This window comes from Sphingomonas sp. Leaf208 (assembly GCF_001421415.1).
In the GTDB taxonomy this organism is placed as follows: domain Bacteria; phylum Pseudomonadota; class Alphaproteobacteria; order Sphingomonadales; family Sphingomonadaceae; genus Sphingomonas.
Map to the genome: position 1 here is coordinate 458,204 of NZ_LMKH01000001.1, position 40,719 is coordinate 498,922.

Here is a 40,719-nt window from a genome sequence, read left to right on the forward strand (position 1 = left end):
CGACGTATCGTCCTCGACCAGCAGCGCATCGTCGGCGTCGTCGGCCTCCTCCGCGTCGTCGGCCAGCAGCGGCAGTTCGTCGGGGTATGGATCGAGCAGCAAGGGTTGGGGATCCAGCGGCGGCTGGAACTCGACCGGCGGCTGGAGCTCGAACGGATCGTCCGGCAGCTCCGGATCGTCGGGAAGCAGTGGCTCGTCCGCGAGCGGATCGAGTGGTTCGAGCGCAAGCAGTGCCAGCAGTGCGTCGAGCGCGAGCAGCGCAAGTTCGAGCGGCAGCACGGGATCGAGCGGCGGTCCGCCGGCACCCGTTCCCGCTCCGCCGATGGTGTTGCTGTTCGGTGCGGCAGCGGCAGCGCTCGTCGCGCGCAAGCGTTTTGCCAAAACGAAGGCGGTTGCAGCTTAACCTCTGGAACTTCGCATAGAAAAGGCCCCGCCGGAGATCCTCCGACGGGGCCTTTTTCTTGATCTGCGATCAGGCGTTCATGAGGGCCTTCTCGATGTCCTTGATCGGGTGCCCGGTCAGGTCCTTGTCTAGCTCGCCCTTGAGGCGGCTGGTGACTTCCTTGTGGTAGTGCTTGCGCAGTTCGCCGAGCGTCTTCGGCGGCGCGATCACGATCAGCGAGTCATATTTGTTCTTCAGCGCACCGGTCTTCAGAAAGTCGGCCGCGTCGGCGGCAAAGCGGTCTTCCTCGATCTGGTGAAAGTCGGTCGGCTCTACCGAACTCTGGACACCGCCCTGTGGCGACGAGGCACGGCCTGCTGAATCGGTCGCCTGGTCACGCGTCGCCGGATTGTCCTGCTCCTGCGCTTTCTCGACGACGAGATTGGGGAACTCGGCGTCGCCCTCGTTGCGCAGGAACAGCATTTTCCGGCCGTCCGCGACGAGCACGACGGAGTTGTGGGGAAGATGCATGCGTGTCTCTCCTTTTCGCTATGCGTATGCGGGGTGAACGCGCCGCCTACCGGGGAGGTTGCGCCGCCTTGCGTACGCCCCCGCCGGTCGGCATAGCCCGACCATGCACGACATACGCCTGATCCGCGACGATCCCGCCGCCTTCGACGCCGCCCTCGCCAAGCGGGGTGTCGCACCGCAGTCCGCATCGCTGGTGACGATCGACGAACACCGCCGCGCGACGATCGCGGACTCACAGACCGCGCAGACCCGACGCAACGAACTGTCGAAGGCGATCGGCCAGGCCAAGGCACAGAAGGACGAGGCCAAGGCGCAGGCGCTGATGGCCGAAGTCGCGAGCCTGAAGGAGGCGCTGCCCGCTCTGGAAGCCGATGAGGCGCGGCTTGGCAGCGAACTCCAGGCCATGCTGGCCGCGATCCCCAACCTTCCCGCAACCGACGTGCCCGAGGGCGGCGGCGAGGACGACAACGCGCTGGTCCACACGCGTGGCACGCCGACGACGTTCGCGTTCACGGCGCGCGAGCATGACGCGATCGGCCCTGCGATCGGCCTCGATTTCGAGACCGGGGCGGCGATGTCGGGCGCGCGCTTCACGCTGGTTCGCGGGCCTGCCGCCAAGCTGCAACGTGCACTCGGGCAGTTCATGCTCGATCATGTCGCCGACGCCGGTTTCGAGCAGGTCTCGCCGCCGCTGCTCGTCCGTGACGAGGCAGTGTTCGGCACCGGCCAGCTGCCCAAGTTCTCGGAAGACCTTTTCCGCACCACCGACGGCCGCTGGCTGATCCCGACTGCGGAGGTGAGCCTCACCAACATCGTCCGCGAACAGATCCTGAGCGAAGCCGAATTGCCGCTGCGCTTCACCGCGCTGACGCCGTGCTTCCGCTCCGAGGCGGGCGCTGCGGGTCGCGACACGCGCGGCTACATCCGCCAGCATCAGTTCGACAAGGTCGAGATGGTCTCGATCGTCACCCCCGACATGTCCGAAGCCGAGCATGAGCGCATGACGGCGTGCGCGGAGGGCGTGCTCGACGCGTTGCAGCTACCGTTCAGGCGGATGCTCCTATGCACCGGCGACATGGGCTTCACCGCAGCACGCACCTACGATCTCGAAGTCTGGCTGCCGGGCCAGGCGCGCTATCGCGAGATCAGCAGCGTCTCGACCTGTACCGATTTCCAGGCGCGCCGGATGAACGCGCGCTATCGACCCGAGGGCGAGAAGGGCACGCGGTTCGTCCACACGCTCAACGGCTCCGCGCTCGCGGTCGGCCGGACGCTCGTCGCGGTGCTGGAGAATTACCAGCAGGAGGACGGCTCGGTCGCAGTGCCGGCGGTGCTCCAGCCGTATCTCGGCGGGCTGACCATATTGGAGCCCAAGCGCTGATGCGGATTCTGCTGACCAACGACGACGGTTATCATGCGCCCGGCCTGAAGGTGCTGGAAGCGATCGCCCGGACCTTGTCCGACGATATCTGGATCGTCGCGCCCGCCGAGGAACAGTCAGGCGCTGGGCATTCGCTCACGCTGTCGCGACCGATCCGGGTGCGGAAGCACGGCGAGAAGCGGTATGCCGTCGCGGGCACGCCGACCGACGCGGTGATGATGGCGCTCGCCAAGATCATGAAGGATTGCCCGCCCGACCTGATCCTGTCGGGCGTCAACCGGGGCGCGAACCTTGCCGAGGACGTGACCTATTCGGGCACGGTGTCGGCGGCGATGGAGGGCGCGCTGGGCGGCATCCGGTCGATCGCGCTGAGCCAGATCTACAGCCGCGAAGGCATGGGCGACAGCGTGCCGTTCGAGGCAGCGGCGGCATGGGGCGAACGCGTGTTGCGGCCACTGGTCGACGCACCCTTGGCCCCGCGCACGCTGGTCAACATCAACTTTCCCGCCGACCCGGCTGACGCGGTGAAGGGCGTGCGCGTCGTCGGCCAGGGTTTCCGCGATTACGGCCGGTTGCAGATCGTCAGCAACACCGATCCGCGCGGCTACGAATATCACTGGTTCGCGCTTGGCCGGACCGTCGAGACGCCCGCGCCCGCGACCGATCTCGAAGCGACGGCGGCGGGGTACGTCTCGGTCACGCCGCTGCACCTCGACCTGACGCATTTCGAGTCGATGGACATGCTGACGCAGGCCTATCGTTGATGCGGCGTGCGGGCGTCCTGGTTCCACTGGCGACGCTCGCGCTGACCGCGTGCATTCCGCACGTCGATCGCCCCGCCGGCTACGATAACCCGCCACAGCGTCCGTACCGTTCCCCGCCCCGCCGTGACGATCCGCCCCGCCCGCGCGACGATTCGCCGCGTGAGGATATGCCGCGCGACGACCGGCCACCGCAGGACATTCCCGGACGCGACACCGGTGAGGTCACCACCCTGCCCGCCCCGCGCCCCGCCTGGGAGGCACGCCCCGTCAGCGCCGATGCGAAGACGATCCCCGACACGACCTATGTAGTCCGGCCCGGCGATACGCTGAGTCGCGTGGTCGATCGCAGCGGTGCGAGCCTCGAAGCGATCGCGCGCGCGAACGACCTAGAATCCCCCTATTCGATCCAAGCCGGCCAGCGGTTGCAGATCCCCGGCGGCCGCTATCACCAGGTCCGCCGCGGCGAGACCGGGATCGCGATCGCTCGCGCATACGGGGTCGAATGGTCGCGGATCGTAGCCGCCAACGCGCTCGTCGAACCCTACGTGCTCCGCGCCGACCAGCGTATCCAGATCCCTGGCGAGCCGAGCGGCGGCACCGCGAGCGCATCGGAACGCGCGCAGGCTTTCACGCTCGACATCGACGACATCCTGACCGGCGGCGAACCCGCGCTCGCCAGCAACCAGGCGCCGGCAAGACCGATCGCGACACCGCGGCGCGTGCTGCCCTCGAACGCGGTCGTCACCGCGCCGGCGCGACTCGCAAGCGGCGGGTTCCTCTGGCCGGTCGACGGCAAGGTCGTGAAACGCTTCGGCCATGGTGCGAGCGGCGAACGCAACGACGGCATCAAGATCGCCGTACCGGTCTCGACCCCGATCCACGCGGCCGCGGACGGCGTCGTCGCGTATGTCGGCGATGGCATCGCCGCGCTCGGCGGGTTGGTTATCATCAAGCATGGTGGCGGCTGGACGAGCGTCTACGGCCACGCGTCGAAGCTGCTCGTGCAACGCGGCCAGAGCGTCAAGCGGGGCCAGACGATCGCGCTGTCGGGCGATACGGGGTTTGCGGATCGCCCCGAACTGCACTTCGAACTTCGCAAGGGGCGGACTCCGGTGGATCCAACGTCGCAGCTGCCTCGAACGTGATTCTCCCCTCCCGCTTGCGGGAGGGGTCGGGGGAGGGCATGGGGGCGAGGAAGCCCCTCCCCTAACCCCTCCCGCCAGCGGAAGGGGAACGAGACGCACCATGACCTACCAGTCCGACCTGCTCACCACGCTGACCTCGCGCGGCTATGTCCACCAGATGACGGACGCCGCCGCGCTCGATGCGCTCGCCGGCAAGCAAGTGGTGCCCGGCTATATCGGCTTCGACCCGACCGCGCCGTCGCTTCACGTCGGCAGTCTCGTCCAGATCATGCTGCTCCGCCGGCTGCAGCAGACCGGCCACAAGCCGATCGTCCTGATGGGCGGCGGCACCGGCAAGATCGGCGATCCGAGTTTCAAGGACGAAGCGCGCAAGCTGCTCGGCGAGGACGGAATCAAGGCCAACGTCGCCTCGATCCGCCGCATCTTCGAACGCTTCCTGACGTTCGGGGACGGCCCGACTGACGCGGTCATGCTCGATAATGCCGAGTGGCTCGACGCGCTCGAATACATCCCGTTCCTGCGCGATGTCGGCCAGCACTTCTCGGTCAACCGGATGCTCGCCTTCGACTCGGTCAAGCTCCGCCTCGACCGCGAACAGTCGCTGAGCTTCCTCGAATTCAACTACATGATCCTCCAGGCGTACGACTTTCTCGAACTGTCGCGCCGCGCCGAATGCCGCCTGCAGATGGGCGGCTCGGACCAGTGGGGCAACATCGTCAACGGCATCGAGCTCGCGCGTCGCATGGACTCGACCGAGGTCTACGGCGTCACCACGCCGCTGATCACGACCGCGGACGGCGGCAAGATGGGCAAGACGATGTCGGGTGCGGTCTGGCTGCACGAGGACCAGTTGCCGACCTTCGATTACTGGCAGTTCTGGCGGAACACCGACGACCGCGACGTCGGCCGCTTCCTGAAGCTGTTCACCGACCTTCCGCTCGACGAAATCACGCGTCTCGAGGCGCTCGAAGGCGCGGAGATCAATGCCGCCAAGATCGTGCTCGCCAACGAAGCGACCGCGATGTGCCGCGGCCGTGAGGCAGCCGAACAGGCCGCCGAGACTGCGAGGAAGACGTTCGAGGAAGGCGCGTCAGGCGACTCGCTGCCGAGCTACGCCGTTTCCGGTGGCTCGATCGGTGTCGTCGAGGCGCTGGTGGGGCTAGGCTTCGTCGCCTCCAATGGCGAGGCCCGCCGGAAGATCGCCGAGGGCGCCGTGCGTGTCGATGGCGAGGCCGTCCGCGAACCGACCACTAGCATCGACGTCGCATCGCCCGTCCGGCTCAGCCTCGGCAAGAAACGACATGGGATGCTAACCCCCTCATAATAGACGCATTCTCGTTTCGAAGAACGTCGCGTTAAGCATCACCGTTCGTATCGGGTTCACGCCGCACGCCGTACACAGGCGGCATGGTTATTCCAGGGGAGCGATCGATGCCACGTTATGCAATGGCCGTTCGCGATGCGCGCGGCGAGCCCCGCGACGAAGTGATGCACCGCACGCATGCGCTCGACGGCGACGACCATATGGTCAAGCTGGTGCTGGTCAACATGTCCGCCAACGGCCTCATGGCACGGTGCGACGGTGATCCGGCCGCGGGTGATCGATTGCGGATTCGCCTGCCGATCTTCGGCTATGTCGACGCGGTCGTACGCTGGTCGCTTGGCGGTCGGATCGGCTGCGAGCTCGAACGGACGATCCCGCTCGCCGAATATTACACGATGTTGACGGTGATGATCCGCAACAGCTGACGCCTCAGCCGGAGCGGAGCAACGCCACGCCGGCGTCGCGGTCGAACAGGTATAGTGCTGTCCTCGCCGCCTGCCCTCGCGGCCCCTCCAGTCCGCCATCACGATCGATCAGCAGGCGCGCGTCGTCGTGCGCGCATTGCAGCAGGTCGGCCATCATGTCGGGCGTCGCGAGCCGGAACGCCATCTCGCCCGATTGCTTGGTGCCGAGCAGTTCGCCGGCCCCGCGGAGGCGGAGATCCTCCTCGGCGATGCGGAATCCGTCGTTGGTTTCGCGCATCAATGCGAGGCGGGCGCGCGACGTCTCGCTGAGCGACGATCCGCGCATCAGCAGGCAGATCGATCGCCCGGTGCCGCGCCCTACCCTCCCGCGAAGCTGGTGGAGCTGGGCAAGGCCGAAGCGGTCGGCGTGCTCGATCACGATCAGCGTCGCGTTGGGGACGTCGACGCCGACCTCGATCACGGTCGTGGCGACGAGCACGGACGTACGGGCGGCGGAGAACTCGGCCATCACGGCATCCTTCTCGGCGGGCTTCATGCGACCGTGGACCAGCGCGACCTTGTCGCCGAAGCGCGCACGCAATGTCTCCGCGCGCATCTCGGCGGCGGCGAGGTCGCTCTTCTCGCTCTCCTCGACCAGCGGGCACACCCAGTATGCCTGCCCGCCGTCAGCCAGATGCCGGCCGAGCGCGTTGACCACGTCGTCGAGCCGGTCCTCGGATATGACGCGCGTCTCGATCGGCTGGCGGCCCGGCGGCATCTCGTCGAGGCGGCTGACGTCCATCTCGCCGTATTGCGCCAGCGTCAGCGTGCGCGGGATCGGCGTCGCGGTCATCGCCAGCAAATGCGGTGGGGCGACGCCCTTCGCCTGCAACGTCATCCGCTGTGCGACACCGAAGCGGTGCTGCTCGTCCACCACCACCAGACCCAGGTCCTTGTAGCCGACCGCATCCTGGAAGATCGCATGCGTGCCGACGAGGATGTCGATCTCGCCACTCGCCAGCGCCATCAGTGTCGCCTCGCGCACGCGGCCCTTGTCGCGGCCGGTGAGCACGCCGATCTCGATCGGCAGCCCGGCGAGCGTTTTCCGGAGCGTCTCGTAATGCTGGCGCGCGAGGATTTCCGTCGGCGCGAGCATCGCTGCCTGCGCACCGGCCTCCACGGCGATCAGCATCGCCATCGCCGCGACCAGCGTCTTGCCCGAACCGACATCGCCCTGCAGCAGTCGCAACATCGGTGCGGTCTGCGCGAGATCGCCCTCGATCTCGCCGACCGTCCGCGATTGTGCGCCTGTCAGAGTATAGGGCAGCTTCAGCATGTCGCGCAGCCGGCCGTCGCCTTGCAGCGCCCGCCCCCGCCGCTTGCGGGTATCCGCGCGGACGATCGTCATCGCCAATTGGTTCGCGAACACCTCGTCATAGGCCAGCCGTTCTCGGGCCTTCGCGTCCGACGGGTCGGCGTGGATGCGCGCAAGTGATTCGTGCCAGCCCGGCCATTCGCGTTTCGCCTTCAGCCCGGGTTCGATCCACTCGGGCAGGTCCGGCGCGCGCGCGACCGCCTGCCTGGTCAGCGCCGCCAGCCGCCGCGACGTGAGGCCTTCCGACAGCGGATAGATCGGTTCGCGCTCGCGCAACTCCTCGTCCGGCTCGACGATGTCGGGATGGACGATCTGCAATTCCTGGCCGTATTCGTCGAGCCGCCCCGAGATCCGCTTGGCCTCACCGATCGGCAGCAGCTTCTTCGCCCACCCGGAACTCCCGCCGAAGAAGACCAGGCTGACGTAATTGCCAAGCTCGTCGGTCGCCTGCACCCGCGTAGGCCCCCGCCCCGCACTGATCCTGTAGTCGCGCGGAGTCAGCGTGATCGTGATGATCCGGCCCGCATCGCTCGACATCAGCTCCGTACGCGGCAGGCGATCGACATAGCCGGTCGGCAGATGGAAGGCGACGTCGACGACGCGCGCGAGCCCGAGCCGGTCGAGCGGCTTGGCGAGCGCGGGCCCCACCCCCTTCAGGACGAGGGTTTCGGCGAACAGCGGATTGAGGATTTCGGGTCGCATGACTATCTGGCCTCTATAGCCTAGCCGACGCTCGCTACCAGCGGGTCGCCGGCTCTTCGTGTTTGGAGTTCGAAATGGACCACGAGACTCGCCTCAAGCGCCTGGGCTTTCGCAGCTCGCACCGCGGCACGCGCGAAGCCGACATGATGATCGGCGGCTTCTTCGCGACCTATGGCCGGACGTGGACGCCGGAAGAGCTCGACTGGTTCGAGGCACTGCTGGAGGAACAGGACGTCGACATCATGGGCTGGGCGATCGGCTCGATCGTGTGCCCGCCCGAATGGGACGGCCCGATGATGCAGGCGATGCGCGATATAAATTACGTGACGGTCGTGAAGTAACGCGTCTTCGCCCCTCCCTGGAAGGGAGGGGTTGGGGGTGGGTCGGCCGCTTGACGGTCGTGACACGCGCCTCATACCAACCCACCCCCAGCCCCTCCCTTTCAGGGAGGGGGGAGTTCGAATGCCAGACCTCAAGACGATCCTTTCCGCGACAACCCCGCTGATCCTCTCCGGCGTACCGTCCGGCTTCCAGCCGTCGCTACTTGCCGACCTCGCGCGGGCCGCGAAGACGCGCGCGGTGTTCATCGCGCCGGACGATGCGGCGATGCGCGCGGTCGCCTCGACCGCGGCGTATTTCGCGCCCGATCTCGAAGTGCTGAGCTTCCCCGCCTGGGACTGCCTGCCCTACGACCGCGCTTCGCCCACGCTGCGCATCATGGCCGAGCGTGTCGCCGCACTCCAACGCCTGCAAGGCAAGCCCAAGGGTCCGCAGCTCCTGCTGACCACCGCCAACGCTGCGACGCAACGCGTCCTTACGCCGTTCCGCATCCGCCAACTCGTTGCGCGTCTCGCGCCCGGCGAACGGATCGGCCGCGACAAGCTCGCCATGCTGCTCCAGGCGAACGGCTATGTCCGCACCGACACCGTTCACGACCAGGGCGAATACGCGGTGCGCGGCGGGATCGTCGATCTCTACCCGTCCGGCGAAGACCATGCGCTGCGTCTCGATTTCTTCGGCGACGAGATCGAGAGCGTCCGCACGTTCGACGCGGCGGACCAGCGCACCACCGGGCGGATCGACGGCTTCGTCCTGCTCCCCGCGTCCGAAGCGCTGCTCGACGAGGACTCGATCAAGCGTTTCCGCACCCGCTACCGCGACGCGTTCGGCGCGACCGCGACTGGCGATCCGATGTACCAGGCGATCTCCGAAGGCCGCCGCATCGCGGGCATGGAGCATTGGCTACCGCTGTTCGAAGAGAAGATGGCGACGTTGTTCGACCATCTCGGCTCGGACGACGTCGTGGTCCGCGACAACGGCGTCGCCGCGGCGGTGGAAAGCCGGCTCGAATCGATCGCCGACTATTACGAGAACCGCAAGCGCGCCGAGGCAGCTCAGCCCGGCAGCTATCGCCCGATGCCCGCCAAGGCGCTGTACCTCGACGCGCAGGAATGGTCCGGCGGCGTCGAGGCCTTCGCCGCGCACATCACCTCGCCGTTCCACGAACCGCCGAGCGACACCGTGCTCGACTTCGACGTCGACGGCCCGCGCGATTTCGGCCCCGAGCGCGCCGCGCAGGCGAACATCTACGAAGCCGTCGCAGATCACGTCGAGAAGCTCCGCAAGCAGGGACGAAAACCGATCCTCGCCAGCTACTCGATCGGCGCGCGTGAACGCCTGGGGAGCCTGCTCGCCGATCACGGCATGAAAGGCGGCAAGCACGCCGAGACTTGGCAGGATGCGCTTGGCATCGCCGACACCGCGCGCAGCTTCGGCGTCGCGCTGATCGTCCTGCCGCTCGATCACGGCTTCACCGCGCCGGGGATCGCGGTCCTCACCGAGCAGGACATGCTTGGCGACCGCCTCGTCCACCGCAAGAAGCGCAAGAAATCCGCAGACGCGTTCCTCGCCGAACTCGCGACGCTGACGCCGGGCGACCTGGTCGTCCACACCGAGCACGGCATCGGCCGCTACGAGGGCCTGACCTCGATCCCGGTCGGCCAGAGCCCGCACGACTGCGTCGCGCTCAGCTATGCCGGCGGCGACAAATTGTACGTGCCGGTCGAGAATATCGACGTCCTCTCGCGCTACGGCTCGTCCGAAGAAGGCGCGACGCTCGACCGGCTCGGCGGCGAGGGCTGGCAGCGCCGCAAGTCGAAGATGAAGGAGCGGATCCGCGAGATCGCCGGCGAACTCATCGCGACCGCCGCCGAACGCGCGCTGCATCCGGGCGACGTGCTCGAACCCGATGCGAGCGGCTATCCGAGCTTCGTCGACCGCTTCCCGTACGAGGAAACCGAGGATCAGGATCGCGCGATCGAGGACGTGCTCGGCGATCTGGCCGCAGGCAAACCGATGGACCGGCTGGTGGTCGGCGACGTCGGCTTCGGCAAAACCGAGGTCGCGTTGCGCGCAGCCTTCGTCGCGGCAATGGGCGGCAAGCAAGTCGCGATCGTCTGTCCGACCACCCTGCTCGCGCGCCAGCACTACAACAACTTCGTCGCCCGCTTCGAGGGCTTCCCGATGAACATGGGCCGTCTGTCGCGCCTCGTCACCGCGAGCGAGGCGAAGGCGACCAAGGAGGGCCTCGCGAACGGCACGATCGACGTCGTCATTGGCACGCATGCGCTGCTGGCGAAGAACATCGACTTCAAGCGCCTCGGCCTCGTGGTGGTCGACGAGGAGCAGCGCTTCGGCGTGACGCACAAGGAGCGGCTGAAGGCACTGCGGGCGGACGTGCACATGCTGACGCTGACCGCGACGCCGATCCCGCGCACGCTGCAAATGGCGATGTCGGGCATCCGCGAGCTTTCGGTGATCCAGACCCCGCCGGTCGATCGCCTCGCCGTGCGGACGTACATCATGCCGTTCGACCCGGTCGTGCTGCGCGAGGCGTTGCTCCGCGAGCATTACCGCGGCGGCCAGAGCTTCGTCGTCACGCCGCGCGTTGCGGACTTGCCCGAGATCGAGGATTTCCTGCGCGAACAGGTGCCCGAGATCCGCTTCGTCGTCGCGCACGGCCAGATGTCGCCGACCGAGGTCGAGGAGCGCATGTCGGCGTTCTACGACAAGAAGTTCGAGGTGCTCGTCTCGACCACGATCATCGAGAGCGGGATCGACATCGCTTCCGCCAACACGATGATCGTCCACCGCGCCGACCGCTTCGGTCTCGCGCAATTGTACCAGTTGCGCGGGCGCGTCGGACGATCGAAGACGCGTGCTTACGCGTATCTGGTGACGCCGCCCGAGCGGCAGATGACAGTGACAGCGGAGAAGCGATTGAAGGTGCTCTCCGATCTCGATTCGCTCGGGGCTGGCTTCCAGCTTGCCAGCCACGATCTCGATATCCGCGGCGCGGGCAACATGCTCGGCGACGAGCAGACCGGGCATATCAAGGAGGTCGGCTTCGAACTCTACCAGGCGATGCTGGAAGAGGCGATCATGGACGCCAAGGCCGGCGGCATGACCTCGTCGCGACCGCGCGATTTCTCGCCGCAGATCACGGTCGATGCGCCGATCCTCATTCCCGAGGACTACGTGCCCGATCTCGACTTGCGGATGGGGCTGTATCGCCGCCTCAACGATCTCGACGAGGGCCAGGAGATCGAGGCGTTCGCGGCCGAGATGATCGACCGCTTCGGCCCGTTGCCGGATGCGACCGAGAATTTGATCAAGGTCATCGAGATCAAGCTGAATGCGAAGCGCGCGTGCGTGTCGAAGATCGACGTCGGGCCGAAGGGCGTGTTGGTCTCGTTCCACGACGACAAGCCGCCGAACATCGACAAGCTGCTGGCGTATGTCGAGCGGCTGAACGGCGTCGCGCGGTTGCGGCCCGACAGCAAGCTGGTGCTGCAGCGGGCGTGGGGTGATCCGAAGGCGCGGCTGCACGGCGCGCTACAGCTGTCGAAGGGGCTGGCAAAGGCTGCTGGGTAAGTTCTTCTTAGCCCTCTCCCCTCCGGGGAGAGGGTTGGGTGAGGGGCTGCCAAGTAGGACGTCGCTTGGGACAGCCCCTCACCCCGGCCCTCTCCCCGACGGGGAGAGGGAGCAACGTAACAAAAAGGCCGGACTACCTTGGGGTAGCCCGGCCTTTTTACTGTTTCGAAATCGACAGTTTACTTCGGCAACACGACGCTCGGTCCGATGCTGTCCACAACCTTCCGCGCATCAAACGCACGGATGTTGTCGCGCGGGATCGGGCCCTTGCGCATCACGATCTCCGCGGTCGCCTCATAGCGATCGATCGTGCGGATATCGAAGTCGTTGCCCCACGGGCCACCACCGAACCCGCCATAGCCGCCGCCCAAACCACCACCGAAGCCGCCATAAGGGCTCCAGTTGCGCCAGCCGAAGCCGCGGCCGTAATAGCGCCACGACGGACCCCAATAGCCGCCGAAGCCGCCATAGCCGAACCCGCCACCGATCCCCGGCGTCGAATAGGTCCGCGACTGGAGATTGGTGTCGCGGTCGGCCATCAGGTAATAGTCATAGCCATTCTGCAACGTCAGTTCGGCGGCGCGGAAGAACAGGTAACGCTCGACGGTATCGCGCGACGTGACGCTGTTGCCGGCGAAGCTGACGAGGAAGCGACCCGGCTCTACCTGCCGGTCGCTATAGCCGGTGCGGCTGAACCCCTGGCCCGTCGCCGGCCGATAGGTGGTCTCGGTCGCGCAACCGGCCAGCAATAGAGCGCCCGTTGCGAGCGCTGCCAATGCGACCTTGCGACCAGGTTTCATGAACATGGTATGTCTCCGTTCGCGGCGAGTGCGGCGAAACGCCTCTTAATAGCCGTCAGTGGTGGAACGGTTGATGAACGGGTTCGCTCCAATGCGCCACCTTACTGACTCATTTTTCACGTTTCGTCTAAACGCCGATCAAGTGTAGCGCCAATGTGCGGCGATGCGGGCGGCGGCGATGCTCAAAGAGGTAGATGCCCTGCCATGTGCCGAGCGCGAGTCGGCCGTCGATCAGGGGGATCGAGAGCTGGACCTGCGTGAGCGCAGTGCGGAGATGCGCGGGCATGTCGTCCGGGCCTTCGTCGTCGTGGAGATACTCGCGCGACTCCGGAGCGATGCGGGCGAAATAGGCTTCGAGGTCGGTGCGGACTTCGGGCGCAGCGTTTTCCTGGATGAGGAGCGAGGCGGAGGTGTGGCGGCAGAAGATCGTCAGCAGGCCTTCCGACATGCGTTGGTCGCGGGTCCACCGGGCGAGCTGGTCTGTGACGTCGACGAGGCCTTGGCGGCTGGTGTCGATGGTTAGGATCGTGGTGGCTTGGCGCATCGGGTCCTAACGATTGGTCGGGAGGGTTGCTCCAAGTCCTGTTCCCCCGCGAAGGCGGGGGTCCAGGAGTCCCATAGGCCATCGCCGGTAGCCTGGACTCCCGCCTTCGCGGGAGAACCTGAGGGTGCGTCATATAGTGTATGCACGCCGACCGAGTATTGCCCCACCCCGGCGGAGGCTGGGGCCCAGTTGGGGGACGTTGCTAACTGCCGGTGCGCTTCGTTACTCCGACCTTTCCAACTGGGCCCCGGCCTTCGCCGGGGTGGTAGTAGATCGGGAGGATCTCTTTAGTTCATCCAAATATCAAACAGCCCCGTGGCACTGCTTATACTTCCGCCCCGACCCGCAAGGGCACGGCGCATTACGGCTCACCACGCCTTCCCAGTTCGCTGGATCCTCGCCGATATCGGCCTCCTGCGGCTGAGGGATCTGCAACGGCGGCATGGTCGAGGTGATGTGGCCGCGCGTCCCCGCATCGAAATCGTTCGAGTCATCCTCCCCCGTGAACGGGTCGAAATGCGTCGTGATGAAGTCCGGCAGTTCGGGCAGGCCGACCGGCGCCTGCATCTGGAACTGCGCGTGCGCGATCGTCTTGGTCACGTCCTCGCGGATCGTCTCGAGCATCCGCTGGAACAGCGAGAACGCCTCCTGCTTATACTCGTTGATCGGCGTCTTCTGCGCATACGCACGCAGATGGACGACCTGACGAAGCGCATCGAGCGTCGCGAGATGCTCCTTCCAGTGATGGTCGAGATTCTGGAGCAGGATCGACTTCTCGACCGACGTCCACGTCTCCGCATCGAGATCGGCGGACTTTTGCGCGATAGCCTCGTCCGCCATCGCCCGCACGCGCTCCTCGATCACCTCGGGGTCGACCGACTCCTCCAGCAGCCACGCGTCGATCTGCGGCTCGAGGTTCATCACCTCGGCAAGCCGCGTCTTCATCCCCGCGACGTCCCACTGCTCGGGATACGAGTTGGGCGGGCACGCATCGCCGACGATCACGTTGACCGTCTCCGCGCGCATGTCGGTGACCACGTCGCCGACGGTGTCCGCGTCCATGATGTCCGCGCGCTGCTCGTAGATGACCTTGCGCTGCTCGTTCATCACGTCGTCATACTCGACGACCTGCTTGCGGATGTCGTAGTTGCGCGCCTCGACCTTCTTCTGCGCGGTCTCGATCGCCTTGCTCAGCCACTTGCTGCCGATCGCCTCGCCGTCCTCGATGTTGTTGCGCATCATCTTGGCGAACAGCGTGTCCGGCCCGAAGATGCGCAGCAGATCGTCGTCGAGGCTCAGATAGAAGCGCGACAGGCCCGGATCGCCCTGGCGACCCGAACGACCACGGAGCTGGTTATCGATACGCCGGCTCTCGTGCCGCTCGGTGCCGAGCACGAACAGGCCGCCCGCGGCGAGCACCGCCTGCTTCTCGGCCTCGATCTCGATCGTGATCCGCTTCGCCGCCTCGTCATACTCTGGCGTGCCTTCGACTAGATCCGGATGCTCGTCGAGCATGCGGAATTCGAGGTTGCCACCGAGTTTGATGTCGGTGCCGCGGCCCGCCATGTTGGTAGCGATCGTCACCGCGGACTTGCGCCCGGCCTGCGCGACGATGTGCGCCTCCATCTCGTGGAAGCGCGCGTTGAGGACCTTGTGATCGACGTTCTCGCCAACCAGGAACTCGCTCAGCATCTCCGACTTCTCAATCGACACCGTGCCGACCAGCACCGGCTGGCCAAGGTCGGCGTGATGCTTGATCTTCTTGGCGATCGCCGCGAACTTGTCCTTGGTGTCCTTGTAGAACTCGTCTTCCTCGTCGACGCGCTTGACCTCGACGTTGGTCGGGATGCTGACGACGTTGATCTTGTAGATGTCGTAGAATTCGGCCGCCTCGGTCGCCGCGGTGCCGGTCATGCCGCCGATCTTGGGGTACATGCGGAAATAGTTCTGGAACGTGATCGAGGCCATCGTCTGGTTCTCGGGCTCGATCTGGACGCCCTCCTTCGCCTCCACCGCCTGGTGCAGGCCGTCCGACCAGCGCCGGCCGTCCATCATGCGACCGGTGAACTCGTCGATGATGATGACCTTGCCGTCCTTGACGATGTAATCGATGTCCGACTTGAACATCACGATCGCGCGCAACGCCTGGTTGAGGTGGTGCACGACCTGCGTGTTCTCGAAGTCGTACAGGTTCTGCCCCTCGAGCAGCCCCGCCGCCTCGAGCATCCGCTCGACCTTCTCGGTGCCGTCCTCGGTTAGGATGATCGTCTTCTGCTTCTCGTCCTTGTCATAGTCGGCCGGGTCGAGCTGCTTCACGACTGCGTCGACCTGCATGTACAGCTCGGACTTGTCGTCGGTCGGGCCGGAGATGATCAGCGGCGTGCGGGCTTCGTCGATCAGCACCGAATCGACCTCGTCGACCACTGCGAAGTTGAACGCGCGCTGCGTCATCGCGCTGCGTTCGTACTTCATGTTGTCGCGGAGATAGTCGAAGCCGAACTCGTTGTTGGTGCCATAGGTGATGTCGGCGGCGTAGGCGGCGCGGCGTTCCTCGTCCGACAGGTTCGGGATGATGACGCCGATCGTCATGCCGAGGAAGGTATAGACCTGCCCCATCCACTCTGCGTCGCGCGCCGCAAGGTAGTCGTTGACGGTGACGACGTGGACGCCATCACCAGGGAGCGCGTTGAGATAGGTCGCGAGCGTGGCGACGAGCGTCTTGCCCTCGCCGGTGCGCATCTCGGCGATCTCGCCGCGGTGGAGGACGATGCCGCCGACCATCTGGACGTCGTAGTGACGCTGGCCAAGCACGCGGTGCGCGGCCTCACGGACGGTCGCGAACGCCTCGGGGAGCAGGTCGTCGAGCTTCTCGCCCTCTGCGAGCCGCGCCCGGAACTTGACGGTCTGCGCGGAGAGCTCCTCGTCCGACATCGCCTGGAGCGACGGCTCGAACGAGGCGATCTTGGCGAGGATCGGGTTGAGCGACTTGACGTAGCGGTCGTTGGACGATCCGAACAAGGATTTGGCGAGGCCACCGAACATGGGCTGATTTCCTGAATTTGAGACGCGGCGGCACGCGATCGGCGCACGCGGAATCGGATCACATGGATCCAAAGGTTACGTTAAGGTCACACCAAGACGCTATTCGCGGCGGCGCTCTGCCCATAGCGGTAGCGAGACGACTGCAATCGCGCGCAGCGTCGTTGCGACTGCAACCTGCGGCAGCACGGGAAGGCCAGATACGGGCCTTATCAAGACCTTGGCCGGCGTTGCTGCCACCGACTGCGAGCAGACATTGCCTTGCACCACGGCTTGGGCGGACTGCCCACGCATACCCGGCACCGCGCCGGTCAGCGCGGAGAGCAGGGCAGAGAGGAGTAGCAGCAGGTTCATGCGGAACCGGCTGTATGCGAGCTTGCACGATAAATCTACCGTTCGTCTCAGGGACGCACCCGGCGGACGCGGCAGTGGAGCATGCGCCCAGGCAATCTGCGCGCGCGTCGTCTTGCCGCCCGCCCGGCAGCGACTATGAAGGCGTCATGCAGACCTCGCCCCTCGCCTTGCCCTTCCCCGACGCCCCTTCGATCGACGGAGTCGCGCTGCATGTCGCGCGGGCGCGGTACAAGACCTGGGATCGTTGCGACCTGACGTTCGTGACGCTGGAGCCGGGGACGGTGGCGGCGGGGGTGCTGACGACGAGCAAGTGTCCTTCGCCCGAGGTGGAATGGTGCCGTGCGGCGCTGACGCTTGGGCAGGCGCGGGCGCTTGTCGTGAATGCGGGCAATTCCAACGCCTTCACCGGTTCGCGTGGGCGAGCGGCGGTCGAGGCGATTGCGGCGCGGACTGCGGCGCATCTGGGGTGTCAGCCTTCGGACGTGTTCGTGTCCTCGACCGGCGTGATCGGCGTGCCGTTGCCGATCGACAAGGCGGAAGCCGGGCTCGACAGCGCATTCGCCGCCGCGCCGTGCGGCTGGGAGGATGCCGCCGCGACGATCATGACGACCGACACCTTCACCAAGGGCGCGGTGACGACCGCGGTGATCGGGGACCGCACCGTAAGCCTCGTCGGGATCATCAAGGGCTCGGGGATGATCGCGCCGGACATGGCGACGATGCTTGGCTTTATCTTCACCGACGCCGCGGTCGAGCCGGAATTCCTGCGAGCTTCGCTGTCGAAGGCGAATGCGCCGAGCTTCTCGTGCATCACCGTCGACAGCGATACATCAACTAGCGACACCGTGCTGGCGTTCGCGACGGGCAAGGCCGGTAACGTCGCGCTGGCGGACGACGACAGCGTGGGCGCAGATGCGTTCCGCGCCGCCTTGGCCGACCTGTGCCACCAACTCGCTATGCTCGTGGTTCGCGACGGCGAGGGCGCGCAGAAGCTGATCGAGATCCAGGTGACCGGCGCGGACAGCGACCGCAGCGCACACCGCATCGCGATGAGCATCGCCAACTCGCCGCTGGTGAAGACTGCCATTGCCGGAGAGGACGCGAACTGGGGGCGCGTGGTCATGGCGGTCGGCAAGGCCGGCGAACCAGCCGATCGCGACACGCTGTCGATCCGGTTCGGGAATACGCAGGTTGCCGAGGGTGGCTTGGCGCTGAGCGGCTACGACGAGGCGCCGGTCGCTGCGCACCTCAAGGGCCACGAAATCGAGATTGGCGTCGATCTCGCGCTAGGCGAAGGCCAGGCCACGGTTTGGACCTGCGACCTCACGCATGGCTATATCTCAATCAACGCCGACTATCGCAGTTGAGAGCAGGACGCTCGTTCAATGCCGTTTAGTAAAGGCATTCCCGCCCGAATGCGCGAGCAGCCAACCATATTCGGCGGCCCGACTCGGATCGGTTAAATTTGGCACCAGATGCCACAACGTCCGGATCGACGTTCGTGAGTCGTTAGGATCGAATGTGCCATTCGGACGCTGATCGGGAAGATATTGCCCCGCCCATGTACAGGTCGATCGATGCTCACCATCTTCGTCGATCCGGTTATAGCTCACGCAGAAACTGATGAGATTGCCGGTCACAAAGCCGACCATCGGAAAGAATTCACCGTTGTTTTCGACACCTACACGCGTTCTGTACGTGCCATCGATCTGAAGATGCTCAAGTGTCGTAGACGGAAGCGATAATGGAACAGCGCGGACAATGTCCAGTTCGGATCCTAGTTCATTGACCCCGTTGCCGACGAATGCGTTCATAGCAGTCTCCCCGTTTCCAGAAGACCTTACCGCATCGCCGACAACAGAGAATAGTTCTATAATACGTAGCCCGTATCTACAGGCGAAGGCGTATCATCAGGCCAGCTCACCCTCGAGCCATGCCTTCAACCGGCCCTTGGGCTCCGCGCCGACCTTGGTCGCCGCCGGTGCGCCGCCCTTGAACAGGATCATCGTCGGGATACCGCGGACACCGTACTTGCCCGGCGCGTCGGGGTTCTCGTCGATGTTGAGCTTGGCGATCGTCACCTTCTCGCCGAGTTCTTCCGAAATCTCCTCGAGCGACGGCCCGATCATCTTGCACGGGCCGCACCATTCCGCCCAGAAATCGACGAGCACGGGGCCGTCGGCGTTCAGTACGTCCGCATCGAAGCTGGCATCGGTGATCTGCTTGGTCGCCATCGTGAATTCTCCTTGGTTCAGTCGTATCTAAGGTCGCTCGCGTGTGCGCTCAACCACCGGGGCGCTAGCTTTGCTCCGTGGGCCGATAGTGCGGCTTGTTCGCGGCCATCGTCTCGTCGTCCAGCATGATCAACCGCGGGCCGGCCGTGTATAGCAATGCCGCCTCGACCGACCGCCCCGGAAAGATCACGCTCAAGGCTTCGGCATAGGCCGCCATCTGCTTCAAATGGTATTCCGGCACGTCGTCGAGGCTGCGCGGTGCGCGGCGGCCGGTCTTGAAGTCGACGACGCGGATACGATTTGCCTCGATCAGCAGGCGATCGACCGTCCCCGACACAACCATGCCGTTCGCGAGGGTCGCGGCGATCGGCGCTTCGGCCAACGTATCCGCGCTGAAAAGCTCGGCAAAGCGCGGGTCGTCAAGCACGGCGACCACGCTCTGCACGATTTCGGACCGTGCTGCGACATCGTCGACGCCGCCCGCTTTTGCCAGCCAGCGATCGGCTGCCGTCGCGCGGTCGGTGGCGGCAACCGCCGGCAGACGCTCGAACAGCGCATGGATCAGCCGCCCCCGCTCGGCCGCGACGCGCATCGCAGGCGTCGGCGGTGGATCGGACACCGCGTCGTCGCCCAACGCCGAAGGCGACAGGGGACGAGGCGGACGCGCTTCTTGCGGTGCGGGTTCGTGCGCCCAGGCCGGTAGCTGCGCGTTCGCCGCAACCTCCACCGATGCCGAAGCCTTGGCGATGACCGCAGGCTGAGGCTCGACCCCGGCGAACGTCCGCGCGCCCTCACCCGCCGCAACCTCGAGCGCCGTCAGCGCCCGATCGGAGGCAGCGTACCAGCTATTCTCCGGCGGCACCCCCTTCGCGCGAGGCCCGAGTGCACCGGCGATCACCAGCCGCTCTTCCGCGCGGGTGGCCGCGACGTAGAACAGCCGCCAATGCTCTTCCAGTTCACGTTGCTCGGCCGCCGACACGACCGCATCCAGCGGCCCTCCGCGCTCGCTCGACCGCGGCCGAAATACCGGGATCGGCGCTGCCCCAGGCTCGGGCGCCCATTTCAGGATCGAGCGCGGCGCCGCCGACGGGTCCGCCGTCGCATCCGCCAGGATCACCAAAGGCGCCTGCAACCCCTTCGCGCCGTGTGCGGTCATCACCCGGACCGCGTCGAGCGGCGCGGACGGATCGCGGACGATCTCGACATCGCCCCGATCGAACCAGTCGAGGAAGCGCTGTAGCGACGGCGTCGTCGTACTCTCGAACGTCAGCGCGGCGTTGAGCAGTTCCTCGATCGGATCTCGCGCCTCGGTCCCCAGCCGCCGGATCAGTTTGCGGCGACCGTCGAGCGGCCCCGACAGCAGTTCCTCCAGGAACTGGTAGGGTGTGGCGATGTCCGCGCGCGCCAACATCGCCAGCAACGGGGCCAGCCTTGCCGCGGGTTGCGTGCGTTGCAGGTGGCGCCACAACGGCCCGGCCTCGCGCGGGGCCGCCGCCATCAACTCGTCCTGCGTCCAGCCGATCAGCGGCGACACGAGCAGCGCGGCGACGCTTAGATCGTCCTCGGGCTGCAACACGAAGCGGATTGTCGCGAGCAGATCCTGTACTGCGAGCGGCGCGTTCAGCCGCAAGCGATCGACGCCCGCCACCGGCACGCCCTCGGCATAGAGCCGCGCGACGATCAGCGAGGCGAGATCGCCGCGGCGCTTGACGAGGATCATCACGTCTTCGGGCCGCAACCGCCGCCCCTTGCTCTCCAGCATCAGGCCGGTGTCAGGCGCGAGCCAGCCTTTCACTGCGCGCGCGATGTCGCTGGCGAGTTTGCGCACCGCGTCGTCGACCCAGCCCTCTTCGTCGTCCTCGCTGCCGCCTGCCGATACCGGCGGCCAGAGGGTCACGGTGCCCGGGCCGGCGACCTCGCTGGCGTGCTGTTCGACTTCGCCCGCAATCCCGAGCCCCGGCTCGCCGATCGCATCGATCGCCGCGTCGACGAACTCCAGCACAGTCCGCGTCGATCGGAACGAGTGGCGGAGTGACAGTCGCGCCAAAGGGAGCCCGCGTTCCTCCTCGGGCCAGTCGTCATCGCCTTCCGCCTCGCTCGCACGACCGCCGAAATACTGCTCGGCCGCCTGGAAGTTGAGCGGGTCGGTGCCCTGGAACCCGAAAATCGCCTGCTTGTAGTCGCCGACCGTGAACAGGGTGCGCGTCGATGGGGCATAGATGCCGCGGCCGACGAAGAACTCGTCGGCCAGCGCGCGCACGATCCGCCACTGGTGGCCGTTGGTGTCCTGCGCCTCGTCGATCAGCAGGTGCTCGGTTGCCTGATCGAGCTTGTAGCGGACCCACTCGCCGATCCCCGGCTGGTCGAGCAGCGCCACCGTCGTCGCGATCAAGTCGTCGAAATCGACCGCTCCTGCGCGGCGCTTGGCCAGCGCATAGCCCCGCGCATAATCGCGCCCGACCTCAAGTCCGTCGGCGAGCAGGTCACAGTACGTCGCGCGCTGGACCATCGACAGCACGTCAGTACAGGCCTCGCCCAGATCGCGCGCGAGCACCTCGTAGTCGGGCTCGGCATCGATGAGTTTCTTCGACGCTTTGCGCTGCGTGCCCGTCCCGGTCAGCACGACGCTGGCGAGTTCATCCAAGGTCGCCGCGCGATCCTCGGTGTCGAGCCAGCGCTGTACGGTCGCAGCTGCGGCCAGCCCGGTGGCGGTCCCCCAGGCGCGATTGGCCGCGGCAATTCGCGCTATCGCGTCCAGGTCGAGCGCGTCGCACCATTCCGCGATCGCCTCGTCGATGTCGCCAGACGGAAGCCCGAGTTCGCGTCGGAGCCACGGCTGGATCCCGACCGGGAGGGCCTCCAACGCCGGCAGCGCACGGGCGCAGGCGAGCAGGAACGCTTCCGCCCCGCCCTCACCCATCCGCAGCGACAGGCGGCCGACGATCTCGACCGGGCGTTCGCGGCCTTCGCGCTCTGCGTCGGACAGCATCGATGCTAGCGCCTCGCGTGCGAGCCCCGCCTCTTCGCGTGCCTCCAGCGGCCGGAAGCCCGGCGTCAGGCCGGCCTCGACCGGGAACGCGGCCAACAATCCCTGGCAGAAGCCGTGGATCGTTTGAATGCGCAAGCCCCCGCCCGGCGCGTCTAGCACCTTGGCGAATAGGGTGCGCGCGCGATCCTGCAACGGCTGGACCGGGCTCTCGCCGAGCGCGATCAGGTCCGCCGCCAACGCCGGCGCAGGCATGCGCACCCATGCAGCGAGCCGCCCGTTGATGCGCTGCGCCATCTCGGCCGCGCCCGCCTTGGTGAAGGTCAGGCACAGGATCGCGCCGGGATCGACACCGCGCAAAAGCAGCCGGAACACGCGGGCGGCCAGCACTTGCGTCTTGCCGGTGCCGGCCGAGGCGGACAGCCAGACGTGCGACGCCGGGTTGCTGGCATCGGCCTGCGCGCCCCTCAGCCGGGGCAGCGTGGCGAGCGCGTCACCGCTCACGGCCATACCATTCGTCGCGTCGCATCAACTGGTCATACTCGGCATAGGGGGCGTATTCGGGGACGAGTTTCGCGGTGAACGCGGCGCTGCCGGTCAGCCATTCGCCGATGACTTCGGTGAAGTTGTGCGCGGCGATTGCCGTGAAGTCGGCGGTCGGGATCTTGTCGCGCTTGCCCTCGGGATCGACCGGGCTCTCGATATAGCCGAACGCGTCGCGCTTCTTGCCGAGCGACCAATATTCGAATGCGCCTGCGGTGCCGGAGACGTCTGGGAACCCGCCGCGCTCGGCGATAAGGCCGAGCAGCCCGAGTTGCAGGCTGTAGCCTGCGCGCACCGCGGTCGGCGATGGCGGCTTGCCGGTCTTGTAGTCGATCACCGCGAGGCGCCCGTCGGGGAGCTTGTCGATGCGGTCGTAGCGGCCCGACAGCGTCACGCCGGCGATCTCGATCTTGCCCTTGCCCTCGGCGCTGGCGACCGTCCGCCCATCCTCGCCTTGCGCGACGATCGCGCCGGCGATCCAGTCGATCGCCTCGAGCAGGCGCGGCTGCCACAGCGCGCGCATCATCGGGTGCGTGCGCTCATCGTCAAGCATCGCCTTCGCGCGTTGTCGCAGCGTGTCGACGGTGCAGTTGTCCTGCTTCCACCATTGCTCGAGGATATCGTGCACCGCCGTCCCGCGCCACGCCGCGCTCGGATCGGCATCGACGGGGTCGAGCGGCATCAGCCCGAGCACGCGGCGCGCGTAGAAGGCGTAGGGATCGGCCTTGAGCCGGTCCACCTCGGTGACGGAGATGGCTTTCGGACGTAGCAGCGCAGGCGGCGACGGCGCGGGACGGTCGGCGGGCAAATGTTCGCCCGGATCGTCTAGCGCGCGCGTCCAGCCTTCCAGTGCAGATGCGCGCTCAAACCGATCTCCTGCGAGTGCCTGCAACCGGAGCCAGAGGCGCGAGGCTAAAGCGGGTGACTTCGCATCTCGCCGCGCTCGGGTGACGACCGCCCGCGGGGCACCCAACGCTTGCGCAAAATCATGCGCCGCCGTGCCGACACGCCGCTCCAGACCCGGTAGGCCAAGCTCAATGCGGATGCGGGGCGCCAGCCAGGGGTCGGGCGCGGGCCGACCCGGCCACACGCCTTCGTTCAGCCCGCCCAGCACCATGACGTCCGCGGTCTGCAACCGCGCTTCGATCAGGCCGTAGATCGCGAGCCGTGGGTGGCCGCCCGGCGCCGGCCGGACCGCGACCTCGTCGAGCAACGTGCGCAACAACTGCGGCAGTTCGCGCGGATCGATCCGCGGCGGTCCGGCCGGTGCTTCCGCTTCCAGATCGGCGAGGAACTCCGCCGCCGCGCGCCCTGCGAGCCCCGACCAGAGATTGTCGCCGCACAAAGTCTGCGCCGTCTCGCGCAGGCACGCGAGCACCGACGCCAGGGGCTGCAGTCCCTGGTCGAACGCGTTCGCCAGCGGCGTCAGCAGCGGCTGGACGTCGGTCCACCATGTCGCCGCCGTGCCCTTGCGCTCCTCCAGATGTCCGGCGATCCCGTCGAGCCCCGCCGCCGGCCTCGGCCCGCGCAACCGACGGTCGAGCGCACGTGCGCCGTCGAGCCAGAGCAAGCGATCCTCGCCCGCGCGGACCAGCGGATGCTTCAGCAACGCCAGCAACGCGAGCGGCGAGAAGCGCTGCGCCGCCGCTTCCGCCAGCGCGAGCAGTAACGTCCCCGGCGGCAGGATCGACAAGGGTCGCCCGGCGCTATCGTCGATGCCGATCCCCCAGCGCCCGAGATGCGCGGCCACCCGCCGAGCCAGAGCGCGATCCGGCGTGACGAGAGCGGCGGTCCGCTCAGGCACCTCCAGCGCCTCGCGCAACACGAGCGCGATCGCCTGCGCCTCCTCAGCAGGGGTTGCGAGTTCGGCGGCGGTAACGCCCTTCAAGCGGCGATCCTCCGCGGCGATCTGCGTCCATTTGCCGGTGAAATCCGCGGGTGCCAGCGCGTTGGCGATCGCCCGGCCGCGCGCGGGGTCGGCGTCATGCCCGCCGCCTTCGCGCCACGTCTGCACCTCGCCCCGCGCGACCCCCATGCGCAGTAGCATTAGCTTCGCATCGAATTGCGGATGCGTCTCGATCGAGCGCCGCGTCAGCCCGGTTACCGGGTGCGGATCATGCGGGCCGAGCGCATCCCACTCCTCGTCCGGCAGCGCGAGGTCGAGACCGGCGAACACTACCATGCCCTGCGGCATGTCGGCGATGCAGCGGAGCAGACGCGCGACCGCGGGCGCGGAATCGGTCACGCCTGCCGCGCAGACGATGCCGGCTGGCGGTGCACTTCGCCAACGCTGGGCGAGCCGATCGAGCAACGCCGAGCGCCGCGTCGCCGCATCGATCCGCTCCAGCCGCGCGAGTTCTCCCGGCCAGCGTTGCAGCACGATCTCGAACGTCGCCAGCGCGCGGCGCCAATGCTCGGTCAGTTCGGGCCCAAGCTCGATATCGCGCAGCTTGGTCGGCGGCACTTCCTCGACCAGCAACTGATCGAGCGTCCGCGCGAGTTCGCCCGCTAGCCGTACCGCCTCCGCCGCATCGACCGGATGGCCTTCGCGCGCGCGCTCTTCCGACACCAGCCGCGCGAGGATCATGCGGCGCTGATAGGGCGGTACCGCGGGCAGCGGCGGATCGATGTCGTCCGCCGGATCGAGCGCGGCGCCTACCGCCTCGCCCATCTCCGGATCGCCCAGCGCCACCAGCCGCGGCAAGACGAGCCCTCCGCCGCTCGCGCGCACGAACGCCTCGGTCACCGCCTTCACCGCGCGGTTGTTCGGCAGCACGACCAGCGCGCGGGCGAGCGCCAACGGATCGCGCCCCGCCCGCCGGGTCAGCCCGGCGACCAGCGCGTCCGCAAACGCCCGGTGCGCCGGGATCGTGTAGAGCGTCGGGCGATCCGCCGTGGCGACGTCAGCCATCCGCGAGGAGCGCCTCGGTCTTCGGGATCGCGGCCGGCGTGCCGACGTCGAACCAGAGGCCCTGGTGGACCTGGCCGTAGGCGCGGCCGGCGTCGATCGCTCGGTTCCAGAAGATGTTGGTCGAGAACGGTCCCTCCGGCCAGTCCGCGATCAACCGCGGGTGGAGAATCTGGATGCCGGTATAGGCGAACGGCGCGACGCGGCCGGGCTTGCGGCGGCCGACGATCCGCCCGTCGCTGCCGAGATAGAAATCGCCCATGCCGCCGTGATTGTTGGCGCGCGCGAGCGGCACCATCAGCAGCAGCGCATCCATCTTGTCGTCGTCCCAGCGCGACGCGAGCAGCCTGATCGCGTCGACCGGCCCGTCGATCCACAAGTTGTCGCTATTGACGACCAGCACCGGCGCATCGCCGAGCAGATGCCGCGCCTGGACGAGCCCGCCGCCCGTCTCCATCAGCATTTTCCGCTCGTCGGAGATCACCACGTCAATCCCCGCGAACCGGTCGGTGACGTGCGCCTCCAGCGTGTCCGCGAGATAATGCACGTTGACGACCGCGCGCTTGATCCCTGCGGCCTGCAAGCGTTCGAAGACATGGTCGATCAACGGCTTGCCCGCGACCTTGACCAGCGGCTTGGGTCGCGTCGCGGTCAGCGGCCGCATCCGCTTGCCCAGTCCCGCCGCCATCACCATCGCCGTCTCGGGCACGATCCCGCGCGGGACGGGCCGGATCGTCTGCTGGCGGGTCACGCGGTCAGTGCCAGTGGATCGCCGCGTAACTCGGGCGGCACGTTCGCTGCGAACCATGCCGCGACCGGCGCCATCACCGGCTGGGCGAGATCGCGGTCCAGATACGTCCACACACGCGGGCACATCGTCGCATAGTGCGGCTTGCCGTCGCGCTTCCACAGCCGCGTGAAGATGCCGAGGATCTTCGCATTCCGCTGCGCGCCGAGCACGTGATACGCGTTCATGAAGGCATCATCAGTCTCTGGCCCCGCGTCCGCCGCCGCAAGATATCGCGCCAGCATCGCGGCCTCGACTGCCGGATCGACCGTCCGCCGCGCATCCTGCAACAGCGACACGAGATCATAGGCCGGATGCCCCGCGAGCGCGTCCTGGAAATCGAGCAGGCCGAGCGATCGCTCCGGCCCGACGAGCATCAGGTTTTCGGCGTGATAATCGCGCAAAACCGTGACCGGCGTCTCGGCGATGGCGTGGTCGAACACCGACTCCCAAGCTGCGTCCCAGCCCGCGAGATCTGGCTCGATCCCAACCGCAGGGCAATACCACTCGACGAACAGCCCCGCCTCGCGCTTCAGCACGGCCCGATCATAGGGCGGGACCGGCCCAGCCGGCTCGGCACGCAACCGCACCAGCAGGTCGATCGCCGGCGCATACAGCGACAGTTCTTCGTCCGGTGAAGCATCGACCGCCTCACGCAGCCGATCGTCGCCGAAATCTTCGATCAGGACGAGCCCTTGGTCGAGATCGCACGCCAGAATAGCGGGCGCTGCGAAGTCCCGCTCGACCAACCACTCGGCGACCGCGATGAACGGGCGGGGATCTTCGTATGGCGGCGGCGCGTCCATAAGGATCGCTTGCCGCCCTGCTTCAATCGCGCGGAAATAGCGGCGGAACGAGGCGTCACCGGCGACCGGGAGGATCTGCGCGCCTCCCCAGCCATGGGCGTCGAGAAAAGCGGCGGCGCCGGGCGGCGGGGTCATGTCGGCCATCGCGATCTCCAAGCTTCCGGCACGCCGATAGTCAAGCCGCGCGTGCCGTCCGGCTCGATCGTCAGGCTCAGGCGCAGCGCATCCGGCCAGTAATCGGGACCGGCGCGTTCCGGCCATTCGACGAGGAGCAGTGAGTCGTAGCGGGCGTCGTCGAGCGCGAGTTCCTCGATCTCTGCGGGGTCGTCGATGCGGTAGAGATCGACGTGAACCACGGGAAAGCGGACTTCGGGTGGCTCGTAGGGCTGGACGATCGCGAAGCTGGGCGATGGCGCTTCGCCGGCAAGGCCGAGTGCGGCGAGAAGACCACGCGCGACGCTGGTTTTGCCGGCGCCGAGCGTGCCTTCGAGGGTGACGACGTCGCCCGGGCGAACGCGCGTAGCGATCATAGCCCCAAACGCTTCGGTCGCTTGGGGATCGGGTAGGAGGATTGCACGCATTAACCCTCTCCCCCTCGGGGAGAGGGTTCGGTGAGGGGCTGTTCCAAGCGCTGCACTGCTTGGCGACCCCTCACCCCGACCCTCTCCCCGGAGGGGAGAGGGAGCAGTGCCGCAGCCCTCATCGCCGCGGCAATTCTACGGTGATCAGCGTGCCTGCGCCGGGCTCCGACACCAGTTCGATCGTACCGCCGTGCGCTTCCACGAACTGTTTCGCCAACGGCAGTCCGAGGCCCAAAGCCCGATCCCCCATAGGCTTCGACTCCGCGAACCGGTCGAACGCATGCGCCACCGCCTCCGCATCCATGCCGACACCATCATCCGACACCACGATCCGCGCCGACGTCGCATTGCCATCGGTATGCAGCAGCACGCGGCCGCCATCCGGCGTTGCCGCGACCGCATGGCGCAACAGATGTTCGACGACCTCCTTCAACCGCTTCGGATTGCCGTTCACGCGACCCGTCGAGCGCGCCACCTCGATCGCGAAGTCGAGCTTGCGCCGCTTGGCCGACGGCAGGATCGTTTCCGCCGCGGCGCGCACGGTGGCCGCGAGGTCCACGTCGCTGCGATCGGTCTCCGCACGATCGCTCTCCGCGCGCGTCAGGTCGAGCACGTCGTCGACCAGCAACCCCAGCCGTTCGACGGACTCGAGGATCGCTCCGACATAGCCCTCGGCCTGCGGCGTCAGCGCGCCCGCATAGCCGCCATGCAACATCTCCGCGAACCCGCTGATCGACGTCAGCGGCGTGCGCAGTTCATAGCTCATGTTCGCGACGAACGCGGTCTTCACCTTGTCGGTCGCCTCAAGCGCATCGGCACGATCTCGCAGAGCCTGCTCCGCGCGCCGGCTGTCGGTGATGTCGAGCATCGTGAACAGCGCATTCCCATCCGGCAATGGCACGCCGGCAAACTCGAAATGCCGCCCGTCCGCGAACGCCACGCGCCCACCGCGCTGCTGGCGCCCGACCGTCGCCGACCGCACCAGATCCGGGATCAGCGCCGACCGTCCTGGTGTCGCGAGTTTGGCTCCCGCCGCTTCGGCAAAGGCGTCAACACGGGGGTGCGAGGCGAGGAACTCTTCCTCCAGGCCCCATAACGCGCGGAACCGGTTGTTCCACAACTGCAACCGACCATCCGCGGCAAACACGCCGAGCGCCTCGAACAGATTGTCGAACGTCGCGGTCCGCACCCGCAGCAACGTGTCGCGCGCACTGGCGAGTTGCACCTGCTCGGTGCGATCCTCGAAGATCAGCAGCAGGCCGCCATCGGGTAGCGGCTGCGCGACCACGCGGAGGTGCGTGCCGCCGCGGAGATGCCAGTTCTCCTCCATCGCGCCGCTACCCTGGGCCGAGCCAGTCTGCATAAACCAGTCGCGGCGCTCCGCCTTCCAGCTCGGGAAATCGCGGACTTCAGGTAGCCGGTTCGCCTCGCGCATCCGCTCGAGCACGCGGTCGAATTCGGGGCGGTCGGCGAGCCATTCGCTCCGCATCGCGAACATCCGGCGGAACGGCTGGTTGCAGAACACGAGCGAGCGATCGCCGCCGAACTGCGCCACACCCGCCGACAAACGGTCGAGCATCGCCCGCTGGGCTTCGGCAAAACGCTTGGCGCCCGACCGTGCCTGCTCCAGTTCCTCGATATCGATCGCGAACCCGGCCACCCCGCCGCTCGGCAGGGGCACGTCGTAGATCTGCAGCGACCGCCGCGCGCCGTCGATCGTCGCGGGCAGGACCTGCTGGTGTGGCCGTCCTTGCTCGCGCGCGACCGCGGCGCCAGCGAGAGGCCCGCCACGCCCAGATCCCTCGACCAGTTCCAGCCCACGCGCGACGACGTCCGCGGCATCGCGCCCCTCGACCGCGTCGACATAGGCCGAGTTCACCATCGCCAGCCGCAAGTCGGTCGCGCGATACCACATCGGCATCGGTGCCGCCTCGATCAGCCCCGTCAACGACTCATACGCCTCACCGAGTCGCGCGGTCTCGGAACCAAGTCGCGCGATTTCCGCTTCGCTGTCGGTCGCATCAAAGGCCCAGAGGAGCACCGCCCCGGTCGCCCCCATCTCGCCCGGCGCGCGCCCGCCGCGAAACGTGATCGCGCGCGTCGAGCCCTGCAACCGCACCGACCGCACGAACGCCCGCCCCGACCGCTGTGCCGCGGTGACGTCGGCAATCAGCCGCGCGGCATCGTCCGCAGACAGCCCCGCCCCCCCGGCAGCAAGCTCCGCGATCGACCGCGGTGGCGCGTCGAGCCCCAGCCAGTCCGCCATCCGCCGCGTCATCTCGATCCGCCCGCCCGAGCGGATCACCGTCACGATCGCCGGCGACCCGTCGAGGATCGTCTGCAACTGCGCGTTCGCCTCGACTGCTTCAATCGCCCCGGTATGGGCACGCAGACCGACGTAAACCAACGCCAATCCGGCAAGGATTAGCAGAAGGAGTATTGCTCCGATCGTCACGGCGACACCGGTCCCGATGATCATGTTCAGGGAGCGCATCGCGATATCATTCGACCATGTAGGCCAAACCGTCCCCCGGGGGAAAGCCACGAGACAAGGAAAAGGGCAGTCCCGACATACGGACCCGCCCTTCGCGGTCTTTCGACCTTCAGCGCTGGAGGATGCGGTTAGAGCTTCACGCGCGCGCCAACGTACATGGAGCGGCCGACGTTATCGAAAATCGCACCGTCTGCAACACCGAGCTGGCCGTAGGGCGGCTTCTTGTCGGTCAGGTTGTCGACGCCACCGTAGAAGGTGAAGCGCTTGTCGACGACTACCGATGCACGCAGCGCATGATAGACGACCGACGGGTAATAGACGCGATCAGCATAGTACGGATCGAGTGCGGCCACGCCATTCGTTTCGTGCTGCGCTTCCCAATCTGTAATCGACTGGCGACCGATGTAGCGGAGCTGGTAGCCGAACGTGACTGGACCATGCGTATAATCGGCCGAGACGTTGAAGTTGTAGACCGGGTCGCCCAGCTCGCCCTTGACGCGCTCCTTCTGGCCAGGGTTGTCGAGGTACGGATAATCCGTGCGGTCGCGAACCCAGGTACCGACGAACCGCAGTGCGATCTTGTCATCGGCGAAGATGCGGCGGTTGTACGACACATCCACGTCGATGCCCTTGGCCCGCAGCGCCGCGAAGTTGACCGTGCTCTGAAGCAGTGCAGTCTGGGCGAACTCACCACTCGACTGGCGCGGGTTGATCAGGCCGCAGAACTGGTTGTCCAGCGACGCTGCGTCGTAGCAGGCGTCGAGAATGGTCTGCGCGCCGACTGCGGCGATGACGTTGCTGATCTTGATGTCGTAATAATCAGCCGTGATCGCGAGGCCGGGAATGAACGACGGCTGGAGGATGACGCCGTACGTCCAGCTCCGCGACGTCTCCGCCTCGAGGTTGGGGTTGCCGCCCGACAGGAACTCGGTGCTGCCGCCACGTGCCGCATTGTTGATGAAGTTGACGGGAACGCCAGCTGCGGCGCAGTTGGCGGCGCGCGTCGAGCGACCAGTCTTGATGAAGTTGATGTCGCAGGGATCGTTCAGAATGTCGAAGTTCTGCGACGGCGACGAGTAGAGGTCGCTCAGCGTTGGCGCGCGGACGGCCTTGGCGTAGCTTACGCGGAACTTGATATCGCGAACCGGCGCATACAGCGCCCCTGCATTCCAGGTCCAGACGGTACCCGCCGAGCCCTTATAGTCCGCAACTCGAACGGCAGCATTCGCCGACAGTTCCTCGGCAAAACGCGTGCCCTTGAGCAGTGGCAGGTTGATCTCGCCATATGCTTCTTTGACCGCAAACGATGGCGGGGCAAAATCGGGAATGGCATTGAGGAAGGTCGCGCCCGACTTCACCTGGTCGTCATACGAATACGAAGCAGTCTCACGGCGATATTCGCCGCCGAGTGCGAACTGGACCGGACCGCCGGGGAGTTCGAACAGCTGCGAACTGTCGCCGACGATATTTGCCGTCACGTCGAACTCGGTCGCCTTGCCGGTACGCTGCGAAGTCGTGTTGATGTAATTGAGGGCCGCCTGGCTGGGGGCGCCATTACCGAGCACGTTCAACGGCACGCAGTTCGGATCGGTGACGCTGGTCTGGTTGATCCGGCACACGATGGTACCCGCGCCGTTCCGAACCGTATCTACCGCATTGTAGAAGTTCTGGTTGATGCGGTTGTTGAAGAACGACGAGCGGGTCCGGAACTCGCCATAGTTGACCGAAAAATCATACTTCCAGTCAGTGTTGAACGTTCCTTCCGCGCCGCCAACGATCCGATAGGTATCACGGCGGTCGAATTCGTCGCGTGTCCCGAAATCGTTGTTATTGCGGTTCAAGCGGAAGAACTGTGCGCCAGCTGGCAGCAACGAACGGATCGTCGCGGCATCGCCGGGCTGCAGATATGGGTTATCGAACGAGATCGGAATGCCGATCGTCTGCCGGCTAAACCCGCCAACGGCCGCGCGCGTGAAGGGATTCCCGTCTGCGTCCTCGTCCGCGACGGTGCCTTGCTCGCCGCCCTGGGCAAAGGTCGGCGTGCCTTGGTTGAAGCTCTCAACGCGAACGAACTTCGCTTCGATGAACGGCTTGAAGGCATCGGACACGTCGAAGTGGCCGAGCAGGTTCGCGACGTAGCGCTTCAACGCCGGCTGAAGCGTGCCGCGGTCGTTGAGGATGCCGCCGTCGCCGCCATTGTTGTTGTTCGAGCCCGCCGGGCGGAAGTCGGTACCGTAGTTATACTCGTACAGCGATCCGCCGGAGTTGAAACCGAACACACGGGGATAGCCGTTGGCGAGGCAGCCTGCCGCCACGGTGCCATTGGCGCAGCTGCCGATCCCGGAGCCGTTATAGGCGATGAAATTGCCGCCATTGTCGTAACCGAAGCTATGAACATTGTTGAGGAAGGTGCGGTTCGGAACCGTGTTGTCGAGCGCCGGGCTGTCCACCAGCTGGAACTGTCGACGTCCGCTATACGCACCCGTCAGACCTGGCCGGTCGGCATAGGTGACGAGGTCGGACTGGTTATATTCAAGGTTCAGCGCGATGTTGCCGCGGCCGTCTGCGAAGTTCTGACCGTAAGTACCACTGAGACGATACGTGCCGTGATCGCCCTTGTCGCTCAACCCGCTCTGCGCGTTGAGCGTGAGGCCCTCGAAGTTCCGCTTGAGCACGAAGTTGACGACGCCCGCCATCGCGTCCGAACCGTAGACCGCGGACTGGCCGCCAGTGACCGCATCGACGCGTTCGATCAGATCGGTCGGGATAGTGTTGGTATCGACCAGGAAATCACCTTCGGACGAGGTGATGTGCCGACGGCCGTTGACCAGCACCAGCGTGCGGGTAACGCCGAGACCGCGCATATCTAGGAAGTTCAGGCCCGAAGTGCCGATGAACTGCGTCGAGCTGGCTTGGCTGTAGGTCGAGCGCAACGACGGAAGATCGTTCAAAACGTCGCCGACCGTGATCGCACCGGTGCGCGTGAGATCGGCAATCGTCAGCGTGGTGACCGGAGCAGGCGAGTCGAGTGTGGGACGCGCAATACGCGAACCAGTCACGACGATTTCACTGCCGGCATTGGCCTCCGGCGCAACAGTCTGTGCAACCGCGCCCGTCGTGGTATCCGAACCTGCGGGAGCGGCCGGATCGGTGCCGGGTGCCTGTGTCTGCGCGTCCACCGGCGTCGCCGTCTGCGCTGCTGCCGGAATTGCAGAGGCCAATACGAATGCGACCGTGGACGCAGTTACGAACAATCCGGACTTCCGGATCGAGATGCCAACCATACTGAGTAACCCTCTGAACCTAAGCTTTATACTGAGCCCAGAAGGACACCTTTTCTGTCTATTTTTCAATCCTTACAACGAAACATTGCGGATATGTGACATCCTCGCAACACGGATGCGTAACAAAAAGGCCGCGCCCACCTGATGGTGGACGCGGCCCTTTACGCAGCGATCGTGTGGACGATCAGTAGCGGTAGTGATCCGGCTTGAACGGGCCTTCGACCGGCACGCCGATGTAACCGGCCTGCTTGTCCGACAGCTTCGACAGCTTCACGCCGAGCTTCTCGAGGTGGAGCATCGCGACCTTCTCGTCGAGGTGCTTCGGCAGGACGTAGACTTCGTTCTTGTAGTTCTCGCCCTTGGTCCAGAGCTCGATCTGCGCGAGCGTCTGGTTGGTGAAGCTGGCCGACATCACGAACGACGGGTGGCCGGTGGCGCAACCCAGATTCACCAGGCGACCCTTCGCCAGGATGATGATCTGCTTGCCGTCCGGGAACTTCACCAGATCGGTGCCGGGCTTCACTTCGGTCCAGTCGTAGTTCGACAGCGCGGCGATCTGGATCTCCGAGTCGAAGTGGCCGATGTTGCAGACGATCGACATCGGCTTCATCGCCTTCATGTGATCGGCGGTGATGACGTCGGCGTTGCCGGTCGCGGTGCAGAAGATGTCGGCGCGCTTCACGGCCTCTTCCATCGTCACGACCTCGAAGCCCTCCATCGCCGCCTGCAGTGCGCAGATCGGATCGACTTCGGTGACCATCACGCGCGCGCCGCCGTTGCGGAGCGACTGGGCCGAACCCTTGCCGACGTCACCGAAGCCGGCGACGCAGGCGACCTTGCCGGCGAGCATGACGTCGGTCGCGCGACGGATCGCGTCGACCAGCGATTCCTTGCAGCCATAGAGGTTGTCGAACTTCGACTTGGTGACCGAGTCGTTGACGTTGATCGCGGGGAACGGCAGCTCGCCCTTCTTGGCGATCTCGTACAGGCGGTGAACACCGGTGGTGGTCTCTTCCGAAACGCCCTTCAGGTTCTTGACGGTCTCGGTGAGGTAGCCGGGGTTCTTCGCGACGTACGCCTTGAGCGCACGCTGCATCTCGACCTCTTCCTCGTTCTCGGGCTCGGGCATCGTGTGGCCGGCTTCGAGCTTGGCGCCCCAAAGTGCGAACATCGTCGCGTCGCCGCCGTCATCGAGGATGATGTTGGCGGTCTGGCCCTCTACGTCGCGATCCCACGAGAAGATGTCGCCGACATAGTTCCAGTAATCCGCGAGCGTCTCGCCCTTGATCGCGAACACCGGCACGCCGGTCGCGGCGATCGCTGCGGCGGCATGGTCCTGCGTCGAGAAGATGTTGCACGTCGCCCAGCGGACGTCGGCGCCGAGCGCGGTCAGCGTCTCGATCAGCACCGCGGTCTGGATCGTCATGTGCAGCGAACCGGTGATGCGCGCGCCCTTGAGCGGCTGCGCTGCGCCGAACTCGGTACGCAGCGACATCAGGCCGGGCATTTCGGTCTCGGCGATGTTGATCTCGGCGCGGCCGAAATCGGCGAGGCTGATGTCGGCGACGACGTAATCGGTCTTCGCGGGGGCGAGGGTGGTGGCCACGATGGGTCTCCTGGAAATTCTGTGATCGGCGAGCCTCATGCCCGTGCCGGATGCCGTGCCACTTAGGGGATCGGAGGGCTCAAATCAAATATAAAGATATCTTTATATGATGCTCGGGGATGCCGTTGGCGTTAGCTGCATCGCCCTTCTTCGACTCCCCTCCCTGGAAGGGAGGGGTTGGGGGTGGGTCGGTTTGAGGCGCGTGCAGAGCCAGCCAACCGGCCGACCCACCCCCAGCCCCTCCCTTCCAAGGAGGGGAGTAGAAGTCAGGCCCTGCCCGTCTCCGCGACGAGCAACCGCGGGTCGACGCCGGCCTGCGCAAACGCCATCGTCCAGCGATCCTCCGCCGCGGTATCGAACAGCAGTTCCGTGTCCCCCAACACATTGAACCAGCCCGGCCGCGACAGTTCGCCCTCCAGCTGCCCCCCGTCCCAACCGGCATAACCCAATGCCACTACCCACTCCGACGGGCCCTTCCCTTCGGCAATCGCGCGCAGCACGTCGACCGTGCTCGAAAGCTTCCACCGCCCGGCGACATCGACCGAATCCTGCCCGCCCCAGTCGGACGAATGCACCACGAACCCGCGGCGTGGCTCGACCGGGCCACCGAAATGCACGGCTGCGTTGGGCGCATCGCCCGGCTCGATCCCGAACTGCTCCAGCAGATCGTGGAAACCCAGACCGTCGATCGTCGCGCCGATCCCGATGCCGATCGCGCCATTCTCGTCATGACTGCACATCGCGATCACCGCGCGGGCGAACCGCGGATCGCTCATCCCCGGCATCGCGAGCAGGAATTGTCCGGAAAGAAAGGGCGTCTTGTCCATGCGTTCGACCATAGCGACGCGGACGAGTCCCCGCCACGCTTGAAATACGCGCGCCCGCGTCCAAGGTACGGCTCGCCCGCGACCAATGCGCGGCGACAGGAGATTTCAGATGACGATCAGCGTCGGCGACCGGCTTCCCACCACCAATCTCGTCAAGGCGACCGCAGACGGCCCCGACCAGGTCGATACCGACAGCTTCTTCAAGGGCCGCAAGGTCGCGCTTTTCGCGGTCCCCGGCGCGTTCACGCCGACCTGCTCGGCCAAGCACTTGCCCGGTTTCGTCGAGAAGGAAGCCGAGCTGAAGGCCAAGGGCATCGACGAGGTCGCGTGCGTCTCGGTCAACGACGCGTTCGTGATGGGTGCGTGGGGCAAGTCGGCAGGCGCCGGCGACATCACGCTGCTCGCGGACGGTAATGGCGATTTCGCCAAGGCGATCGGGCTGACGATGGACGGCTCGGGCTTCGGCATGGGCATTCGCAGCCAGCGTTACTCGATGCTGGTGAACGACGGCGTGGTCGAGCAGCTGAACGTCGAGGCCCCCGGCGAGTTCAAGGTGAGTTCGGCCGAGCACCTGCTTAGCGAAATCTAATGTGAGAGGGGCGGGAGCGATACCCGCCCTCATCACCACCCCGGCGAAGGCCGGGGCCCAATTAGCAAGGCCGAGGTAACTTCGGACTTCCCTCTGTTACATCCGTCCCCCAATTGGGCCCCGGCCTCCGCCGGGGTGGTACATTGACGTCGAGCGCGCCTTAAACGCTCCCCTCCCCCGCAAGTCTTGCCAGCGTAACCTCCGCCACCTAACACTGCCCGATGACAATCGCATCCGACCTCGTCGCCGAACTCGACCGCCTCTACCGCGCCTCCGTCGAGCGCCTCCAAGCCGCGATGAGCGCCTATATCGCCGACGGCACGACGCCCGATCCGGTAAGCCGTACCGACGGCTCGTTCGCCTATCCCGAGATCCGGCTGACCTATAAGGGCGGCGTCGACCGCCCCACCCCGTTGCGGTCGTTCGGCCGCATGGTCACGCCCGGCGAGTACAAGATCAGCGTCACCAAGCCCGCGATCTTCGCGGAATACCTGACCGAACAGCTGACCCTGCTGATCGAGGATTACGACGTCACCGTCGAAGCCGTCGAAGGCCGCCAGGAAATCCCCTTCCCCTATGTGATCGAGCCCGGCCACGCGCTGAGCCTCGATGAGGTCTCCGCCACCGAATTGTCGCGCCACTTCCCCGCGACCGAGCTCGCGCATATCGGTGACGAGATCGCCGACGGCCTCTGGATCGCGCAGGACGAAACGCGTCCGCTCGCGCTGTTCGACGGGCTGCGCACCGATTTCAGCCTCGCCCGCCTGCGCCATTACATGGGCACGCCGGCCGAGCATGCGCAGCGCTTCGTACTGTTCACCAACTACCACCGCTATGTCGACGAGTTCGTCCGCTGGGCCGGCACGCAGCTGGGTGAAGGCTCGCGCTTCACCAGCCTGTCGGGCGCGGGCGGGATCACGATCTCGTCGGGCGACGACATCGACAAGATCATCTCCGACAGCGCGTGGCGCCGCCACCAGATGCCCGCTTATCATCTCATGGCGGACGACCGCACCGGCATCACGCTCGTCAACATCGGCGTGGGGCCCTCGAACGCCAAGACAATCTGCGACCATCTCGCGGTGCTGCGCCCCGAGGCGTGGCTGATGATCGGGCACTGCGGCGGCTTGCGGCCCAGCCAACGGATCGGCGACTATGTCCTCGCGCACGCGTATCTGCGAGACGACCATGTCCTCGACGACGTCCTGCCCCCCGAAATCCCGATCCCCGCGATCGCCGAAGTCCAGCTCGCGATGGCCAAGGCGGCCGAGATCGTCTCGGGCCAGTCGGGCGAGGAACTCAAGCGCCGCCTGCGCACCGGCACGATCGTCACCACCGACGACCGCAACTGGGAGCTCCGCTACTCGAAGTCCGCGCTCCGCTTTTCGCTGTCGCGCGCGGTCGGCATCGACATGGAATCGGCGACGATTGCCGCCCAAGGCTATCGCTTCCGCGTCCCCTACGGCACCCTGCTCTGCGTCTCGGACAAGCCGCTCCACGGCGAGCTGAAGCTGCCGGGTCAGGCCAATCGCTTCTACGAGCGCGCGATCAGCGAGCATCTGCGGATCGGGATCGAGACCTGCGAACAGCTTCGCCTCGAAGGCTCCAAGCTCCACAGCCGCAAGCTTCGCGCATTCGACGAGCCCCCGTTTAGGTAAAAACCGGAGCGCATCGCGCGGGAATGCGTTACGCAGGCGGGATCATTGCTGAGGGAAGATAGAAGTGGCCGACACCGACACGCCCGATACGGAAGCAAAGAAGCCCGCCGCCCGCCGTCGCGCACCGCGCAAGACGAGCGCGCCTAAGGCGGCACCGGCTGCCACGTTGTCGGCCAAGCCGGTCGCGTCTAAGCCCGTGCCGGTTGCGGACAAGCCTGTCACCGCCGCGTCGTCGAAGCCAGTGACCAAGCCGACTCCAAAGCCGCGCTCGACCAAGCGCAGCACGCCCCGCCCGGTGCCTGCACGCAATACGGCCACGCCGGTCGCGGTCGCCAAGCCTCCGGAGAAGACCCGTGGCAAATGGGGTGCGGCGGCGATCTTCAGTGGTGTCGCGGTTGCTGGAGCGGCGGTTGGCGCGTTGCTGACCTTGCGCGGGAGCACGCCCAAGGCTCAGCCAGCGCCCAAGCCGAAGGGTACGCACGCGCATCAGGCTGACGGCACGGACTCGTCGAAGTCGTTCGACGCGGGCATCGCCAATCCAGGGACGGTCCCGGAGTAAGCATCCCCAAGTAACGCAACCCCGGCGAAGGCCGGGGCCCAGTTGGAACGTCCTGCGTAACGAAGCTCATCGCTCCGTTAGCAACGTTTCCCAACTGGACCCCGGCCTTCGCCGGGGTGGTGCTTTGTAGCTGTAGCCCTCGTTACTAATGTTCCCCCGCGGAGGCGGGGGCCCAGCTAAAGCCACGGAAGCGTTCGTAACCCTGGGCCCCCGCCTTCGCGGGGGAACTAGAAGTTTGAGTGGTCAGGTTTACCCCCTCACCACCCAGTCGGCTTCCCCTTGTTCTGCACGTCCAGCCACGCCTTCAACGGCGCGAAATACTCGACCAGCGCCGCGCCCGACATCTCCCGGCTCCCGGTGAACACCTGCAACGCGTCCGGCCAAGGCTTCGACTGCCCCATGCTCAGCATCGCGTTGAGCTTCGTGCCCACCGCCTTGTTGTCGTAGAACGAGCAACGATGCAGCGGCCCCTTCCAGCCCGACTGGTCGCACGCCGCCTTGTAGAACTGGAACTGCAACACCCGCGCCAGGAAGTAGCGCGTGTAAGGCACCGCTGCCGGGATATGGTATTTCGCGCCCGCATCGAATTTGGTCTCATCCCGCGCAACCGGCGGCTTGATCCCCTGATACTGGAGCCGCAACGCATCCCACGCCGCCTGGTACCCGGTCGCCGGGATCTGCCCCGAGAACACGCCCCAGCGCCATTTATCGATCAGCAGCCCGAACGGCAGGAACGCGACCTTGTCCATCGCCTGCCGCAGCAGCAGGCCGATGTCCTTGTCCGCGCTCGGCACCTTCGCCTGGTCGAGCAGGCCGATCTTCACCAGGTAATCCGGCGTGATCGACAGCGCGACGGTATCGCCGATCGCCTCGTGGAAGCCGTCGTTCGCACCGTTCGCGTAGAGGAACGGCTGCGCCTTGTACGCGCGCTGATAGTAATTGTGGCCAAGCTCGTGGTGGATCGTGACGAAGTCGTCGGCGTTCACCTTCGTGCACATCTTGATCCGGATATCGTCCTTGGCGTCGATATCCCACGCTGACGCATGACAGATCACGTCGCGGTCGGCAGGCTTGGTGATCTGCGACCGCTTCCAGAACGTCTCCGGCAACGGTGCGAAGCCCAGCGACGAATAGAAGCCCTCGCCCTGCTTCACCATCTTGAGCGGATCATAGCCCTTCGCCTTGAGCAGCTCGCCGGTGTCGAAACCCAGATCGCCTGCCCCCTTCGGTGCGACGATATCGTAGATATTGCCCCATTCCTGCGCCCACATGTTGCCGAGCAGGTCGCTGCGGATCGGCCCGGTCTTCGCCTGCACCGCGTCGCCGTATTTCTCGTTCAGCTTCCACCGCGTGTAGGTGTGGAGCGCCATGTAGAGCGGCTCGACCTGCTTCCAGATCTTGTCGGTCAGCGCGGCGAACTGCTCGGGCGTCATGTCGTAGCCCGAACGCCACAGTGCACCGACGTCCTTGTAGCCGAGCTCGCGCGCGCCTTCGTTGGAGATCGCCATCATCTTCGCATAGTCGCCGCGCATCGGCGCACCGACCTTGTCGTTCCAGCTCGTCCACATCTCGGTCAGCTTGGCCGGATCGCGCGTCGAGCCCATCGCCGCCTCGATATCCGACCCGTTGATCGGCTTGCCGTCGAGCGTCCCCATTCCCTTGCCGTAGGAGGACGACATCTTGGTGGTCAGCGTCGACAGTTCCTCGGAAGCCCCTGCCCGCGTTGGCGCCGGCAGCGTCAGCCCGCCGCGGAGCAGGTCCAGCTTGCGCTTCGTGTCGAACGACAGCCCCGGCAGCGACGCATAGCGCGCGGCGCCGAGCGCATAATTCACCCCGAGATCGGTCATCTCCGCGCCCGACTTCGCGGCCAGCGCATCGGTGTCGTCAGTGATGTAGGTCGCGTTGACCCACGCCACGCGGTTGGCATCCAGCGAGGCCGCTGCCATCGCCTTCTCCGCCTCGGCAACGAACGCATCGGCCTGCGCGACGGTCGGCTTGCCAGTTGCGGCGGGTGTGGTTTGGGCTTGCGCGGACACGGGCGCGGCAATCGCGCACGTGAGCGCGATCAGAGAGACGGTACGGATCATGATCTTCCCCTGGATTATGCCTCCAGAGTGAGCATCCGACCCCGTCTGGTCAACGCCGATCTTTCCAATCCTCCCCCGCCAGGGGGAGGTGG

The 40,719-nt window shown here is 66.2% G+C and carries 30 protein-coding genes (1 of these 30 running past the window's edge); 11 read left to right on the top strand and 19 right to left on the bottom strand.

The genetic code is table 11. The features are described 5' to 3' along the window. Together ASE69_RS01885 and ASE69_RS01890 are read right to left on the bottom strand one after the other, a co-directional pair. Positions 1-369, bottom strand: partial view of a hypothetical protein gene (locus ASE69_RS01885; RefSeq protein ID WP_235517907.1) — the 5' portion only. 363 nt of this gene lie to the left of the window's left edge; only the first 369 of its 732 coding nucleotides appear in the window; its start codon is at positions 367-369; the stop codon falls past the left edge of the window. Positions 370-472: 103 nt separating this feature from the next. Beyond that, positions 473-913, bottom strand: coding sequence for a host attachment family protein (locus tag ASE69_RS01890; RefSeq protein WP_056482080.1), 441 nt, complete (start codon positions 911-913; stop codon positions 473-475). Between the two features lie 103 nt (positions 914-1,016). On the opposite strand from ASE69_RS01890, the gene serS reads away from it, so the two are divergent. The 5 genes from serS to ASE69_RS01915 all read left to right on the top strand — a co-directional run bounded on the left by serS (position 1,017) and on the right by ASE69_RS01915 (position 5,952). Next, on the top strand, positions 1,017-2,294 hold the full coding sequence (gene serS / locus ASE69_RS01895) for a serine--tRNA ligase (RefSeq protein WP_056482083.1): 1,278 nt from the start codon (positions 1,017-1,019) through the stop codon (positions 2,292-2,294). After that, positions 2,294-3,058, top strand: a complete 765-nt coding sequence (surE, locus tag ASE69_RS01900) for a 5'/3'-nucleotidase SurE (RefSeq protein WP_056482086.1) — start codon at positions 2,294-2,296, stop codon at positions 3,056-3,058. The genes serS and surE overlap by 1 nt, the downstream gene beginning before the upstream one ends. Continuing rightward, a complete protein-coding gene (locus ASE69_RS01905; protein ID WP_056482089.1) occupies positions 3,058-4,203 on the top strand; it encodes a M23 family metallopeptidase in 1,146 nt (381 codons plus the stop codon). The genes surE and ASE69_RS01905 overlap by 1 nt, the downstream gene beginning before the upstream one ends. 100 nt (positions 4,204-4,303) lie before the next feature. Continuing rightward, on the top strand, positions 4,304-5,527 hold the full coding sequence (gene tyrS, locus ASE69_RS01910; RefSeq protein ID WP_056482092.1) for a tyrosine--tRNA ligase: 1,224 nt from the start codon (positions 4,304-4,306) through the stop codon (positions 5,525-5,527). Positions 5,528-5,634: 107 nt separating this feature from the next. Then, positions 5,635-5,952 carry a PilZ domain-containing protein gene (locus ASE69_RS01915; RefSeq protein WP_056482095.1) on the top strand — a complete coding sequence of 106 codons (318 nt, stop codon included), beginning with the start codon at positions 5,635-5,637 and terminating at the stop codon, positions 5,950-5,952. 4 nt (positions 5,953-5,956) lie between these two features. Here the strand turns inward: ASE69_RS01915 and recG are convergent, their stop codons facing one another. Beyond that, complete coding sequence (recG, locus tag ASE69_RS01920) at positions 5,957-8,008, bottom strand: ATP-dependent DNA helicase RecG (protein WP_056482098.1); 2,052 nt, start codon at positions 8,006-8,008, stop codon at positions 5,957-5,959. 74 nt (positions 8,009-8,082) lie between these two features. On the opposite strand from recG, the gene ASE69_RS01925 reads away from it, so the two are divergent. Together ASE69_RS01925 and mfd are read left to right on the top strand one after the other, a co-directional pair. Beyond that, positions 8,083-8,349, top strand: a complete 267-nt coding sequence (locus tag ASE69_RS01925; protein ID WP_056048683.1) for a succinate dehydrogenase assembly factor 2 — start codon at positions 8,083-8,085, stop codon at positions 8,347-8,349. 121 nt (positions 8,350-8,470) lie between these two features. Further along, entirely contained in the window at positions 8,471-11,941 is a 3,471-nt protein-coding gene (mfd, locus tag ASE69_RS01930) for a transcription-repair coupling factor (protein ID WP_056482101.1), read from the top strand. 179 nt (positions 11,942-12,120) lie between these two features. Here the strand turns inward: mfd and ASE69_RS01935 are convergent, their stop codons facing one another. From ASE69_RS01935 to ASE69_RS01950, 4 genes are all read right to left on the bottom strand, one after another. Further along, the gene (locus ASE69_RS01935; RefSeq protein WP_056482996.1) at positions 12,121-12,741 is read right to left on the bottom strand and encodes a CC0125/CC1285 family lipoprotein; all 621 of its coding nucleotides are present in this window, start codon (positions 12,739-12,741) and stop codon (positions 12,121-12,123) included. Positions 12,742-12,868: 127 nt separating this feature from the next. Beyond that, positions 12,869-13,285, bottom strand: coding sequence for a secondary thiamine-phosphate synthase enzyme YjbQ (locus tag ASE69_RS01940; RefSeq protein WP_056482104.1), 417 nt, complete (start codon positions 13,283-13,285; stop codon positions 12,869-12,871). A 303-nt stretch (positions 13,286-13,588) separates the two neighbouring features. Beyond that, positions 13,589-16,327, bottom strand: coding sequence for a preprotein translocase subunit SecA (secA, locus tag ASE69_RS01945; RefSeq protein WP_056482107.1), 2,739 nt, complete (start codon positions 16,325-16,327; stop codon positions 13,589-13,591). A 99-nt stretch (positions 16,328-16,426) separates the two neighbouring features. After that, positions 16,427-16,678: a hypothetical protein gene (locus ASE69_RS01950; RefSeq protein ID WP_056482110.1), complete on the bottom strand. Its 252-nt coding sequence runs from the start codon at positions 16,676-16,678 to the stop codon at positions 16,427-16,429. Between the two features lie 146 nt (positions 16,679-16,824). Here ASE69_RS01950 and argJ point away from each other — a divergent pair, with 146 nt between their 5' ends. After that, entirely contained in the window at positions 16,825-18,045 is a 1,221-nt protein-coding gene (gene argJ / locus ASE69_RS01955) for a bifunctional glutamate N-acetyltransferase/amino-acid acetyltransferase ArgJ (RefSeq protein ID WP_056482114.1), read from the top strand. A gap of 15 nt (positions 18,046-18,060) precedes the next feature. On the opposite strand, the gene ASE69_RS20955 is transcribed toward argJ, so the two are convergent. The 11 genes from ASE69_RS20955 to ASE69_RS02005 form a co-directional block, all read right to left on the bottom strand. Further along, positions 18,061-18,492, bottom strand: a complete 432-nt coding sequence (locus tag ASE69_RS20955) for an avidin/streptavidin family protein (RefSeq protein WP_082452768.1) — start codon at positions 18,490-18,492, stop codon at positions 18,061-18,063. A gap of 96 nt (positions 18,493-18,588) precedes the next feature. Beyond that, positions 18,589-18,912: a thioredoxin TrxA gene (gene trxA / locus ASE69_RS01960; RefSeq protein ID WP_055877560.1), complete on the bottom strand. Its 324-nt coding sequence runs from the start codon at positions 18,910-18,912 to the stop codon at positions 18,589-18,591. A 64-nt stretch (positions 18,913-18,976) separates the two neighbouring features. Then, positions 18,977-22,408 (bottom strand): double-strand break repair helicase AddA, encoded by a 3,432-nt coding sequence (gene addA / locus ASE69_RS01965; RefSeq protein WP_056482117.1) that lies wholly within the window; start codon positions 22,406-22,408, stop codon positions 18,977-18,979. After that, the gene (addB, locus tag ASE69_RS01970) at positions 22,392-25,352 is read right to left on the bottom strand and encodes a double-strand break repair protein AddB (protein WP_056482120.1); all 2,961 of its coding nucleotides are present in this window, start codon (positions 25,350-25,352) and stop codon (positions 22,392-22,394) included. The genes addA and addB overlap by 17 nt, the downstream gene beginning before the upstream one ends. Further along, entirely contained in the window at positions 25,345-26,100 is a 756-nt protein-coding gene (locus ASE69_RS01975; protein ID WP_056482123.1) for a nucleotidyltransferase family protein, read from the bottom strand. The genes addB and ASE69_RS01975 overlap by 8 nt, the downstream gene beginning before the upstream one ends. Beyond that, positions 26,097-27,077 (bottom strand): aminoglycoside phosphotransferase family protein, encoded by a 981-nt coding sequence (locus ASE69_RS01980; protein WP_200924102.1) that lies wholly within the window; start codon positions 27,075-27,077, stop codon positions 26,097-26,099. Before ASE69_RS01980 ends, ASE69_RS01975 begins: the two co-directional genes overlap by 4 nt. Next, positions 27,074-27,523, bottom strand: a complete 450-nt coding sequence (gene tsaE, locus ASE69_RS01985; RefSeq protein ID WP_056482129.1) for a tRNA (adenosine(37)-N6)-threonylcarbamoyltransferase complex ATPase subunit type 1 TsaE — start codon at positions 27,521-27,523, stop codon at positions 27,074-27,076. Before tsaE ends, ASE69_RS01980 begins: the two co-directional genes overlap by 4 nt. Before the next feature lie 118 nt (positions 27,524-27,641). After that, a complete protein-coding gene (locus ASE69_RS01990) occupies positions 27,642-30,017 on the bottom strand; it encodes a sensor histidine kinase (RefSeq protein ID WP_235517909.1) in 2,376 nt (791 codons plus the stop codon). 128 nt (positions 30,018-30,145) lie between these two features. Further along, positions 30,146-33,301 carry a TonB-dependent receptor domain-containing protein gene (locus ASE69_RS01995; protein ID WP_082452770.1) on the bottom strand — a complete coding sequence of 1,052 codons (3,156 nt, stop codon included), beginning with the start codon at positions 33,299-33,301 and terminating at the stop codon, positions 30,146-30,148. Between the two features lie 184 nt (positions 33,302-33,485). Further along, the gene (gene ahcY, locus ASE69_RS02000) at positions 33,486-34,946 is read right to left on the bottom strand and encodes an adenosylhomocysteinase (RefSeq protein WP_414882818.1); all 1,461 of its coding nucleotides are present in this window, start codon (positions 34,944-34,946) and stop codon (positions 33,486-33,488) included. Between the two features lie 227 nt (positions 34,947-35,173). Next, positions 35,174-35,734, bottom strand: a complete 561-nt coding sequence (locus tag ASE69_RS02005) for a YqgE/AlgH family protein (protein ID WP_056483005.1) — start codon at positions 35,732-35,734, stop codon at positions 35,174-35,176. A 109-nt stretch (positions 35,735-35,843) separates the two neighbouring features. Between ASE69_RS02005 and ASE69_RS02010 the strand changes: the two genes are divergently transcribed. The 3 genes from ASE69_RS02010 to ASE69_RS02020 all read left to right on the top strand — a co-directional run bounded on the left by ASE69_RS02010 (position 35,844) and on the right by ASE69_RS02020 (position 38,540). Beyond that, complete coding sequence (locus ASE69_RS02010) at positions 35,844-36,323, top strand: peroxiredoxin (protein ID WP_056482135.1); 480 nt, start codon at positions 35,844-35,846, stop codon at positions 36,321-36,323. A 221-nt stretch (positions 36,324-36,544) separates the two neighbouring features. Beyond that, complete coding sequence (locus ASE69_RS02015; RefSeq protein WP_056482138.1) at positions 36,545-37,981, top strand: AMP nucleosidase; 1,437 nt, start codon at positions 36,545-36,547, stop codon at positions 37,979-37,981. A gap of 64 nt (positions 37,982-38,045) precedes the next feature. After that, positions 38,046-38,540, top strand: coding sequence for a hypothetical protein (locus ASE69_RS02020; RefSeq protein ID WP_056482141.1), 495 nt, complete (start codon positions 38,046-38,048; stop codon positions 38,538-38,540). Positions 38,541-38,797: 257 nt separating this feature from the next. On the opposite strand, the gene ASE69_RS02025 is transcribed toward ASE69_RS02020, so the two are convergent. Further along, a complete protein-coding gene (locus ASE69_RS02025; RefSeq protein WP_056482144.1) occupies positions 38,798-40,627 on the bottom strand; it encodes a M2 family metallopeptidase in 1,830 nt (609 codons plus the stop codon). Between the last annotated feature and the right edge of the window lie 92 nt (positions 40,628-40,719).

What these genes read in the sequence shown, in the direction of transcription:
- ASE69_RS01990 (WP_235517909.1), bottom strand. Translation starts at nt 30,017, where the DNA reads ATGCGCTCCCTGAACATGATCATCGGGACCGGTGTCGCCGTGACGATC.
- ASE69_RS01935 (WP_056482996.1), bottom strand. Translation starts at nt 12,741, where the DNA reads ATGAAACCTGGTCGCAAGGTCGCATTGGCAGCGCTCGCAACGGGCGCT.
- ASE69_RS01905 (WP_056482089.1), top strand. Translation starts at nt 3,058, where the DNA reads ATGCGGCGTGCGGGCGTCCTGGTTCCACTGGCGACGCTCGCGCTGACC.
- mfd (WP_056482101.1), top strand. Translation starts at nt 8,471, where the DNA reads ATGCCAGACCTCAAGACGATCCTTTCCGCGACAACCCCGCTGATCCTC.
- secA (WP_056482107.1), bottom strand. Translation starts at nt 16,327, where the DNA reads ATGTTCGGTGGCCTCGCCAAATCCTTGTTCGGATCGTCCAACGACCGC.
- trxA (WP_055877560.1), bottom strand. Translation starts at nt 18,912, where the DNA reads ATGGCGACCAAGCAGATCACCGATGCCAGCTTCGATGCGGACGTACTG.
- ASE69_RS02015 (WP_056482138.1), top strand. Translation starts at nt 36,545, where the DNA reads ATGACAATCGCATCCGACCTCGTCGCCGAACTCGACCGCCTCTACCGC.
- tyrS (WP_056482092.1), top strand. Translation starts at nt 4,304, where the DNA reads ATGACCTACCAGTCCGACCTGCTCACCACGCTGACCTCGCGCGGCTAT.
- argJ (WP_056482114.1), top strand. Translation starts at nt 16,825, where the DNA reads ATGCAGACCTCGCCCCTCGCCTTGCCCTTCCCCGACGCCCCTTCGATC.
- ASE69_RS02025 (WP_056482144.1), bottom strand. Translation starts at nt 40,627, where the DNA reads ATGATCCGTACCGTCTCTCTGATCGCGCTCACGTGCGCGATTGCCGCG.
- ASE69_RS01925 (WP_056048683.1), top strand. Translation starts at nt 8,083, where the DNA reads ATGGACCACGAGACTCGCCTCAAGCGCCTGGGCTTTCGCAGCTCGCAC.
- ASE69_RS01980 (WP_200924102.1), bottom strand. Translation starts at nt 27,077, where the DNA reads ATGACCCCGCCGCCCGGCGCCGCCGCTTTTCTCGACGCCCATGGCTGG.
- surE (WP_056482086.1), top strand. Translation starts at nt 2,294, where the DNA reads ATGCGGATTCTGCTGACCAACGACGACGGTTATCATGCGCCCGGCCTG.
- ASE69_RS01890 (WP_056482080.1), bottom strand. Translation starts at nt 913, where the DNA reads ATGCATCTTCCCCACAACTCCGTCGTGCTCGTCGCGGACGGCCGGAAA.
- ASE69_RS02005 (WP_056483005.1), bottom strand. Translation starts at nt 35,734, where the DNA reads ATGGACAAGACGCCCTTTCTTTCCGGACAATTCCTGCTCGCGATGCCG.
- ASE69_RS02010 (WP_056482135.1), top strand. Translation starts at nt 35,844, where the DNA reads ATGACGATCAGCGTCGGCGACCGGCTTCCCACCACCAATCTCGTCAAG.
- ASE69_RS01995 (WP_082452770.1), bottom strand. Translation starts at nt 33,301, where the DNA reads ATGGTTGGCATCTCGATCCGGAAGTCCGGATTGTTCGTAACTGCGTCC.
- addA (WP_056482117.1), bottom strand. Translation starts at nt 22,408, where the DNA reads ATGGCCGTGAGCGGTGACGCGCTCGCCACGCTGCCCCGGCTGAGGGGC.
- ahcY (WP_414882818.1), bottom strand. Translation starts at nt 34,946, where the DNA reads ATGAGGCTCGCCGATCACAGAATTTCCAGGAGACCCATCGTGGCCACC.
- tsaE (WP_056482129.1), bottom strand. Translation starts at nt 27,523, where the DNA reads ATGCGTGCAATCCTCCTACCCGATCCCCAAGCGACCGAAGCGTTTGGG.
- ASE69_RS20955 (WP_082452768.1), bottom strand. Translation starts at nt 18,492, where the DNA reads ATGAACGCATTCGTCGGCAACGGGGTCAATGAACTAGGATCCGAACTG.
- ASE69_RS01950 (WP_056482110.1), bottom strand. Translation starts at nt 16,678, where the DNA reads ATGAACCTGCTGCTACTCCTCTCTGCCCTGCTCTCCGCGCTGACCGGC.
- recG (WP_056482098.1), bottom strand. Translation starts at nt 8,008, where the DNA reads ATGCGACCCGAAATCCTCAATCCGCTGTTCGCCGAAACCCTCGTCCTG.
- ASE69_RS01940 (WP_056482104.1), bottom strand. Translation starts at nt 13,285, where the DNA reads ATGCGCCAAGCCACCACGATCCTAACCATCGACACCAGCCGCCAAGGC.
- addB (WP_056482120.1), bottom strand. Translation starts at nt 25,352, where the DNA reads ATGGCTGACGTCGCCACGGCGGATCGCCCGACGCTCTACACGATCCCG.
- ASE69_RS01915 (WP_056482095.1), top strand. Translation starts at nt 5,635, where the DNA reads ATGCCACGTTATGCAATGGCCGTTCGCGATGCGCGCGGCGAGCCCCGC.
- serS (WP_056482083.1), top strand. Translation starts at nt 1,017, where the DNA reads ATGCACGACATACGCCTGATCCGCGACGATCCCGCCGCCTTCGACGCC.